At 30.8% G+C, this 57671-nt stretch carries 52 protein-coding genes and 3 tRNA genes (2 of these 55 running past the window's edge); 18 read left to right on the top strand and 37 right to left on the bottom strand.

Translation table 11 applies throughout. The features are described 5' to 3' along the window. Positions 1-310 carry the 5' portion of a bifunctional aspartate kinase/homoserine dehydrogenase I gene (gene thrA / locus ABD766_RS09485; protein WP_344816453.1) on the bottom strand. It extends 2138 nt beyond the left edge of the window, so only the first 310 of its 2448 coding nucleotides appear in the window; the start codon lies at positions 308-310; its stop codon lies beyond the left edge, outside the window. Positions 311-802: 492 nt separating this feature from the next. On the opposite strand from thrA, the gene hutH reads away from it, so the two are divergent. Both hutH and ABD766_RS09475 read left to right on the top strand, forming a co-directional pair. Continuing rightward, positions 803-2305 carry a histidine ammonia-lyase gene (hutH, locus tag ABD766_RS09480; RefSeq protein WP_344816452.1) on the top strand — a complete coding sequence of 501 codons (1503 nt, stop codon included), beginning with the start codon at positions 803-805 and terminating at the stop codon, positions 2303-2305. Between the two features lies 1 nt (position 2306). Further along, positions 2307-2792, top strand: coding sequence for a hypothetical protein (locus ABD766_RS09475; RefSeq protein ID WP_344816451.1), 486 nt, complete (start codon positions 2307-2309; stop codon positions 2790-2792). Positions 2793-2795: 3 nt separating this feature from the next. On the opposite strand, the gene ABD766_RS09470 is transcribed toward ABD766_RS09475, so the two are convergent. The 4 genes from ABD766_RS09470 to ABD766_RS09455 form a co-directional block, all read right to left on the bottom strand. Beyond that, positions 2796-3155 carry a DUF1304 domain-containing protein gene (locus ABD766_RS09470; protein WP_344816450.1) on the bottom strand — a complete coding sequence of 120 codons (360 nt, stop codon included), beginning with the start codon at positions 3153-3155 and terminating at the stop codon, positions 2796-2798. A gap of 12 nt (positions 3156-3167) precedes the next feature. Then, complete coding sequence (locus ABD766_RS09465) at positions 3168-3749, bottom strand: TMEM175 family protein (protein WP_344816449.1); 582 nt, start codon at positions 3747-3749, stop codon at positions 3168-3170. Positions 3750-3757: 8 nt separating this feature from the next. Beyond that, the gene (gene rimK / locus ABD766_RS09460) at positions 3758-5128 is read right to left on the bottom strand and encodes a 30S ribosomal protein S6--L-glutamate ligase (RefSeq protein WP_344816447.1); all 1371 of its coding nucleotides are present in this window, start codon (positions 5126-5128) and stop codon (positions 3758-3760) included. Positions 5129-5225: 97 nt separating this feature from the next. Beyond that, positions 5226-7769, bottom strand: coding sequence for an ATP-dependent Clp protease ATP-binding subunit (locus ABD766_RS09455; RefSeq protein ID WP_344816446.1), 2544 nt, complete (start codon positions 7767-7769; stop codon positions 5226-5228). A gap of 262 nt (positions 7770-8031) precedes the next feature. On the opposite strand from ABD766_RS09455, the gene gyrA reads away from it, so the two are divergent. Then, positions 8032-10635 carry a DNA gyrase subunit A gene (gene gyrA, locus ABD766_RS09450; RefSeq protein ID WP_344816444.1) on the top strand — a complete coding sequence of 868 codons (2604 nt, stop codon included), beginning with the start codon at positions 8032-8034 and terminating at the stop codon, positions 10633-10635. Positions 10636-10740: 105 nt separating this feature from the next. Further along, positions 10741-12042, top strand: a complete 1302-nt coding sequence (locus ABD766_RS09445; protein ID WP_344816442.1) for a tetratricopeptide repeat protein — start codon at positions 10741-10743, stop codon at positions 12040-12042. A 51-nt stretch (positions 12043-12093) separates the two neighbouring features. Here the strand turns inward: ABD766_RS09445 and ABD766_RS09440 are convergent, their stop codons facing one another. After that, positions 12094-12855, bottom strand: a complete 762-nt coding sequence (locus tag ABD766_RS09440; protein ID WP_344816441.1) for a C40 family peptidase — start codon at positions 12853-12855, stop codon at positions 12094-12096. Positions 12856-12883: 28 nt separating this feature from the next. Next, positions 12884-14062, bottom strand: coding sequence for an acetyl-CoA C-acyltransferase (locus tag ABD766_RS09435; RefSeq protein WP_344816440.1), 1179 nt, complete (start codon positions 14060-14062; stop codon positions 12884-12886). Positions 14063-14337: 275 nt separating this feature from the next. Between ABD766_RS09435 and ABD766_RS09430 the strand changes: the two genes are divergently transcribed. The 4 genes from ABD766_RS09430 (at position 14338) to ABD766_RS09415 (ending at position 15382) form a co-directional block, all read left to right on the top strand. Then, positions 14338-14424: transfer RNA gene (locus tag ABD766_RS09430), tRNA-Ser, on the top strand. 13 nt (positions 14425-14437) lie between these two features. Beyond that, positions 14438-14512, top strand: a tRNA-Pro gene (locus ABD766_RS09425). A 24-nt stretch (positions 14513-14536) separates the two neighbouring features. After that, positions 14537-14610: transfer RNA gene (locus ABD766_RS09420), tRNA-Arg, on the top strand. Between the two features lie 76 nt (positions 14611-14686). Next, complete coding sequence (locus ABD766_RS09415; protein ID WP_344816439.1) at positions 14687-15382, top strand: M15 family metallopeptidase; 696 nt, start codon at positions 14687-14689, stop codon at positions 15380-15382. Between the two features lie 2 nt (positions 15383-15384). Here the strand turns inward: ABD766_RS09415 and ABD766_RS09410 are convergent, their stop codons facing one another. The 7 genes from ABD766_RS09410 to tsaD form a co-directional block, all read right to left on the bottom strand. Then, on the bottom strand, positions 15385-15951 hold the full coding sequence (locus tag ABD766_RS09410; protein WP_344816438.1) for a hypothetical protein: 567 nt from the start codon (positions 15949-15951) through the stop codon (positions 15385-15387). Continuing rightward, positions 15952-17136, bottom strand: a complete 1185-nt coding sequence (locus ABD766_RS09405) for a class I SAM-dependent methyltransferase (protein WP_344816437.1) — start codon at positions 17134-17136, stop codon at positions 15952-15954. Positions 17137-17152: 16 nt separating this feature from the next. After that, positions 17153-18244 carry an AI-2E family transporter gene (locus tag ABD766_RS09400; protein ID WP_344816436.1) on the bottom strand — a complete coding sequence of 364 codons (1092 nt, stop codon included), beginning with the start codon at positions 18242-18244 and terminating at the stop codon, positions 17153-17155. Between the two features lie 77 nt (positions 18245-18321). Next, positions 18322-19275 (bottom strand): zinc metalloprotease, encoded by a 954-nt coding sequence (locus tag ABD766_RS09395; RefSeq protein WP_344816435.1) that lies wholly within the window; start codon positions 19273-19275, stop codon positions 18322-18324. Between the two features lie 109 nt (positions 19276-19384). Then, the gene (locus ABD766_RS09390; protein ID WP_344816434.1) at positions 19385-20023 is read right to left on the bottom strand and encodes a DUF4159 domain-containing protein; all 639 of its coding nucleotides are present in this window, start codon (positions 20021-20023) and stop codon (positions 19385-19387) included. A gap of 5 nt (positions 20024-20028) precedes the next feature. Next, positions 20029-20733: a 16S rRNA (uracil(1498)-N(3))-methyltransferase gene (locus ABD766_RS09385; protein ID WP_344816433.1), complete on the bottom strand. Its 705-nt coding sequence runs from the start codon at positions 20731-20733 to the stop codon at positions 20029-20031. A gap of 1 nt (position 20734) precedes the next feature. After that, positions 20735-21757 (bottom strand): tRNA (adenosine(37)-N6)-threonylcarbamoyltransferase complex transferase subunit TsaD, encoded by a 1023-nt coding sequence (gene tsaD / locus ABD766_RS09380; protein ID WP_344816432.1) that lies wholly within the window; start codon positions 21755-21757, stop codon positions 20735-20737. Positions 21758-21868: 111 nt separating this feature from the next. Between tsaD and ABD766_RS09375 the strand changes: the two genes are divergently transcribed. From ABD766_RS09375 to ABD766_RS09355, 5 genes are all read left to right on the top strand, one after another. Further along, the gene (locus tag ABD766_RS09375) at positions 21869-26398 is read left to right on the top strand and encodes a translocation/assembly module TamB domain-containing protein (protein ID WP_344816431.1); all 4530 of its coding nucleotides are present in this window, start codon (positions 21869-21871) and stop codon (positions 26396-26398) included. Between the two features lie 156 nt (positions 26399-26554). After that, complete coding sequence (pfkA, locus tag ABD766_RS09370; RefSeq protein WP_298304038.1) at positions 26555-27541, top strand: 6-phosphofructokinase; 987 nt, start codon at positions 26555-26557, stop codon at positions 27539-27541. Positions 27542-27610: 69 nt separating this feature from the next. Further along, positions 27611-28618 carry a type I glyceraldehyde-3-phosphate dehydrogenase gene (gap, locus tag ABD766_RS09365; protein ID WP_344816430.1) on the top strand — a complete coding sequence of 336 codons (1008 nt, stop codon included), beginning with the start codon at positions 27611-27613 and terminating at the stop codon, positions 28616-28618. 89 nt (positions 28619-28707) lie between these two features. Then, positions 28708-29559 (top strand): BadF/BadG/BcrA/BcrD ATPase family protein, encoded by an 852-nt coding sequence (locus ABD766_RS09360; RefSeq protein ID WP_344816429.1) that lies wholly within the window; start codon positions 28708-28710, stop codon positions 29557-29559. Between the two features lie 89 nt (positions 29560-29648). Next, a complete protein-coding gene (locus tag ABD766_RS09355) occupies positions 29649-30023 on the top strand; it encodes a methylglyoxal synthase (RefSeq protein ID WP_344816428.1) in 375 nt (124 codons plus the stop codon). A 43-nt stretch (positions 30024-30066) separates the two neighbouring features. On the opposite strand, the gene ABD766_RS09350 is transcribed toward ABD766_RS09355, so the two are convergent. The 11 genes from ABD766_RS09350 to ABD766_RS09300 all read right to left on the bottom strand — a co-directional run bounded on the left by ABD766_RS09350 (position 30067) and on the right by ABD766_RS09300 (position 40540). Beyond that, the gene (locus tag ABD766_RS09350) at positions 30067-30654 is read right to left on the bottom strand and encodes a hypothetical protein (RefSeq protein ID WP_344816427.1); all 588 of its coding nucleotides are present in this window, start codon (positions 30652-30654) and stop codon (positions 30067-30069) included. Between the two features lie 184 nt (positions 30655-30838). Beyond that, positions 30839-31300, bottom strand: coding sequence for a hypothetical protein (locus tag ABD766_RS09345; RefSeq protein ID WP_344816425.1), 462 nt, complete (start codon positions 31298-31300; stop codon positions 30839-30841). A gap of 170 nt (positions 31301-31470) precedes the next feature. After that, the gene (locus ABD766_RS09340; RefSeq protein ID WP_344816424.1) at positions 31471-32292 is read right to left on the bottom strand and encodes a hypothetical protein; all 822 of its coding nucleotides are present in this window, start codon (positions 32290-32292) and stop codon (positions 31471-31473) included. A 189-nt stretch (positions 32293-32481) separates the two neighbouring features. After that, positions 32482-32814 (bottom strand): hypothetical protein, encoded by a 333-nt coding sequence (locus tag ABD766_RS09335; RefSeq protein ID WP_344816423.1) that lies wholly within the window; start codon positions 32812-32814, stop codon positions 32482-32484. A gap of 146 nt (positions 32815-32960) precedes the next feature. Continuing rightward, the gene (locus ABD766_RS09330) at positions 32961-33737 is read right to left on the bottom strand and encodes a hypothetical protein (protein ID WP_344816422.1); all 777 of its coding nucleotides are present in this window, start codon (positions 33735-33737) and stop codon (positions 32961-32963) included. 166 nt (positions 33738-33903) lie between these two features. After that, the gene (locus ABD766_RS09325) at positions 33904-35040 is read right to left on the bottom strand and encodes a DUF3592 domain-containing protein (protein ID WP_344816421.1); all 1137 of its coding nucleotides are present in this window, start codon (positions 35038-35040) and stop codon (positions 33904-33906) included. A 9-nt stretch (positions 35041-35049) separates the two neighbouring features. After that, positions 35050-35649 (bottom strand): SGNH/GDSL hydrolase family protein, encoded by a 600-nt coding sequence (locus tag ABD766_RS09320; RefSeq protein WP_344816420.1) that lies wholly within the window; start codon positions 35647-35649, stop codon positions 35050-35052. A gap of 35 nt (positions 35650-35684) precedes the next feature. Further along, positions 35685-36281, bottom strand: a complete 597-nt coding sequence (locus tag ABD766_RS09315; protein ID WP_344816419.1) for a 3'-5' exonuclease — start codon at positions 36279-36281, stop codon at positions 35685-35687. A gap of 3 nt (positions 36282-36284) precedes the next feature. Beyond that, positions 36285-38198, bottom strand: a complete 1914-nt coding sequence (locus tag ABD766_RS09310; protein WP_344816418.1) for a DUF294 nucleotidyltransferase-like domain-containing protein — start codon at positions 38196-38198, stop codon at positions 36285-36287. A 214-nt stretch (positions 38199-38412) separates the two neighbouring features. Beyond that, positions 38413-39948 carry a DEAD/DEAH box helicase gene (locus ABD766_RS09305; RefSeq protein WP_344816417.1) on the bottom strand — a complete coding sequence of 512 codons (1536 nt, stop codon included), beginning with the start codon at positions 39946-39948 and terminating at the stop codon, positions 38413-38415. A gap of 76 nt (positions 39949-40024) precedes the next feature. Further along, positions 40025-40540, bottom strand: a complete 516-nt coding sequence (locus ABD766_RS09300; RefSeq protein WP_344816416.1) for a DUF6155 family protein — start codon at positions 40538-40540, stop codon at positions 40025-40027. An 87-nt stretch (positions 40541-40627) separates the two neighbouring features. Here ABD766_RS09300 and ABD766_RS09295 point away from each other — a divergent pair, with 87 nt between their 5' ends. After that, entirely contained in the window at positions 40628-40906 is a 279-nt protein-coding gene (locus tag ABD766_RS09295) for a DUF3817 domain-containing protein (protein ID WP_344816415.1), read from the top strand. After that, positions 40899-42158 carry a mechanosensitive ion channel family protein gene (locus ABD766_RS09290; RefSeq protein WP_344816414.1) on the top strand — a complete coding sequence of 420 codons (1260 nt, stop codon included), beginning with the start codon at positions 40899-40901 and terminating at the stop codon, positions 42156-42158. The genes ABD766_RS09295 and ABD766_RS09290 overlap by 8 nt, the downstream gene beginning before the upstream one ends. On the opposite strand, the gene ABD766_RS09285 is transcribed toward ABD766_RS09290, so the two are convergent. Next, the gene (locus ABD766_RS09285) at positions 42159-42548 is read right to left on the bottom strand and encodes an acyl-CoA thioesterase (protein ID WP_298304066.1); all 390 of its coding nucleotides are present in this window, start codon (positions 42546-42548) and stop codon (positions 42159-42161) included. Positions 42549-42734: 186 nt separating this feature from the next. On the opposite strand from ABD766_RS09285, the gene ABD766_RS09280 reads away from it, so the two are divergent. Both ABD766_RS09280 and ABD766_RS09275 read left to right on the top strand, forming a co-directional pair. Next, positions 42735-44054 carry an OmpA family protein gene (locus ABD766_RS09280; RefSeq protein WP_298304068.1) on the top strand — a complete coding sequence of 440 codons (1320 nt, stop codon included), beginning with the start codon at positions 42735-42737 and terminating at the stop codon, positions 44052-44054. A 79-nt stretch (positions 44055-44133) separates the two neighbouring features. Beyond that, positions 44134-44532 carry a glyoxalase gene (locus tag ABD766_RS09275; RefSeq protein WP_298304069.1) on the top strand — a complete coding sequence of 133 codons (399 nt, stop codon included), beginning with the start codon at positions 44134-44136 and terminating at the stop codon, positions 44530-44532. Here the strand turns inward: ABD766_RS09275 and hisB are convergent. The 11 genes from hisB to ABD766_RS09220 all read right to left on the bottom strand — a co-directional run bounded on the left by hisB (position 44529) and on the right by ABD766_RS09220 (position 57127). Then, positions 44529-45104: a histidinol-phosphatase gene (gene hisB / locus ABD766_RS09270; RefSeq protein WP_344816413.1), complete on the bottom strand. Its 576-nt coding sequence runs from the start codon at positions 45102-45104 to the stop codon at positions 44529-44531. The two genes, ABD766_RS09275 and hisB, sit on opposite strands and share 4 nt — an antisense overlap. An 81-nt stretch (positions 45105-45185) precedes the next feature. Then, complete coding sequence (locus ABD766_RS09265) at positions 45186-45686, bottom strand: DUF2231 domain-containing protein (RefSeq protein WP_344816412.1); 501 nt, start codon at positions 45684-45686, stop codon at positions 45186-45188. Between the two features lie 126 nt (positions 45687-45812). Then, on the bottom strand, positions 45813-46541 hold the full coding sequence (locus ABD766_RS09260) for a VIT1/CCC1 transporter family protein (protein ID WP_344816411.1): 729 nt from the start codon (positions 46539-46541) through the stop codon (positions 45813-45815). 18 nt (positions 46542-46559) lie between these two features. Next, entirely contained in the window at positions 46560-47678 is a 1119-nt protein-coding gene (locus tag ABD766_RS09255; protein ID WP_344816409.1) for an efflux RND transporter periplasmic adaptor subunit, read from the bottom strand. Positions 47679-47684: 6 nt separating this feature from the next. Continuing rightward, positions 47685-52016 carry a CusA/CzcA family heavy metal efflux RND transporter gene (locus tag ABD766_RS09250; RefSeq protein ID WP_344816408.1) on the bottom strand — a complete coding sequence of 1444 codons (4332 nt, stop codon included), beginning with the start codon at positions 52014-52016 and terminating at the stop codon, positions 47685-47687. A gap of 73 nt (positions 52017-52089) precedes the next feature. Further along, positions 52090-53469 carry a sensor histidine kinase gene (locus tag ABD766_RS09245; RefSeq protein WP_344816407.1) on the bottom strand — a complete coding sequence of 460 codons (1380 nt, stop codon included), beginning with the start codon at positions 53467-53469 and terminating at the stop codon, positions 52090-52092. A 2-nt stretch (positions 53470-53471) separates the two neighbouring features. Continuing rightward, complete coding sequence (locus tag ABD766_RS09240; protein WP_344816406.1) at positions 53472-54140, bottom strand: response regulator transcription factor; 669 nt, start codon at positions 54138-54140, stop codon at positions 53472-53474. Positions 54141-54142: 2 nt separating this feature from the next. Further along, positions 54143-55468, bottom strand: coding sequence for a DUF3570 domain-containing protein (locus ABD766_RS09235; RefSeq protein WP_344816405.1), 1326 nt, complete (start codon positions 55466-55468; stop codon positions 54143-54145). Positions 55469-55482: 14 nt separating this feature from the next. Beyond that, on the bottom strand, positions 55483-55695 hold the full coding sequence (locus ABD766_RS09230; protein WP_344816404.1) for a DUF4266 domain-containing protein: 213 nt from the start codon (positions 55693-55695) through the stop codon (positions 55483-55485). A gap of 11 nt (positions 55696-55706) precedes the next feature. Continuing rightward, the gene (locus ABD766_RS09225; protein ID WP_344816403.1) at positions 55707-56693 is read right to left on the bottom strand and encodes an FAD:protein FMN transferase; all 987 of its coding nucleotides are present in this window, start codon (positions 56691-56693) and stop codon (positions 55707-55709) included. After that, on the bottom strand, positions 56693-57127 hold the full coding sequence (locus ABD766_RS09220; RefSeq protein ID WP_344816402.1) for a thioredoxin family protein: 435 nt from the start codon (positions 57125-57127) through the stop codon (positions 56693-56695). Before ABD766_RS09220 ends, ABD766_RS09225 begins: the two co-directional genes overlap by 1 nt. Positions 57128-57321: 194 nt before the next feature. Between ABD766_RS09220 and ABD766_RS09215 the strand changes: the two genes are divergently transcribed. After that, positions 57322-57671, top strand: partial view of an LTA synthase family protein gene (locus ABD766_RS09215; protein WP_344816401.1) — the beginning only. Its footprint extends 1744 nt past the window's final position; the window shows 350 of its 2094 coding nt (coding positions 1-350); the start codon lies at positions 57322-57324; the stop codon falls past the right edge of the window.

Below are 57671 nucleotides of genomic sequence, written 5' to 3'. Positions count from 1 at the left end.
CAAGCAAGGTTTGCAGTTGATTAATTTGACTATTTATCTTGATTAGCAATTGATTTTGATTTGAATTATCAACCAAATCAGCAATAGCATCAAAATGTTTCTGCTTGATTTCGTCTATTGTATTTTTATACGATTCGTCTTTTAAAGCAGCTTTTTTGGAAGCATTGATAAGCATGTCAGTCACGCCACTCAATGCAGAAACAACTACAGCAAGTTTATTTTCCTTGGCTTTTTGATTGACAATTTCGATTACGAGTTTTATGTTTTGGGCATTTGCTACAGAAGTACCGCCGAATTTTAGTGTTATCATAGTTTTAAATTCCAATATTTTAAATTGCTACGCCAGTTCGCTGACGCTCGTGTCCAAATTCTAATTATTTAGTGTTAGAATTTGTTATTTGGGATTTTATATTTGTTTTTTGTGATTTATCCACGATTTTCCTTCTTTCAAACGAAAGTACATGAAACATTATTATATGTGAAAATTATACCCCAAATGGGGTTGTAGTTGTTGTAGATGTTGTGCCAACAAAAGTCGCAACCGAAGTAGTGGTTGTGAAAAGTGAAGTGATATTATTTTTCTTGTTCATCATACATTTCAAAAGTAGTATTTTTTGTTAATCAAAAAAATGTTGTTTGTATTTTTATGAATATCACAATTTTACATCGTTATCGCATTTGAAATAAATTATTTGAATCGTTATAAAAGCTAAAAATTATTGATTTGATAATAAAATAGAAGTTAAAATAGTTGTATTTTAACAATTGTTTGTTGAATTTTGAACTCAAATTACATTCAAAAATGGAGCATTCGCATTACATCAGTTCGGAAGTGTTGCAATTAGAGACTTTGCAAGAGATTATATCACAACATAAACCAATTGCCTTATCGGAAGAAGCTAAAATCAATATTCAAAAATGCCGTGAGTATTTGGATAAGAAAATGGCTTCGCACGACAAACCAATTTACGGAATCAATACTGGTTTTGGCTCGTTATGTAATGTGATTATATCTGATGAAAACTTATCGCAACTTCAAGAAAACTTAGTGAAGTCACATGCTTGTGGAACTGGAGATGAAGTGCCACAAGAGATAGTGAAAATCATGTTGTTGCTTAAAATTCAGAGTTTGAGTTATGGAAATTCGGGAGTTCAATTGCAAACTGTAGAACGTTTGGTTGATTTCTATAACAATGATATTTTGCCTGTAATTTATACTCAAGGTTCGCTTGGTGCAAGTGGCGATTTGGCTCCTTTGGCTCATTTGTCATTGCCATTGTTAGGTGAAGGCGAAGTGAATTATGAAGGATTTCGTCAACCAGCAAAAAAGGTTTTGGATAAAATGGGTTGGAAACCAATCGTTTTGCAATCTAAAGAAGGTTTGGCTTTGCTAAATGGAACACAATTTATGAGTTCGTACGGAAGTTATATTTTGCTAAAAGCGATGAAGTTTTCGTATTTGGCTGATGTGATTTCGGCAATTTCATTGGAAGGATTTGATGGAAGAATCGAGCCTTTTAATGAATTGATACATTATGTTCGTCCGCATAAAGGACAAATTGTGACTGCTAAACGTATGACAGAATTGTTGGAAGACAGTCAAATTATTGCTCAAGAAAAACAACACGTTCAAGATCCTTATTCATTCCGTTGTATTCCTCAAGTACATGGTGCTTCAAAAGATACGATTGATTATGTAAAGAAAGTTTTTAAGACAGAAATCAATTCGGTTACTGATAATCCAAATATTTTTGTGGGTGAAGATGTGATTATTTCAGGTGGAAATTTTCATGGTCAACCTTTAGCTTTAGCTTTAGATTTTCTTGCGATTGCTTTATCAGAACTTGGAAGTATTTCGGAAAGAAGAACGTATCAATTGATTTCAGGTTTGCGTGGTTTGCCGGCATTTTTAGTGGATAATCCTGGTTTGAATTCTGGTTTTATGATTCCACAATATACAGCTGCTAGTATCGCTAGTCAGAACAAACAATTGGCAACACCTGCGAGTATTGACAGTATTGTATCTAGTAACGGACAAGAAGATCACGTTTCGATGGGAGCAAATGCTGCAACTAAATGCTTGAAAATCATGGAGAATTTAGAGCGCATTTTGGCAATTGAATTGATGAATGCTTCGCAAGCTATTGAATTTAGAAGACCTTTACAATCAAGTGCTTTTATAGAAATGTTCTTAAAATCGTATCGTGAAGAAGTTCCATTTGTAAAAGAAGATAGAATTCTACATTATGATATTGAAAAATCGGTAGCGTTTTTGAATACTTTTTTGATTGATTTGGAGGAGTAATTTGAAAAATTTTACAACAATACAAGACGAAAATAAACTTTATATCAAGTTTCCATTTGATAAAACCTTGACTATAGTAAAAGTTGGTTTCATAGTTCTATTTTTCATTTCAATTTTGTTTTTTGTAAAATGGAACTCCATCGACTTCTTTGAATTTTTTATTACTTATTTCATCAGTTTATTAATTTTTATTTATATCAGTCTTAATTCATATTTGGAATGGAGAAAATATGGAAGAAAGTTGTTTGAAAAAAAGGATACTAAATTATATATTGATACTAAATTAATCATTGATTTGCATCAAATAAAAAATATCATAATTAACTATGAGTCAAGTAATTTAAGTATGGGTTGGTTTGTTCAATTTGACTTTTATTTATTCAATAAAGATATTTACATTAAAAGACAATTATCTGAAAAAATTGCTCAAGAATTAGCAGAGAAGGTTGCAGGTTTTTTTGATGTTGAAATTAAGAAATTAGGTTGATTGTTATAAAATCAAACTCAAAATACCCAAAGCAGCAGGAACAGCTTGAACAAACAAAATTCGTTTAGATGCTGTCATTGCTCCATAAATTCCTGCAACTAAAACGCAAATTAGAAAAAATAACGCTACAGTTTTACTCCAAATTGAATCCGAAATAAAGAGTGACCAAATCAATCCTGCAGCTAGAAATCCGTTGTATAAACCTTGATTGGCTGCCATGACTTTGGTTTTTTCAAATTGATCTTCGGGTATGGTTTTGAATACTTTTTTGGCACGTGTTGTCCATGCAAACATTTCCAACCAAAGAATATATAAGTGAATAAAAGCAATAAATCCGACTATGATTTGTGATATAATGTTCATGTTTTCATGTTTTTAATTTTCTTCATCTAGAATCTTTTCAATTCGTTTATCTGGAATCAACCAAATTATGGCAACGATAATGTATAAAATCCCCGAGATTACAGTGTAATATTTGGTTAAAATTACTGCGATTATGTAGAGAACTAAGGAAATTTTTCCTTTAAAATCTTTACCCAAAGCTTTGGATAAAACGGAGTCTTTTCCATGGTTTGCAATTATAGTATATTGTAAAATAAAATAGGCGATAGCGTTCATTAACAATACAATTCCATAAAGCATCATTGGGAAAGAGGCAAAGTGATGCTCACCAATCCAAGCAGTAGTAAAGGGAATTAAGGATAACCAAAACAGTAAATGTAAATTTGCCCAAAGAATTTTACCATTAACATGTTTGACGGTATGAAGCATATGATGGTGGTTGTTCCAATAAATTCCAACATAAATAAAACTCAAAATGTAACTCAAAAATTTATGAGATAATTTTAACACGGATTCAAATGTAGTATCATTTGGGACTTTAAATTCCAAAACCATGATAGTTATTATAATAGCTAAAACACCGTCACTGAAGGCTTCAAGTCTGTTTTTGGTCATAATTTTTTTTACTTCTTCTTAATATTGCTTTCAATCGCTTTAATCATTTCACCAGCAATATCTTTATTAGTTGCACCTTCAATTCCTTCTAACCCTGGAGATGAATTTACTTCCAATAAAAGCGGTCCTTTTGAAGAACGGATAATGTCAACACCAGCAACTCTTAAGTCCATTGCTTTGGCTGCTTTTATTGCAATTCTTTTTTCATCGGCTGTTGGTTTCACAATTGATGCTGTTCCGCCCATGTGAATGTTGGCACGAAACTCGCCTGGCGCAGCTTCACGTTGAATTGAAGCAACTACTTTTCCATCAACAACAAATAATCGCAAATCTTTTCCGTTAGCTTCTTTGATAAATTCTTGTACTAAGATATTGGCATTCAAACTTTTGAAGGCATTAATTACCGATTCAGCAGCTTTTTTGGTTTCGGCTAAAACGACTCCTTTTCCTTGAGTTCCTTCTAATAATTTTACAATTAAAGGTGAACCACCAACCATTTTTATCAAATCGTCGGTATCTAATGGTGAGTTGGCAAATCCGGTTGTTGGAATATCAACTCCATTTCTAAGTAATAATTGCAATGAAAATAACTTATCTCGTGATTGTGTTATTGCTGCAGCTGAATTCAAACAATAAACCTTCATGGCTTCAAATTGTCGAGTCAAAGCACAACCATAAAAAGTAATACTTGGTCGGATTCTAGGAATTACAGCATCGAAATTATCTAAAACTTTTCCGCCACGATAATGAATTTCTGGAGTATCGGCATCGAGTTTCATATAACATTCTTTGATGTTTAGAAAATGCATTTCATGACCTCGCATTTCGCCGGCTTCCATTATTCGTCTGTTGCTGTACAACTCCGGATTACTAGCTAATAAACCAATACGTAAACCTGTTTTATTTGGAATTGCATTGACATATAAATCTTTTAAGTTTTCTATAGTGGTTTGTCCTAAAAGATATTTTTGTTCGGGATCAACTAGAATTCTTCCGCTCATGGCTTCACGTCCAAGTAACATTCTAAATCCCATTGAATCTCGATTAGTAAGTGTCATTTCGATTTTCCAAGAATCATTTCCGAGTTTGATTTCGGTTTGAATGACATAACGTTGTTCACGAAAACCACTCGAACTTTTTACAATTCGTTTGTCAATTAACAATGCCTCGCAATGAATAACGGTTTTGAGATTGTTTTGAATAGGGTTGATGTCAAATTTCACCCAATTGATTCCTTCTTTTACAAAAGGCGCAATGTTTATGGCGTGTAATGCAGATGTTTTTGCACCTGAATCTACACGTGCTTTAATTGCTGGAATTCCAAGTTCGGGAAAGGAACACCATTCTTCTGAACCTAGTATGATTTTGTTTTGTTGCATTTTATTTAAAAAATTAAGCCACGAATTACAGGAATTTTCACTAATTATTTAGAGTAATTCAAGTATTTCGTGGCTGAAATATTGAGGTTTAAATTTTTTAACTTTTTGGCTCTTCTTTCTTTTGAACTCTTACATTCAATTCGTCAGCGCCATCTTCGATATCCATAAAAATTTCGTCACCAGAATTGATTTTAGAAGTGATAATTTCTTCAGCAAGCGTATCTTCAACATACTTTTGAATAGCTCTTTTTAATGGTCTTGCTCCAAATTGTTTATCAAATCCTTTTTCTGCAATGTAGGCTTTGGCTTTATCAGATAAATTTAATGTATATCCTAAATCAGCTACACGAGCATAAAGTTTTTTCAATTCGATTTCGATGATTTTATCGATATCGTGTTTCTCTAATGAATTGAATACAATTACATCGTCGATTCTGTTTAGGAATTCAGGTGCAAAAGTTTTCTTCAAAGCATTTTCGATAATTCCTTTAGAATGATCATCGGCTTGAGCTACTTTGGCAGCAGTACCGAAACCAACACCTTGACCAAAATCTTTCAGTTGACGTGCTCCAACATTAGAAGTCATAATAATGATAGTATTTTTGAAGTCAATTTTACGACCTAAACTATCAGTTAAATAACCATCATCAAGAACTTGTAACATCATATTGAAAACATCTGGATGTGCTTTTTCAATTTCATCTAAAAGGACGACACAATACGGTTTTCTTCTAACTTTTTCTGTTAATTGTCCGCCTTCTTCGTAACCAACATATCCTGGAGGTGCACCAATTAAACGAGAAATAGCAAATTTTTCCATGTATTCACTCATATCAATACGAATTAACGCATCTTCTGAATCGAATAATTCTTTTGCTAAAACTTTTGCTAATTGTGTTTTTCCAACTCCTGTCGAACCTAAGAAAATAAACGAACCAATAGGACGATTTGGATCTTTCAATCCAGCACGATTTCTTTGAATAGAACGAGCAATTTTTAGTACCGCTTCGTTTTGTCCAATTACCTTACCTTGAAGTAGTTCAGGTAAATTAGCTAATTTATTACTTTCAGTTTGAGCAATTCTATTTACAGGAATTCCTGTCATCATAGAAACTACATCAGCAACGTTATCTTCTGTAACTTGAATACGGTTGTTTTTAGAATCTTCTTCCCATTGTTCTTGAGCAATAGCAAGCTCTTTTTCTAATTTCTTTTCATCATCACGAAGTTTAGCTGCTTCTTCATATTTCTGTCTTTTTACTACCGAATTTTTAAGCTCACGAACTTCTTCTAACTGACGTTCTAAGTCCAAAATTTGTTTTGGAACATCAATATTTGTAATATGAACTCTTGAACCCGCTTCGTCTAAAGCGTCTATCGCTTTGTCTGGTAAAAAACGTTCTGACATATATCTATCAGTAAGTTTTACACAAGCTTCGATAGCTTCATCAGTATAAGTTACATTGTGATGGTCTTCATATTTGTTTTTGATGTTGTTTAAAATAGTAATAGTTTCTACAACCGAAGTTGGTTCTACAATTACTTTTTGGAAACGTCTTTCTAATGCACCATCTTTTTCAATATATTGTCTGTATTCATCTAACGTTGTAGCTCCAATACATTGAATTTCGCCTCTAGCTAAAGCAGGTTTGAACATATTAGAAGCATCAAGCGAACCAGTTGCTCCACCTGCGCCAACAATAGTGTGAATTTCGTCAATGAATAGAATGATATCGTCGTTTTTCTCCAACTCATTCATTACAGCTTTCATTCGCTCTTCAAATTGTCCTCTGTATTTTGTTCCAGCAACTAAACTTGCTAAATCAAGCGTTACAACTCTTTTATTAAAAAGGATTCTTGAAACTTTCTTTTGGATAATTCTCAAGGCCAAACCTTCAGCAATAGCTGATTTACCAACTCCAGGTTCACCTATTAATAAAGGATTGTTTTTCTTTCTACGGCTCAGAATTTGAGAAACTCTTTCAATTTCTTTTTCACGACCTACAACTGGATCCAGTTTTCCTTCTTCTGCCATTTCTGTTAAATCACGACCAAAGTTATCCAAAACAGGAGTTTTAGATTTCTTGTTAGATTTGTTGGCAGGCGTGTTAAAACTATCACCTTTCATACTGTCATCTTGACCTGAATCTTCATTGAACGATTCGTTTCTTGGTAAATTTTCTAAAAAATCTTCGTCTTTTGGTGTCATATCTAAATATTGTTCTTTAGCTATTTCATAATCGATTTTCATCTTATTTAATAGCTTTGTTGTGGGATCATTTTCGTTTCTCAATATACACAACAATAAATGTGCCGTGCTAATTGAGGTGCTTTGAAAAACTTTTGCTTCAAGAAAAGTAGTCTTTAAAGCGCGTTCTGCTTGTCTTGTTAAGTGTAAGTTTTTCTTTTCGATGCTAGTTTCTGCATTAGGATTTGGTGGACTTAAAACTTCAACTTTACGTCGTAAATGGTCTAAATCAACAGAAAGATTGTTCAAAATATTGATTGCCTTTCCGTTTCCATCTCTCAAAATCCCAAGCATAAGGTGTTCAGTACCAATAAAATCATGGCCTAAACGTAATGCTTCTTCCTTACTGTAGGTAATAACATCTTTAACTCTTGGAGAAAAATTATCATCCATATCTATAATTGTATTATTGAGGTAAATTTAGTGAATTACTTGAATTATTACAAATATCATTCCGTGTAAAACACTTGTCAGTAAATTGACAAAAAAATATTTAAATATAAAGCTAACAATTTGGTAATTTATTAACCATTTTATCAGTCAAATTTGTTAATAAATCATTGAAATTAGTGTTTGAAAATGCTTTTAAAAATATCAAAAAGATGTATATTGCACGTTTGAATTCTAAATTAATTTATTTTAAAAATTTATAAATATGTCTGACGGAGAAAAGTTAATTCCTATTAACATTGAAGACGAAATGAAGTCAGCTTACATCGATTATTCGATGTCAGTTATTGTATCAAGAGCATTACCAGATGTACGTGACGGTTTGAAACCAGTACACAGAAGAGTACTTTATGGAATGTATGATTTAGGAGTTTTTTCTAATAGAGCTCACAAGAAATCCGCAAGAATTGTTGGAGAAGTTTTAGGTAAGTACCATCCACACGGTGATACTTCGGTATATGATGCAATGGTACGTATGGCTCAAGAATGGAGTTTACGTTATTTATTAATTGATGGTCAAGGTAACTTTGGTTCGGTTGATGGAGATAGTCCAGCTGCAATGCGTTATACTGAAGCAAGAATGAAAAAAATGTCGGAAGACATTATGGCAGATATCGATAAAGAAACTGTTGATTTCAAATTGAACTTTGACGATACTTTATATGAGCCAACAGTAATGCCGACACGTGTTCCAAATTTATTAATAAATGGTGCATCAGGAATTGCTGTAGGTATGGCTACCAATATGGCGCCTCATAACTTAACAGAAGTTATTGACGGAACATTAGCTTATATCGACAATGAAGAAATAGAAATTGACGAATTAATGAACCATATCAAAGCTCCAGATTTTCCAACTGGTGGTGTGATTTATGGTTATGAAGGCGTTCGTGAAGCATTCAAAACAGGAAGAGGTAGAATTGTAATGCGAGCTAAAGTTGGCTTTGAAGAAGTTGACGGAAGAGAATCGATTATTGTTACTGAAATTCCATACCAAGTTAACAAAGCTGAAATGATTAAGAAAACAGCTGACTTGGTTAATGAGAAAAAAATTGAAGGTATTGCCAATATTCGTGACGAATCGGATAGAAATGGTATGCGTATCGTTTATATTTTAAAACGTGACGCTGTTGCCAATGTAGTTTTGAATACCTTATATAAATATACACAATTACAATCGTCTTTCAGTGTAAATAATATTGCATTAGTAAAAGGAAGACCTCAAATGTTGAATCTTAAAGAATTGATTCACTATTTTGTAGAGCACCGTCATGATGTTGTAGTTAGAAGAACGCAATTTGAATTAAGAAAAGCTGAAGAAAGAGCACACATTTTAGAAGGTTTGATCATTGCTTCAGACAATATTGATGAAGTAATTGCATTAATTCGTGCTTCTAAAGATGGTGAAGAGGCAAGAACTAAATTAATTGAAAGATTTAGTTTATCAGATATTCAAGCTCGTGCTATTGTTGAAATGCGTTTGAGACAATTAACAGGTCTTGAGCAAGATAAACTTCGTGCAGAGTATGAAGAAATCATGAAATTAATCAACCATTTGAAAGAATTATTAGCTAGCAAAGAAATGCGTATGGCTTTAATTAAAGAGGAGTTGGTTGAAATTAGAGATAAATATGGCGATGCTCGTCGTTCTACAATTGAATATGCTGGTGGAGACGTTAGTATTGAAGATTTAATAGCCGATGAAAATGTGGTAATTACAATATCACATGCTGGTTACATCAAACGTACTTCTTTGACGGAATACAAAACTCAAAATAGAGGAGGAGTTGGACAAAAAAGCGCAGGAACAAGAGATCAAGATTTCTTAGAACATTTATTTGTAGCAACGAATCACAACTACTTATTGATTTTTACTCAAAAAGGAAAATGTTATTGGATGCGTGTTTACGAAATTCCAGAAGGAAATAAACAAAGTAAAGGTCGTGCGCTTCAAAATCTTATCAACATCGAAAGTGATGATAAAGTAAAAGCATTTATTTGTACTCAAGATTTGAAAAATCCTGATTACATTAAAGAACATTACATCATTATGGCTACTAAAAAAGGTCAGGTGAAGAAAACATCCTTAGAGAAATATTCTAAACCAAGAGTTAATGGTGTTGCAGCTATAACTATTAAAGAAGACGATGAATTGTTAGGAGCAGAGTTGACTAACGGAAGAAGTCAAGTTTTAATTGCTGTTAAATCTGGTAAGTTAGTTCGTTTTGAAGAAGCTAAAACTCGTCCAATGGGAAGAACCGCTTCTGGTGTAAGAGGAATAACTTTAAGAGACGATCAAGATGAAGTAATCGGAATGGTTTCTGTTGATGAAAACAACATTAATGAAACTCAGTTATTAGTAGTTACAGAGAATGGTTACGGAAAAAGAACCAAACTAGAAGACGAAGGAGAAGCAGTTTACAGAATTACCAATCGTGGTGGAAAAGGTGTGAAAACATTAAATATCACAGAAAAAACTGGTGCTTTAGTTTCTATCAATACAGTTACCGATGCTGATGATTTAATGATTATCAACAAATCTGGTTTAACCATCAGAATGGATGTTTCTACATTAAGAGTTATGGGTAGAGCTACGCAAGGAGTTCGATTGATTAACTTAAAAGGAAGCGATTCAATTGCAGCTGTAACTAAAGTTATGAAAGATGAAGAGGAAGAAGCTGTAGCAATTGATGGAGAAGAATTAGAAATCGATCCAAATGCCGTTATCGAAGATGATGCTGATGATGACGATGTTGTAGAAAATCAAGATGACGAAGCAGATGATGCTGAAGATGATTCTGAAGAATAAATTTAAATACAAATAAAATGCAAAAGCTATGTTTTCCTATAATTATTATTGGTGGCATAGCTTTTGTTAATTAAGACAAAAAAACAACAATTAAATAATACCATTATGAAAATTAAACAAATAATAATAGCTAGTACATTATTAGTTTCTGTTGCTTCTTTCTCCCAAAAAGATGAATTGAAAGCGTTAAAAAAAATATATGCTAAAGACATTCCAAGTGCCTCGGATATTGTTGAATACAAGTCTAATATCGCTAAATTAGAAGCACTTGCAACTGAAGAAAACGACAAAGTTTATTCAAATTTTTACAAATGTATGCTTCCAATTATGGAAATTACTTCTCTTGGTCCAACTGCAACTCCAGCTCAAATGATGAAATTTGTTAATGTTAAATCAATTTCAGAATTATCAACAGGTTTAAATGCAACTTTAGATTACGAGAAAAAAACAGGAAAGAAAATTTACACTGATGATATTATTGAAACAATTTCATCATTCAAACCTGAGATGTTGAATTATGCAATTGCATTAGGAAATCAAAAAAAATATAAAGAAACATCTGAAGTTTTATATGCAATATATCAGTTAGATAAAAAAGAACCAGATAATTTATATTTATCTGCTAATTATGCTGTTAATGGTTTGGATTATGAAAGTGCTTTGAAATATTATAAAGAATTGAAAGCAATAAATTATTCAGGTGAAAAGACTTTATATTTAGCTAAAAATAAAGTATCAGGTGTAGAAGAAAACTTTTCAAAAAAAGTAGATAGAGATAATCTTGTAAAATTAGGAACTCACATCCTTCCAAGAGAGGAAAAAGAGCCTTCAAAAAAAGCAGAAATTGTTAAAAATATTGCGCTAATTTTAATTGAATTAGGTAGAAAAGATGAAGCTAAAGTTGCTCTTTCAGATGCCAGAAAAGAAAACCCAGACGATGTAAATCTAATTACTCATGAAGCCGACATTTATTTAAAAATGAATGACACAGAAAATTATAAAAGATTAATAAACGAAGCTTTGTCAAAAAGCCCTAACGATAAAATTTTATTATTTAATCTTGGAGTAACAAGTGGTAACGCAAATCAATTGGAAGATGCTGAAAAATATTATAAAAGAGTTATAGAAATTGACCCAAAATATACTGATGCTTATCTTAATCTATCTGATATCATTTTAAAACCAGACGCTAGAATTGTTAAGGATATGAATAATTTAGGGATGAGTGAGAAAGACCAAAAACAATATGATGTTTTAAAAGTTGAGCGTAAAAAAATATTTAACAAAGCTATGCCATTTTTAGAGAAAGCATACGAGCTAGACCCAACTAATGAAACTGTTAAAAGCAATTTAAAGTCAGTTTATAGTTTTCTAGAATTAAATGATAAAGTAAAAGCAATGAATTAGTATTGTTTTTAAACTAAAAAAAAGCGTTCAAATTTTGAACGCTTTTTTTATTTATATGATTTTCTTAATAACTCTTAATCTATGAGTATGTCTGTTGAGTTCAGCATTATAAATTCCTAAATGATCTAATCGGTCAATTCGTACCTTGCCACTTGCATGAATTATGTAGTTATCTTCCAACATAATGCCAACGTGAATAATTTTGCCTTCTTCGTTGTCAAAAAACGCTAAGTCTCCAGGTTCACTTTCTTCAATAAAACTCAATACTTCACCTTGACTGGCTTGTTGCGATGCATCACGAAGTAATTTGTAACCATTCAACTTGTAAACCATTTGTGTAAAACCCGAGCAATCAATACCAAACGGAGTCTTTCCACCCCAAAGATAAGGTGCATTCAAGTACATATAAGCTGTGTTTATCAAACTTGCTTTAGACTTTATTCCGCTTACTTTTAGCCCTTCAAACTCATAGTTTTCTGTATTTATATCGCTATGATTTAAAAAGGATAACGAAGCACCAAGTGTAACAGGAATTAAAACATTGTTTTTTGTTGAAATATATTCAACCAAATCAGAATTCAAAATAATAGCCTCTTTGCAAAGCATTTCATAATTTTCTTTCGAAATTATCTGATATTGTTTACTGTCAATCCATCCTTCATAATCATCAAAATGTAATTTTACTTTAGACCATTGTTTATTGTGTTCAAGAATTTCAAAATGTTCTCCAAAAAGTATTTGAGAGACAATTTCACTTCTGTCGCTTGGTTCTATTCGTAAAGGAATTGTTGATAAATTACAAATGGCAAACATCCAATTTTGTTAGGTTTATAATTCTTAATTATGCTTTTTCTATTACAATAGCAGAAGCACCACCACCACCATTACAGATTGCTGCAGCTCCAATTTTTGCATTGTTTTGATGTAAAACATTTATTAGTGTGACTACTATTCTTGCACCAGAGCAACCTAGAGGATGACCTAATGAAACAGCACCTCCATTAACATTAACTTTGTCATTTGGTAAACCTAATATTTTTGCATTTGCCAAGCCAACTACAGAAAAAGCTTCGTTGAATTCAAAAAAATCAACATCTGAAATTGATAAGCCAGCTTTTGTTAACGCTTTTGGTAATGCTTTTGCAGGAGCAGTAGTAAACCATTTTGGCTCTTGAGCTGCATCTGCGTATGATTTTATGTAAGCTAATGGTTTTAATCCCATTGCTATTGCTTTTTCTTCACTCATCAATACAACTGCAGCTGCGCCATCGTTTATCGTTGAAGCATTTGCAGCAGTTACAGTACCTTCTTTAGTAAAAACAGCATTTAATGTAGGGATTTTATCTAATCTTACATTAGTATATTCTTCGTCTTTCGTAACCATTATAGGATCTCCTTTTCTTTGCGGAACTGCAACAGGAACAATTTCTGAATCAAATTTTCCTGCATCCCATGCTTTTGCTGAACGCTCATAAGATTGAATTGCAAACGCATCTTGCTCTTCACGAGTAATTTTATATTCTGAAGCACATAAATCAGCTGCAACACCCATAGCGTTATTATCGTATGCATCAACAAGTCCGTCTTTTTGCATGCCGTCTTGCATAGAAGTTGGCCCAAATTTCACACCATTTCTCATGTGAACATAATGTGGAATCATACTCATGTTTTCCATTCCACCTGCAACAACAATTTCTGCATCACCAGCCATAATAGCTTGTGCTCCAAACATAATTGATTTCATTCCAGAAGCACAAACTTTGTTAACAGTTGTACAAGCAACTTCATTAGACAACCCAGCATAAATTGCTGCTTGTCTTGCTGGAGCTTGACCAACACCAGCTTGTACTACATTACCCATAAAAACTTCGTCAACCAAGTTTGGGTCAAGATTGATTTTATTTAAAGCTCCTTTGATAGCAGCAGCACCCAAATGAGGTGCAGGTACAGTTGATAATGAACCCATAAAACTTCCAATAGGAGTTCTTACTGCAGAAACAATTACAATTTTTTTATTCATAATATTTATTATTTCCCCAAAGTTGGGATTAGTTTGTTAGTTTGTAATGCAAATTTACTATTTTTTAGGGAAAATTCATTTTACATTGAAAGATATTCGTTTATTAATTCAATATTAATAAAATATTAATTTCTATTTATTTGATTTTTAAGTATTTCATCAAAATGTGAGAATTATATCAAAAAAAAGAGTTTAAATTGTTGTAAATATTATAATGAAAGCTTACATTTGCAACCGCTTAAAGAGAAAAGTTCTTATATTATATATTGAATTTTGGAGAGTTGCCTGAGTGGCCGAAAGGACTTGTTTGCTAAACAAGCGTACGGGAAACTGTACCAAGGGTTCGAATCCCTTACTCTCCGCTTTTTATGTTCTCGGGGTGTAGCGTAGCCCGGTTATCGCGCCTGCTTTGGGAGCAGGAGGCCGCAGGTTCGAATCCTGCCACCCCGACTTTTAATATTTTATATTAAAAATGGTTCCATAGCTCAGCTGGATAGAGCAACGCACTTCTAATGCGTAGGTCGAAGGTTCGAATCCTTCTGGGATCACAATCTAAACCTTCTTTTATAAGAAGGTTTTTTTGTTTTTATTATATTTCGTAAATTTCGAAATAAATATTTTTCGATGAACTTCAAGAGCTATTTTTTATCAATCCTCACTTTACTGATTCTTATTAGTTGTAAATCGACGGAATCCTCTTTTGTAAAAAGTAGAAAAACGTTATCTAATAACTATTTAACTGGAAATTCAATTGCAATTTATGAAGGAATAAATGATACTACATTTGTAAATTTAAAAGACTTCAGTTCCGATTTTGTTTTTGATATGAAATATGCAACAGATGATAATTTTCTCAAAAGTAAAGTTTATGATTGCGGTGAATGTTATTTAAGATTGAAGACCATAAAAAGTCTTGTAGAAGCTAACGAAGAATTCAAATCTTTAGGCTATAGAATAAAGCTTTACGATTGTTACAGACCTTTAGATGTCCAAAAGAAAATGTGGGTTATTATGCCCAATGCCGATTATGTTGCAAATCCAGCCAAAGGTTCTATTCACAATAGAGGAGGAGCGGTTGATATTACTTTGATAGATGAAAATGGAATTGAACTTGATATGGGAACCTCATTTGACTTTTTCGGCCCTGAAGCAAGTCATAATTATCAAGATATTTCTAGAAAAATAAGAAAGAATAGAGCTTTGCTTAAATCTGTAATGCTAAAACACAATTTTAAATCGTTTGATTCTGAATGGTGGCATTACAATTTAATAGATAGTAGTAAAGATAATTTAGCCAATTTTAAGTGGAATTGTAACTAAAATTATTGAACACATTTTAAATAATTCATAAAATAATTGTCAGGATCGTAAGTCTTTTTATCTACTTCTGAAACCAATTCGCTTTTACAAACATAATCAATTGCATCTCCTGTATATTTAATTCTTATAAATGAAATTGGAGAAGCTTTTAAGTCTTCAAAATTATCTTTTATGAATAAAAAATAACCATTTAGAATTCGGACATTTTCTTTTTCATTCATAACTGAATTACCACATGTTTCTATTTCTGGAGAAATTAAAGTAACAATTTTACCATTTGTAAGTTGGATGTAAATTTTAGAATTTTCATCAAAACATTTTGCAGCAATAAACTCCGAACTTTTACTTATCATTTGAATGTTTAATGACAAAAGCCCATCAGCATTAATTAATGAAAAGTAAATAGATGTTTGACTGTTTCCAAAAACTCTTTCATGCATTAAATATCCTTTAGTTGACTTATAGGTACCAATGCTATCAGTAACATTTGAACTATAATCACAATCAGTTTGAGCAAATGAATTCAAAGAAAGTGTTAGAAAGAATGCTGTTAAAATTATCTTTTTCATTTAAAATTTTATTTTGTTGCAAATTAAAGCTATTTTATTTTCATTTTTATCGGTTGTGAAAAAACAATACTGATTTCCACCATCTTTTATTTTCCATTTCTTTCTAATATTTTCAACAGTTTCAGGAAAATTTCTAACAGTAACATTCATTTTTTGATTGTTAAAGTTTTCAATCATATCTTTTTTAGAACAGTTAACTATTTTTTCAATTTGAAAAGCCCTTCCCGGAAAATCAATTAATTCATCTGAAGTATATAAATGGGAGTTTTTATGCAATTTATCTACAGAAATAAAACTTGCAATTTGATTGAATCCGCCAGATTTCATAACTGCACTATTGGGTTCATAAAGATATTTTTTGGGAAAACCATAGTTTACTTCGCTCTCAGAATTCATATTGAAATCAAAAACTTCTTTATTTTGCTTAGTAAAGTTTACTGTTTTAATCGATATTTCACCATTATAACCTTTTTCAATAATCCATAGTAGTTCTTTAACTTCATTATCTAGAGCTACAATATGTATTTGTTTTACATTCTTTAGTTCTTTCAATCCTGCTGAAATATCAAGTATTGGAGCAGTTTTAATCAAAATATTATTGGAATACTCAAAATAAGTATCCTGCAAAGCTGGAACATTTGGTAGGCAATCCTTCAACATGAAGACTTTTCCTTTTGCATCATTTCTTCTTGATGGGTCAATGTATATCCAACTAAACTTTTGATTTAATTGTTCTAAAGTTTTAAGGCTATCACCTTCAATACAATTGATATTTAACGCGTTTAATTGTTTGAAGTTATGAGAAACTATTTCAGATAATTCAGAATTAATTTCACAATGAACGATAGTGTCAATTTTTTTTGAAAAATAATAATCATCAATTCCAAAGCCACCGGTTAAGTCAATTAAACTTTCACCAGAAACTATTTCAGATTTATATTTTGCAGTAGCTTCTGACGATGTTTGTTCTACAGAAATCTTACTTGGATAAATAATGAATTCGCTATTAAACCAAGTTGGAAGTTTATCTTTAGATTTGGTTCGAGATTCAATTTGATTTAATAAAATTTTAAACTCAATTTGAGAAAACGGATTTTTTTTAAGAGCTAATTTTGAGGTGTCCAATCCAGTGTTTTCAATTATAAACTTCTGAATTTCCGGATTTAAAATTTCATTAAATTTCATCTTTAAAATCTAAATATTATAAATTTTTAGTTAGAATTTTAATTACTTTATTTTCTGGGAAAAACTCTTTGCCTATTACTTTTAAAGTTGTGTAAAGAGGAATAGCTATTATCATTCCTGTGATTCCAAAAAGTATTCCAATAACAAGAATTACTAAAAATATTTCTAAAGGATGTGAATTTACACTTTTTGAAAAAATAATTGGAGACGAAATATTATTGTCAATCAATTGTACTATAAAAAACCCTATAGAAACATAAATTGTTGTTGGTAGAATGACATCTTGAAAATCATTTCCAATATTACTTAACATCGTTAAAATTCCAGCTAAGATTGATGCAATAAAAGGACCAACATATGGAATTACATTTAAAAGTCCACATAAGAAGGCAATGACAATAGCATTTTCTACACCAAAAATCAATAATACAATTAGATACAAAATAAAAATTATTGTAAGCTGCAATAACAATCCTAGAAAATATCGTGTAAGTAAAAGTCTTGTTTTTTCAATAGAATTTAAAATTTGTTCTTCATGGTCATCTGGAAGAAGTTTTTTCATTCCAACAATAAATTGCACTTTGTCTTTTAAGAAAAAGAAACTAATAAAAAATACAGAAACTAAACCAATTCCAAAACTACTTATGGTTCCAATTATTGAATTGAAAAAGTCTGTCAAAAAATTGAAATTTAATCTAGATGTAATGTCAGTTTCTTTGAATATTTTATTGATTTCGATGTTATGATCACTTAAATAAATACTCAATTGATTATAAAGTTCAATCGATCTATTTTCAATTGATTTTGTATCTAAAAGAGAAAGGTTAGTACTTTGTGATGTTATCAATGGAACAAAAAGCATGATTAAACCTGTGATTAATAGTAAAAACAATATCATTGTAGCTACAACAGCCAAGCTATTTGAAAACTTCAATCTTTTTCTTAAAAATTCAACAATAGGATTAGCTATCATTGAAAAAATTATTGCTACAACTAGATAAACAATAACTGTTTGAATTTGATATATAAAATAAAGTAACAGGCAAACTAGCGCTAAAACACCAATTGCTCTAAGAATTCCATTTGCTATGTTCTTTGATGTTATCATTTGAATAGATTTTATGTAAAAATAAAAAACTCGTTTACAAATGTAAACGAGTTTTTAGAATATTTTGATTTTATTTTTTAGTTTCTGAAAGAAGCTCTTACACCACCAACAGCGAATATTGCATCCATTCTAGCTTTTTGACCTAAAGAGAACATATACATTCCTCTATCATCTGTGTAGTCCATGTAGTTCATTGTCATTTCTACTGGAGTACCAGAACAAGTACTTAAATGAGGATATGTTGGAACTCCATAATTTGCAGCGTTGTGAGTTGGTGTATCAGCAACTAAGTCGCTTCCACATGTAGCATCACCCCAAATATGACGTAAATTCATCCAGTGACCAACTTCATGTGTACCAGTTCTTCCTAAGTTGAAAGGAGCAGTTGCAGTACCTGTTGTTCCTAAATATTTAGAATCTATTACAACACCATCCGTTGCTGAAGAACCTCCTGGAAATTGAGCATAACCAAGAATTCCACCACCAATAGTACAAACCCAAAGATTTAATTTTGTAGTAGGTGAGGTTGGAGCTAAACCACCACGATTAGTTTTTTTCATATCATCTCTTGTGCCCCAAGATGTTTTATTAGTTGATTTTCTAATTACTTGATCTAAGACAAATGAAATACCAACATTAGCTTTTACACCAGAGAACAATGCAGGAACTTGATTGTAATCAGTGTTAGTAGCATTAAAATCTTTGTTTAAAACATCAATTTGTGATTGAATTTGAGCTAATGAAATATTTTCAGCAGCAGTTCTGTATAAAACATTTACAACTACAGGAATTTGAATTTGTCCATTTACTAATCTGTAATTTGGATTATTTGTTTTAAAGTTTTCAGTAAACTCTTCAATTTTATTCATTCTAAGAGCCATTTCAGGATCTTCTTGCAATTGTCTTTTTAATACTTCATCAGAGGCGCAATGTCTTTCTGCGACATTGTTCTCGGCAACAATTTTTGAATCTTCACTTTGACATGAGAAAAGCATCGCTAATAATGATGCTGATAAAAGGATTTTTTTCATAAAACTAAATTTAGGTTTAATTAATAGTTATGCAATCTTATAACATTTAATTAACATATAAAAATATTTTTACTGGTTTATTTTGTAAAATCGATGAAATACATTCAAATTAATTGCTGAATATGTAATTTAGAATATTAGCTCCCATTTTCAAGGCTTTTTCTCTAACTTCTTTAGGATCGTTATGAACATCGGCATCTTCCCAACCATCTCCTAAATCACATTCAAAAGTGTAAAGTAACACTAATCTGTTGTTTTCAAAAATACCAAAGGCTTGTGGTCTTTTTCCATCATGTTCATGTATTTTGGGCAAACCACCAGAGAAAACAAAAGGACCTTGGAAGATAGCATGATTTGCAGGAATTTCTATTAAGTTGTTGTTGGGAAAGATTTTCTTGATTTCTTTTCTTATAAATTCATCCATTCCAAAATTATCATCAATGTGGAGAAATCCTCCAGATAGCATATAGTTTCTTAAATTCAATAGTTCAGCATCATTAAATACTACATTTCCATGACCTGTCATGTGAACAAACGGATAGGAAAATAAATCTGGACTTCCTGGCTCAACAGTTGCAGGTTTTGTTTTGATTTTAGTATTAATATTCTGGTTGGTAAACTTAATTAAATTTGGAAGTGATGTTGGGTTTGCATACCAATCGCCACCTCCATTATATTTCATCAAGGCAATTTCTTGGGAATATGAAAAAGAGGAAATTAAGACTAAGATTAAAAAAACTTTCTTCATTGAATTTATTCGTTTAATAGTGCTACGCTATGGCAAGCTACGACAGCTGCCGTTTCTGTTCGTAATCTTGTTTTACCCAAAGATACTGGAATGTAATTGTTTTCCAAAGCTAATTGAATTTCTTTTGTCGAAAAATCACCTTCTGGACCAATTAATAAAGTAATATTTTCATTAAGTATTAGAGCGTCTTTTAAAGATTTTTTGTCTGTTTCTTCACAATGAGCAATGAATTTTTGACCTTTAAAATCCTTCTTTATAAACTCTTTATAGGTAATTGGTTCGTTCAATTTTGGTATGTAATAATGCAAAGATTGCTTCATAGCTGATTCAATAATCTTTTGAAATCTATCATTTTTCACAACTTTTCTTTCAGAATGTTCACAGATTATTGGTGTTATTTCTTGAATGCCAATTTCTGTAGCTTTTTCCAAAAACCATTCATAACGTTCATTCATTTTGGTAGGAGCAACAGCTAAATGTAATTGTACTTTAGAAGGTTCTTCTTTTTCAAATGAAAGTATCTTAACCGTACATTTTGAATCTGAAGCCAGAGCTATTTCAGTTTTAAATATAAAACCTAATCCATTGGTTACATATAAAATATCACTCTCTTTCTTACGTAATACTTTAATTATATGTTTGCTTTCTTCTTTGTCAAAAACAAAAGAAGTATCTTTTTCTGAAATAGTTGGATTATAAAATAATTGCATATTAAAATTCTATTCTTGCTTTAGAAACAATGGAAGCATCATTAAACCTGTTTTCTAGATATTTTTGATAACCAACAATCCCAATCATGGCTGCATTATCTGTTGTGTATTCAAATTTTGGTATAAATGTTTTCCAGCCATATTTTCCTTCTGCATTTTTCAAAGTTTCTCTTATTCCTGAATTTGCAGAAACACCGCCACCAATAGCTATTTGTGTAATTCCTGTCTCTGCAACAGTCATTTTTAATTTTTCCATTAATATTTCAATAATGGTGTGTTGAATAGATGCACAAATATCTGCTTTATTTTCTTCAATAAAGTTTGGATTTTCTAAAACATTTCTTTGAATAAAATACAAAATTTGGGTTTTGAGTCCAGAAAAACTGAAGTTTAATCCATCCACTTTTGGTTTTGTAAATTGATATTTTTTCTGATTTCCTTCTTTGGCAAATTTATCAATCAAAGGTCCACCAGGATAGGGAAGTCCCATGATTTTTGCAGACTTATCAAATGCTTCTCCTACAGCGTCATCGGTTGTTTCGCCGATAATTTCCATATTAAAAAAGCTATTTACTTTAACAATTTGGGTATGTCCTCCAGAAATTGTTAAAGCTAAAAAAGGAAACTCTGGTTTGTCAAAACCTTCCTCATCAATAAAATGTGCCAAAATATGAGCATGCATATGATTCACAGCTATCAATGGAATATCAAGCGAAAGCGAAAGCGATTTTGCAAAAGAAGTTCCCACTAAGAGCGAACCCATAAGACCTGGACCTTGAGTAAAAGCTATTGCACTTAGTTGATTCTTATTGACATTAGCTCTTTTTAAAGCCATATCAACTACTGGAACAATGTTTTGTTGGTGAGCTCTTGAAGCCAATTCAGGCACAACACCACCATATTCTTCATGTATTTTTTGACCAGCAACAACATTCGATAAAACTTTATCATTTCTTAAAACAGCAGCAGCAGTATCATCACACGAACTTTCAATTGCGAGAATAAAAACATCATTATGTAGCATTGGGCACAATTTTTGAATTATATTTGAATAACCATTATAAAACGATTATTTTTACAACGAATACAAAAGTAACTATTTTCGGGGTTTCTTATTCAATGCCAAAATTAAATTTTGAAAGAAAAAAAAGTAAATACTCGTTTTAAAAAAATCAGGAAAATTGTTTTTCGCGTTTTTCTTGCGCTTTTATTTCTGTTATTATTGACTGGTATTGCTCTTTCTTTGCCGTCAGTTCAAACAAAAATTGCCCATTACTATACCGAAGAACTTAACAAACAATTCGGAACTAATATTTATGTAGACCAAGTAGAAGTTACCATATTTGGAGGTGTTCAAATGAAAGGTGTTATGGTTAAAGACGAGAAAAAAGACACCTTGATTTTTGCAAAAAGAATAATTACAAACATTTTAGACTCTAAAAGATTGTTAGATGGTGATTTGCTTTTTGGAGACATTAAAGCAGATGAACTAACTTTAAATGTAAAAACATACAAAGGTGATAAAGATACCAATCTTGATAAATTTGTTGCTGCATTTGATGATGGTAAACCTTCCTCTGGTAAGTTTTTAATGACTTCTGATAAAATTACCTTAGTAAATAGCCGTTTTATTCTGCATGATTACAACAGAGAAAATCCAAAAGATGTTGATTTTACTCAGCTTAATGTATCAGCTACAGATTTTAAAATTCAAGGACCAGACGTAACTACCAATATAAAAGAAATGTCTTTCAAAGACCATCGTGGATTGTTTGTGGAGAATTTAAAATCGAAATTTACTTATACAAAAAAGAACATTAGATTAGAAGAAACTAGTATTAAAACCGCTCAATCTGATTTTGAAGGAGACGTTATATTAAAATATGATAGAAAAGATTTTGCAGATTTTAATAACAAAGTAATTTTTGATGTTAATTCTAAAAAAGCAACCATCGCTTCTAATGATATTCGTTATTTTTATGATGAATTGGGTAAAAATCAACTCTTCGATTTTAGAGGTAAAGTCGATGGTACTTTAAATGATTTCACAATTAAAAACTTAAAATTAAAGGATACAAGAAATTCAGAGATTGTTGGAGATGTAAACTTTAAAAATCTTTTTGCTAAAAAAGGACAAGGAGAATTTTACATGAATGGTTCATTCGACAAAGTAACTTCTAGTTATGAAAATCTAGTATCAATTCTACCTAATGTTTTAGGAAAAAAATTACCTTCTTCTTTGAAAAAGTTAGGCCAATTTAATTTGAATGGAGATGCCGAGATTACTACCAAAAGTATCGATGCCGATTTTGATTTACAAACAAGATTAGGTAATGTTTCTTCAAAACTTTTAATGACTGATATTGATAACATTGACAATGCCTCTTATTCTGGCAATATAGTTTTAGATAACTTTGATGTAGGTAGTTTTTTAAACAGAAAAGATGTTGGAAAAGTTTCAATGGATGTTGATGTAGATGGAAAAGGATTTGTTGAAAAATATCTAGATACAAAGTTTTCAGGTGAAGTAAAAAGCGTTAGATATAATGGCTATACCTATAAAAACATTTTGGCAGATGGAAGTTTTAAAAAACCAATTTTTAAAGGAAACATTAATGTTAATGATCCTAATTTGTTTTTTGATTTCAATGGAATAGTTGACTTAAGTAAAAAAGAAAATATATATGATTTTCATGCTAAAGTAGATTATGCAAATCTTAAAAATTTAAACTTCATGAATGATGCAGTATCCGTTTTTAAAGGTGATGTTGTCATGAAAGTTACTGGAAGTAATCTCAATAATATGAGAGGTGATGTTGTCATTACAAATGCATCCTATCAAAATCCTAAAGACATTTATTTCTTTGATAATTTAACCGTTAATTCAAGTTTTGATGCTGAAAATATTAGAACAATTTCATTGTATTCACCAAATGAAGTTAATGGAAAAGTAGAAGGTAAATTTGATATCAATCAAATACCAGGTATGATTGAAAATTCGTTAGGAAGTTTATACACCAATTATAAACCAAATAATCTAAAAAAAGGTCAGTTTTTAAAATTTGAATTTACAGAGTTTAATAAAATTATAGAAATTATAAATCCTGATATATCGTTCAGTGATGACGCCGTTATTAACGGAATTATTAAGTCGGATGATAATGATTTTAAATTGAATTTTACCTCCAATACTATTGATGCTTTTGGAACACATTTAGATAAAGTGTTACTTGAAGTAGATAATAAAAATCCATTGTACAATACTTATGTTCAAATGGATAGTATCAAGGTTAAAAACTATAAAATAAGAGATTTTTCATTGATCAATGCTACTTCCAAAGATACTTTATCGTTTAGAACAGAATTTAAAGGAGGCGAAAAAGGGAATGACTTTTATAATTTGAATTTATATCACACTATTGATAAAAACAACCAAAACATTGTCGGTTTTAACAAATCTGAAATGATGTTTAAGGACTATCTGTGGTATATAAATGAAGAGGAAAACGATAAAAACAAAATAGTATTTGATAAAAAGTTGAGTAGTTTCACTTTTGATGATATTGTAGTTTCTCACGAAAATCAATCCATAGCATTAAAGGGATTATTGAGCGGAAAAACAGAGAAAGACATTCAACTAACATTTCATGATGTAAACCTAAACAAGGTTACACCAGATGTAAAACAATTTAAGTTTGATGGAAATCTAAACGGCGAGGTATTTCTAAAACAAAAAAATGCTATTTATCAACCAACTGCCTCTGTTGAGATAAGTAATCTTTTGATAAACGACAACGAGTTAGGTAACTTAAACTTAGATATTGCAGGAAATAACGATTTCACCAGATTTGATATTGAATCTAAAATAGAAAACGAAAACTTTAAGTCTTTTGAAGCTGATGGTAATTTACAAATAGTTGACCAATCAACACTTATTGACTTGGATTTAAATTTCCAAAAATTCAATTTAGGTGTATTAAGTAATCTTGGTGGCGAAGTACTATCAAATATTAGAGGCTTTGTTTCAGGTAAAGCTAGCTTGAGTGGTGATGTTAATAATATTGATTATAATGGTAGATTATTTGTTAATGATGCTGGAGTAACTATTCCATATTTGAATGTTGATTATGCTCTTAAGGATAATTCAATTATTGATGTAACTCAAAATAAATTTATCATCCAAAAAACTAAAGTAAATGATACTAAATTCAATACTGAAGGTGATTTGCAAGGATTTATAAAACACAAACAATTTGGCGATTGGGAATTAGATTTAACAATTGATTCCAATAATATTCTTGCTGTAGACACTCAAGATAAAGAAGATGTTGCCTATTTTGGTAGAGCATTTATAGATGGCTATGCAACGATCAAAGGTCCTACAGATGGGTTAGAAATTAATGTCAATGCTAAGTCTAACAAAGGAACCGATATTAAGATTCCTATTAATGATGCCGATGCTGTTAGTGAAAACAACTATATACAATTCTTGTCCAGAAACGAGAAATTAGGTCTTAATACAAAACAAGCTGAATTTATCAGAAACTACAATGGACTTCAAATGAATTTTGAGTTTGACATTACAACTGATGCAAATATTGAAGTTATTCTTGATAGAGATTCTGGTCATGGTATGAAAGGTCGAGGCAAAGGAGGTTTGTCAATGAGAATTAATACACTTGGAAAATTTGAAATGTATGGTGACTTTCAAGTTTGGGAAGGTTCCTATAATTTTAAATATGGAGGTTTAATTGATAAGAAATTTGATGTCAAAAAATTTGGTTCTATTGTTTGGACAGGAAATCCGTTTAATGCCACTTTAAATCTTGAAGCCGTTTCAAGAAATATTACTGCAAATCCAGCAGTATTGATTGATAATGCTTCTTTCAATAGAAAAATTCCAGTTGAAGTTATTATAGATTTAAAAGGAACAATTACTAAACCAGAACCCGATTTTAATATTAATTTTCCAAATGTAAGTTCTGTTTTAAGATCTGAAATCGAGACTAAGTTAAGTGATAAAGATAATCGTCAAAAACAAGCTTTGTATTTACTTTCAACAGGTGGATTTTTGAGTCCAGAAGGAATAAGTCAATCGCAAATAACTAATAGTTTTTATGAAAAAGCTGGAGCCTTATTTGGAGATTTATTTAATGACAAAGATGGCAAAATGATTGTTGATGTTTCCTATACAGGTGGTGATAGAACAGCTTTAAATCCTACTGATGGTAGAGTAGTTGCCTCTGTTACTACACAAATTAATGAACGAATCACCATTAACGGAAGAGTTGGTGTACCAACTGGAGGTGTTTCTGAAACAGCCATTGTTGGAAATTTTGAAGCGCAATACCGCGTTAACGAAGATGGTACTTTGAACTTAAGAATATTTAATCGTGAAAACGATATCAATTATATCGGACAAGGTATTGGATATACACAAGGTGCCGGAATTTCCTATGAAGTTGACTTTGATACTTTCAAAGAATTGATCAATAAAATTTTCAAATCTAAAATAGATAGAGAGAAAAAGAATCTTGTTGAGACTCCTGATGATTCAGATTTTCTTCCTAATTATATTGATATGGAAAAAGAAAAAAAGGAAGATAAGAAAAAATCTGAACCTGAAAACAAACCTAATAATGAAGGAAAACCTGAAGATGAATAATTCAGGTTTTTTTTATGCATTTCTCAAATTAGTTTCTTAATAACTTAAAACTTATCAACGAAAACGATTGAATTTCGCTGGTTTTATCAAATCAGTAAAAATCTCATCACTTATATGCATATTCTTTGCTAAATTTACATTTTAAAACATAAAAATATGTCAAAAACGATAAAAAAAATAGGTGTACTTACTTCAGGAGGAGACTCTCCAGGAATGAACGCAGCTATTCGATCTGTTGTTAGAACTTGTGCTTACCATAACATTGAATGTGCTGGAATTTATAGAGGTTACCAAGGAATGATAGAAGGAGATTTTAAAGAAATGGGACCACGTTCTGTAAACAATATTGTAAATAAAGGTGGAACAATTTTGAAATCAGCTCGTTCTAAAGAGTTTATGACAGTTGAAGGTCGTAAAAAAGCTCACCAAAACCTTGTTGCTGCTGGTATTGATGCTTTAGTAGTTATTGGCGGTGATGGTTCTTTTACTGGTGCCGAAATTTTCAATAACGAATTTGGCTATCCAGTAATGGGAATTCCTGGTACGATTGACAATGATATTTTTGGAACTAGTCATACTTTAGGATTTGACACAGCATTAAACACCGTTGTTGATTGTATAGATAAAATTCGTGATACTGCCAGTTCACACAATCGTCTGTTTCTAGTTGAAGTTATGGGACGTGACGCTGGACATATCGCTCTTAATGCCGGAATTGGAGCAGGAGCAGAAGAAATTCTTATCCCAGAAGAAGATTTAGGATTAGAACGTCTTTTAGATTCTCTTCGTAAAAGTAAAGCTTCAGGTAAATCATCAAGTATTGTGGTGATTGCAGAAGGCGATAAAATTGGTAAAAACGTATTCGAATTAAAAGATTATATCGAAGAAAATTTCCCAGAATATGATATTCGTGTTTCTGTTCTTGGTCACATGCAACGTGGTGGCTCACCTTCTTGTTTTGACAGAGTTCTTGCAAGTAGACTAGGAGTGAAAGCAGTTGAATCTATCCTTGAAGGAAAATCCAATTATATGGTGGGAATGCTAAACGATAAAGTTGCTTTAACACCATTAGAACAAGCTATAAAAGGTCATTCAGAAATTGATAGAGAACTATTGAGAGTTTCTGATATCATGACTACTTAATACAATTTCAAAAGTCAACTACAAAAGTCAATTTCAATAATTAATAATAAAATATAAAATTAAAATAAAATGTCTAAAGTAAAATTAGGAATTAACGGATTCGGAAGAATTGGAAGAATCGTTTTCAGAGAAACATTTAACAGAGATAATGTAGAAGTAGTAGCTATCAACGATTTATTAGATGTAGATCATTTGGCTTACTTATTAAAATATGATTCAGTACATGGTCGTTTTAATGGAACAGTTGAAGTTAAAGACGGACAACTTTATGTAAACAATAAATTTATCAGAGTAACTGCAGAAAAAGATCCAAAACTAATCAAATGGGATGATAAAGACGTTGATGTTGATGTAGTTGCAGAATGTACTGGAATTTTCACAACATTAGAAACTGCTCAATATCACATTGATGGTGGTGCTAAAAAAGTAGTTATTTCGGCTCCATCGGCAGACGCTCCAATGTTTGTTATGGGTGTAAATCATAATGAGGCAAAAGCTACCGATACAATCGTTTCTAACGCTTCTTGTACTACAAACTGTTTAGCTCCATTAGCAAAAGTTATTAATGATAATTTCGGAATTGTTGAAGGATTAATGACTACAGTTCATGCTACAACAGCTACTCAATTAACTGCAGATGGTCCTTCAAGAAAAGATTGGAGAGGTGGTCGTGCTGCAAGTGTAAACATCATTCCATCTTCAACTGGTGCTGCTAAAGCGGTTGGAAAAGTAATTCCAGCGTTGAATGGTAAATTAACAGGTATGTCATTCCGTGTTCCTACAGTTGACGTTTCTGTAGTTGATTTAACCGTTAAAGTTGCTAAAGAAACTTCTTACGATGAAATTATGGCAGTTTTGAAAAAAGCGTCTGAAAACGAATTGAAAGGTATTTTAGGATTTACTGAAGATGATGTAGTTTCTCAAGATTTTGTTGGAGACTCAAGAACTTCTATCGTAGATGCTAAAGCCGGAATTGGTTTAAATTCAACGTTCTTCAAATTAGTTTCTTGGTACGATAACGAATATGGTTATTCAAGTAAATTAATCGATTTGTCAGTTCACGTAGCTGGTTTATAATAAAAAGGAAAAAGAGAATAGAAATATAGAGAATAGATTTTTCGATATTTTTGTTTTCTTTTTTATTTTCTTTTCTATACTTTTAAAATATGAAATTATTAGTTGACAGTGGATCTACTAAAGCCGATTGGATAGCAATAGACGAAAACGGAAAAGTATTGTTCACAACACAAACCTTAGGATTAAATCCTGAAGTTTTAGACAAAGAAGAAATTATCAATCGTCTTGATGATAAATTTGATATTTCTCACAATAAAGAAAAAGCAACGCATTTATTCTTTTACGGTGCCGGATGCGGAACTGATAGAATGAAAGACTTTCTTACTATTGTATTTAAAGAATATTTTTCAAATGCTGCTATTTCTGTGCATGAAGATACTTATGCTGCCGTTTATGCAACGACTCCAAAAGACGAAAAAGCCATTGTTTGCATCTTAGGAACTGGTTCTAATTGCAGTTTTTTTGACGGAAAAGTGTTGCATCAAAAAGTACAATCGCTTGGCTATATAGCTATGGACGATTGCTCAGGAAATCGCTTCGGACGTCATTTATTGCGTGGGTATTTTTTTAATAAAATGCCTAAGGAATTAGCCAAAGAATTTGAAGAAGAATACAACCTTGATGCTGATTACATTAAAAATAATTTATATAAAGAGCCCAACCCAAACGCCTATTTAGCGACGTTTGCCAAGTTCTTAATCAAACATAAAGATGATGCTTTCTGCAAAGAAATTATCAAAGCAGAAATGAAAGACTTTGTTGAAAATTATATCATGCAATTCGATAACTGTCATGATGTATTAGTTCACTTTGTAGGTTCAATAGCATTCTACCTAAAAGATGAATTGGAAGAAGTTTTAGAGCACTATGACATAAAAATAGGTAATGTTCTTAGAAGACCAATTGACGGATTGATTGCTTATCATATTTTAAATAAATAATTAGAAAAACCTGACAATCACGTCAGGTTTTTTTATTTTTACATCAATAATAATTCAGTACGAGAGATACTGAAATAAATTCAGTATATATGGAAATTGCAATAATAGCGCACGACGGAAAGAAAGCCGATTTAGTTCAGTTTTTAAACAAGAACAAAGAAATTCTTATAAAAGAAAACATCAAACTAATTGCCACCGGAACCACAGGAGGAAAGGCAGAAGCAGCTGGATTTAAAGTAAAGAAAATGCTTTCTGGACCATTGGGTGGAGATGCTCAAATTGCTGCAAGAGTAGCCGAAGGAAAAACAAAAATGGTGTTATTCTTCAAAGATCCAATGTCGAATCATCCTCATGAAGTGGATATCAATATGTTGATTCGTGTTTGTGATGTTCACAATGTGCCTTTAGCAACCAATGAAGCTACAGCACAATTATTGCTTTTGGGAATTGATGGGTTGCAGTAGGAGACTTGAAATCTTAGTTTCTTAAAAAGGCTATTATGCGTGGTTATTTTTTCAATTCGTCAAATTCTCCTTTTAAAAGATTTAATAATTCAATAAATGAATTCAACTCGTCTACTTCTGGATAATGTTCAAAATAAGTTTCAGGATTTGAATAAGAAACTGTATTTGATTTATTTCCGTTACGAATTATTACATCATAATATTTACCATCAATAACACTAATTTTCTCCCAAGTCAATCCGTATTCTCCACTTTCAATTGTTATTTCACCTTTCTTTTTGAGTTTATATTTTATTTTATCCCAATCAGCCAAGTTTTCAATTTCAGTATTTAATATTTTTAGCCATAACAAGTTAAAGTCAGTTTTTACCGTAACTTGAATTTTTTCAAAGCGACTTTTTTCTTTTTCATTTACTGCTCTGTAACATTTAAAAAATTCAATATTCCAATTTTTGTCTGTTGTCTGATAAATTCTAAAAAGTTCAGAGTAATTAGTAATTGAAACAAACTTATATATTCTGATTTCTTTCTGATTAGTCAAAGAATCAGGAATGTTTATAATTTGATTAGTTGATTGACTAAAAGCAAATTTACTAGCGAAAAGAAGTAGAATAAAATAGATTTTCCTCATGAGCAGTTTTATAATCACACAAAACTTATATAGCTTGCACCAATTGCTGCTGCAAACACTGACCAAAACAAATTTACAAAATTTCTGAGAAAGATAGAATTGTAGTCACCAGATTATTTTCCACGAAGACTAAATAGCAAGCTCAAGCCAAGCAATTGCTAGAAACTGGGGTTAGCATACGTATTTATTTCACCTTTATTTTGTTCTTTTTTATAAACTCCGACAACTCTTTTCCTTCATATGTATGATTGTCAAATTCAAAGAATATTTCATTTGAGTTAGTCTGTTGCAATTTGATTTCAGGATTCAAATCAACTTTATCAAGATAAATATCAATCCATTCTACAGCTCTAGTATCAATATATTTAGGTTTGGATGACTTTAAAATTTCACAAAAAGCTTTAATACCATCTCTATCTTTTAAGATGACTTTATAATCATGATAAAAATCAAATACTGTATCATGCCATTTCCAAGTTCCTAAGTCAGTTTCTATTTTGGTAATCTTTGAAGAATTAATACTGACTTTTTTGTCAAGGTCAAAGGAATTTCTTTTTCCATAAAACATATAATAAAATGACCAAGCTCCAAGTAAATTTATGATGATTACTCCAAATATTATTAACTTTTTACTACTTGGTTTCATTCTAGAAATATTTTTATAATATGGATGCTAACGTTTCGCGGCTTACTTCAGTGGCGATGATTTATCACAAGCCTTTACAAATATAACTAAAACTTTATATTAAAGACCTTTTCTATTTCTGATAAATCACTTGCCAGGCAATTTGTTGAAACTTTTGTTATAGCCAGTTTTTAATAATAAACAATTTCAAGAGTCGTTCTTCTAAATAATTTATTATCAATAAATGTTTCTCTAAGAATTATATTTCCTTTTTTATCATAAAGATTTTTTGCTGTCCTAATTGATTTCACTTCACCATTTTCATTATAGGATTTAAAAATGGTAAGATTACCGTAGGAATCATATTCACTTATAGATTTAGATTTACTTTTATTATTTTTATTTAATGATTCCGATTGTATAATAAAACCTTTTTTATCGTAAGTAGTTTTAATAAATGAATTACTTTCTATGTTTTTTTCGTCAAAGCCTTGAGATATTGATGTTCTACTTTTATAGTCATTAAGAATTTTTTCTGACCAATTATTTTTCGGGGATTTAAAGTTAATTAATTTTCGTTCTATAGGATTATTTTTATTATCGTATTTTGTAAGTTTTGATGATATTAAGGTATCATTTTCATAATGATTATATTGTACGATATTATTTTTTTTATCATACTTATATTCCGCTTTACTTATTGATTTTGTGTATTTTGCAATTATATTTTCTAAAAGTCCTCTTGAATTATAATTATAAATTTCTTCAATATTTCCTTTAGGATGAAATACAATTTGTTTTAAAGTATTATATTTTTTATCGTAAACAACAAGAATATCCTCTTGTCTCCTAACCGAATCTTTGAATTTCGTATTGAAATAAAGTGTTTTCCATCTAATTTCTTTTATATTTCCTTTTAATTCTTGAATTACGTCCATTTCAATTTCTTTAAATTTGACTGTAGAACAAGAAGTTAGAGTAACAAAAACCAATAAAATATAGAATATTTTCATCGTTTAGAAATTTTTTAAGATTGGCTATAACGTATACAGCTTGCACCAGTTGCTGCTGCAAGCACGAACCAAAACAAAACTACAACTTTTCTTAGAAAGATTGAATTGTAGCCACCAGATTATTTTTACGAAGAACAAAATAGCAAGCGTAAGCCAATCAATAGCGCAAAACTTGGGTTATAGCACGTTTTAAATTTGTATACTCAGATAATATTTTTTTCTCAAAGTGCATTTGTGAGGTTGCAAAAAACCATTTTTATCTTCTGTTTTTTTGACACAATCCATTATTAAATCTAATTCCTCTTTTGTTAGCTTTTCAATTGAATTAATCTGATAAATTTCATCTGAAAATGTTGGAGTAATAATTCCGCCTTTTTTTATAGAATCATTTTTTTTCTCAAACCTAAACCAATATTCATATTTGAATTTTACTTTTTCGTTAACGGTTTCATAAATGACTTTTTGGCTAAAAATTAATTTAGGAATAAAAAAGACGGATATTATAATTAGCAGTTTTTTCATAAATGTGCTGTAACGTTTCGCGGCTATCGGTCTGTTGCGAAGTTCGGAACGAATTATTTTCTGTTAAAGATAAAAATTCTTGCGAAACGTGAACGTGAACTTACCATAAAATTCGCAATTGCGAGAAACTGCTGTTAGCGGTTGTATTATTTAGTAAATGTTTTATCGTTAGCAAAAGGACTATCAAACACTTTCCATTCAGTTGCTTTTAACGCTTCTCCATCGATATTCATTGGCGTGAATCTAACTTTATATTTTCCGCTGTTTTTATATCTGAATGCACCAGAACACATATCATGACCAACTTCAAGCTTTTTTTCAAAGTCAGTAATGTAAAATATTGTTGTTGTATTTGTTGAGATTTCTGTTACTTCTGTTTTGTACCATATTTCAAGGTTGTTTCTGTTTGTCACATTGAAAATTGCATTTGAAGATGGACCACAACCATAATGAATTACATCAGTTTTTTGATAATCTATTTTTAAATTTTGGTTTATCAAATTCGTTGATTTTATCTCAGACGTTTGCCAATAGACTTTTTCCATTTGCTTAGTTTCTGAATTCCATTGTCTCCTTGCTAAAATTTCACCTTCAGTTTCATTAGAGTATTTTAGAAAATATTTTGTATTTGGTTTTAACTCGCTGACTGGTTTAAAAATTGCTTGAGTCAAGTTCATTTGACCTTTTAAGAGTTCATGTAATTTTAGTAAAATTAGCTCACCATTTTCACTTTCCAAGTATACTTCTCTATTTTTAAATCTTTGAATGGTTTTTTGACTGCCCAAATATCCTTGAATGATGAACATTGAATTTAAGCTTATACTTCTTTTCTCAGGAAAAAATTGAAATCCGCTCGAAGCACAGTCAGCAAATGAAAACTCCGTTCCTAAAATGAAAACTATAATTACAAGTATTTTTTTCATGTCTTATGTTTTGTAGTTCTGATAATATAACCGCCAACTTATATATAAGTCTGACACTATCATCTCAATACACCTTTAAATTCATGATTAGTCTGATAATGATTCCCAAATATAACCAATTTCTAAAAATAAAAACTACGTAGAAATACCTGTTTTTATAAAACCATTACTTCTTATTCACCAAAACTACACTCATTTGTTGTCCACCAGAAATAAGTGTTTTAATTTGAAAATAGTATTTATCGTTTTCATACAATTTGTCGCCAAAAAGGATCTCCATTTTATCAACTTTCTTTTCTTTAGAAGTTTCAATTTTCTTGAATCCCATTTTTTCTATAGTTTCAGGATAGCTATGAGCTTTACCAAAAGTGGTTATCAATCGCACTTCATTGTCAGTAATCATAACTGCTGTATTGTTTTTCTCGTTCATCCAAGCATCGCTTTTTTGCTCCCAACCAAAAGAAATGTTTTCTAATGTAGCTTTAATATTTTCTTTTTTGGTAGTCATTAAAGTCAATAAATCGTTGGGTGTAAAATCTCTTTGTTGGGTGTTTTTCAACTCTTTAATGCTTTCGTCGTCAATCAACAAATCAATATTAGAAGGATCTTCACTAGAATAAACGATGTTAAGTTGTTGTCCTAAATAGAAATCTTTAAAACGATAACTCGAAATATCTTCGGTAGCTCTAACGGTTTTTCCTTCTTTAGTTTCAAATTCAACAGTTATCGATGCAAAAGAAGCGCCACCAGAGCGGAGCACTCTTTTTACTTCAGTCACGCCACCATCAACAACAGTTCCAACAGCATCAACTTGAGTCGCTTTCAGAATTCTATCGGCACCATTAGAAAAACATTCTGAAAAAATAAAATAAACAATCACCGCCGGAATTAGCATTAGTGTCATTAACGTAAAATCAATTCTTGGTTTTTCTCTAATTTTTAGAAACTCTGGCTTCCATGTTCCATAATAAGCTATTGCCAAGAAACTTACAAAGCAAAACGCAGCTGTTCCTAAAATAGATAGAAAAGTTTTGTTTTGTGAAACGTTGGTGTTGGGTAAGTAGAAAGCAAACAGGTAAATGGTAGCTATAATCAAAACCACAAGCACTATAAACACAGCTAGATTCTTTTTGGGCATAGTTTTAAGACGTTCCTCAAGAACTTGAGCACGAGCCGTTTCAATAATAGATTTAAACTCGTCTGGATTTACTTCTTTGCGCTTTAAAAAGGTTTCTATTTCGTGATCGTATTCGTTGTCTTTGATACGTTCAACTACTTTTTGTAAAATTTCTTCTTTAGTCATAGTTTAATTTTATAAAATCGCTTTAAGCAGCAATTGTTCCATTATTTTATATCCTTCTTTGTTGGGATGAACGCCGTCATCACCATATATTTTCTTCAAACCTTTATTGTCATCTACCATATTTGAGTAATAATCAACATGGTTTAGGTTATTTTCTTGAGCAAATTTTTGAATCAATTTATTCAATTCCAATACTTTATCAGCAGGTTGAATTTTGTGATTCCAATCGAATTTATTTGCCGGAAGCACTGAACATAAAACTACTTCAATGTGATTAGCTTTTGCCAATTCTACCATAGAAATGATATTTCCCATGATATTTTCAATTGAAATGGGTCCAGTATTTTCGGCAATATCATTAATTCCAGCCAAAATAACAACTTTTGAAGGTTGTAATTGAATCACATCTTGACGAAAACGTAGTAACATTTGCGAAGTTGTTTGTCCGCTAATGCCACGATTTACGAATCCATTTTCTGTAAAAAAGGAACTATTGTAATTCGACCAAAACTCAGTTATGGAATCACCCATAAAAACAATAGGAGTGAAGCCCGATTGAAGTAAAGCAAGGTTTTCGCTATGATATTTCCTTAAGTTAGCCCAATCCATAGTGCTTGCTTTGTTGATTTTTTTAAAATAAAATGCTACTTTAATCCTAATCTGCTTTTTAGTTTTAAGAATAATAAAGCAATGGTGTAAGCATCGTCAGTAGTTGAGATGCGTTCTGTTTTAGCAATTTTGAAAAGGTGGCTTAACTCATCTAACGAAAAGTTTTTATCATTGATATCATGTAGTTTTTTGTACATAACTTCAATATCTAAAGCTTCATTTTTAAGTCTACCACAAGAAGATTTTTCTAATGCTTCGTTAATCATTTCTATATCAAAATGTATTCGATGTCCGACCAAAGTGGCATTACCAATAAAGTTGATAAACATTTCAATAGCTTGAATTTCAGATAATTTAGGTTGTGAACTTTCTAAAAGAAAATCATTAGACAAACCGTTATCATGAAGGAATTTATATTGTGGAATAACTACTTCAAAAACATCACCAATGAGAATATTATCATTTACAACGCCAACAGCTCCAAAAGATAAGATTACGTCTTTCTTAGGATTAAGTCCAGTTGTTTCGGTAGATAAAACAACATATCGATTTGATTTTTTATCAAATTTAGATAAATAAGTTTTCCAAAATTCAGGATATTCTTTGTTGATATTTTTAAGCCAGTCGAGCATATACTATGAAAATTGAGTCAGTTGAAAACGATCTTTTATTAGTTCTTCTAAGTCACGCATTGGATTGAGTGCATTTTTCAGTTTCTCTCTATCTACTTTATTCAGCTCATCCAGATTAATATATTGACCCGAACTATCATTTTTTAATCCTTCTACAGCTCTAAATTTTGATAAAACCAAATAAGCATCAGCACAATTCAAATATACTTCTGAGAATTTAGGATCTACAATTGCTAATTGTTTGTATCTTAAATAAGTACTGTTTATTCCTTTGATACCATTGCTCATCGTCAACATTCTTGCACCATCAACAAGTGGCATTAATGCTCTTGTTTTTATATCAAATTTACCTTTGTTTTCGCCTTCTTCTTCTAAATTGAATTTTTTGAAGAAGTTTAAAGGTGTAGGTTTTTTTATAGCATCATTTCCTAAATAATCGAAGAAAAGGACGTTGTTTTTAGCATTTTTGAAAATAGTTTCAGTGATGGCATCTTCAATTTTTTGTTCACCAAAAGCCATCTCATAATCAAAGAAAACACTACTAATTTCGTTGGAATTTTCACCTGGAGTATTCATCCAACTGTTGTATTGTTTTGTCCAGTCTGTCAATGACTTACACCAAAGCATATTACTAGCCATATGACCTTGTGGACAGAATATAAATCCAACTTTTTCTAAAGTTGCTGTAGCTTTTTTAGCTAATTTTAAAAAGTAATCTTTTACATCGCGGTATTTTTCTGCAGAAACATCTTCAAAAACCAAAATACTATCTTGGTCTGTCAATAACAATTGCTCTTTACGACCTTGACTACCAATGCTTAACCAAGCAAATCGAGCAGGAGGTGAGCCCAAATCTAAAATGGATTGTTCTACAGCTCTTTTTACAATTGCTAGAGTAATTTCACCAGCAATACTATTAATATGTGTAAGAGGAATATTTTTATTTAATGAAGATTGAATGATATCAGTTAATTTATCACGAACTAATTTAAGTTCTTTGGCTGTTTGTGAACGCTTAATTTCTTTAAGAAGTACACCAGGATTATTGGCTTGAGCAACCACTAAATCATGTTCAGAAATAATACCTTTCACTTCCGATTTATCGGTTCCGTCTTGGGTTACACATAGGTGAGTGACACCATGTTTAAGCATAACTAACTGTGCTTCAGCAACCGAAATGTTTTCAGTAACAGTTATTACTGGAGAAGCCATAATTTTTTCAATAGCATTTGATAATGGAAAACGACCAGTAGCAACTTTCGATCTAAAATCTTTATCAGTAACGATTCCTACTGGGAAACCTTGCTCGGTAATTAATACACTATCAATCATATTCTCTGTAGCCAATAATGCGGCATCTTTGATAGGAGTGGTGCTACTAATTTTTAAAGGCGTTTTGTTGTAAGTCAATGATTGAAAATACAACATATCAGATTGATTGTCAGCATATCCAACATTATCTGAAAGCGATGCATGACTTTGATTATCAAAGTTATTTTTGGTGTTGGCTGCAAAACTTTCTAATAAGAAATTTAAAACTTCGGTATTTTGAGCCACAAAAGGTTTGAAAGTCGCGATAGGAATGGCGTAAACAATACTTTCTTCACGAGCTTTGGCTGTCATTTGATAATTATTTTTAGCAAAAAACGGACGTAAACCAAAGATATCACCAGCATAACATTTATTCAATAACGTTTCTTCAGCATCTGAAATAACGGTTAGATGAATGACACCAGAAGCTACAACATAGAAAGAATCATGAAGTTTATCATTAATTTGAAACAACGATTTGTGTTTTTCCAAATTAATAACACGAATGGTATTAGCAATTTTAATTAAATCATCAAATGATAAATAATTAAACGGTTCGTATTCTTTTAGAAAATTTGCAACACGTTCAGAAATAGCATTACTCATAGTATAAGTTATTTTTATAAAAATATAAAAAATCAATCAATGTGCAAAAGTAATAAAGATAAAGATTCAATCAACCTTTAAGTTTGTAGTTTTAAAACTATAATTCTGATGATTTATTATGAAACAGTGTAGTGCTTTTGAAATATTCTATTTTACATAATATAAATTATAGTGCAAATAGATAATTATTATAAAACAGCAGAAAGCACGTGTTTTAAAGCTCTGACATGATTTTAATACGATATAATCTACCAATTGCAATTGTTAGTTTTAACGTGTAATCTTCTATCAACCAACTTCTGTAGTTTTTAGTAACGTTTCCTAAACAAATACAATATTGTTTAATTCGATATTCAATATCGTCGTTTAATTCTTTTGAAAGTTTTCTGGCGTCAATCAATTCATCAGTATTTTCCACACACATTGTTGCGTGTTGTTCTAAAGATTTTTCAATAATGGTTTTGGCTTTCAAATTATTTTTAACTGTAAATTTGAATTCCTCATGAATATCCATAGAAATATCAACTGATTTTGAAAATTTCTTACGAAGTTCTTCAGGCATTACATATTTGAAATTACTTTCAATATCTGCATCATCACGAAGACTTTCTAAATAATATTCTGGAGATTTAAAAATATGTTGCCAATCTACAGGATTATTCCACAAACCAAAACGTAATGCGTTGTTTCCTAAATCAATAACAGTAAAACTGTCTTTATTTGGTAAACGTCTTGATCCACGTCCAATCATCTGAAAATAAAGCGTTAACGACTTTGTAGCTCGATTTAAAATGATAGTTTCAACTGTGGGTTCATCAAATCCTGTGGTTAAGATTCCAACTGAAGTTAAAATTGCATCTGGAGTTTTCTTAAACCATTGTAAAATATCTTTTCTATCTTCTGTACTAGTTGTATTATCAAGATGTCTGATATTATATCCGGCATGTCTGAAGCTTTCATAAACATGCAGTGAAGTATTAATTCCGTTGTTGAAAATCAAGGTTTTCTTCCCAAGGGCTTTTTCTGTATAAGCATGCAATAATTTCTCTTGCATCACCATATTACTGTACAAATCATCTGAAGATTTTACAGTATAATCGCCGTTTATTCCAACTTTTAACGAAGTTAATCCAACATCATAGCTATACGTTGTTGCTTTAGCCAAGAATCCTTTATCTATAAGGTTTTGAATCGTATCTCCAACAATCAACTCGCTGTAATTTTCATACATCGGAAGTTTGATATTTGAACTCAAAGGCGTTGCTGTAACTCCAAGAATAAATGCATTTTCAAAAGCACTAAACAACTTCCTAAATGAATTGAAGTGAGCTTCGTCAATTATCACTAAACCAACATCTTGTATTTCTAATTTTTCATCATTAAGACGGTTTTTTAAAGTCTCAATCATCGCAACAAAACAAGAATATTCTTCTTGATCTGGAAGTTCTTTAATGGCACTATTGATGACTTTATTTTTAACATCAAACGCTTTAAGCATTTTTGAAGTTTGCTTACAAAGTTCTATTCGATGCGTTAGAACAACAACTTTCTTATTATGTTGCTCCAAGTAACGTCTTGTTATTTCAGAAAAAATTACCGTTTTTCCGCCACCTGTAGGCAATTGATATAATAAATGATAATTGTGTGGCGCATTATCTAATCGCTCAAAAATTTTGTCGATATCGCCTTTCTGGTAACCGTAAAGTTCCTTTTTATCTTCAATTTCGGCAAGAATATCTTTTTTTGACATAGCGATTTTTACAATTTTGCAAAAATACACCTAAAAAAGAGTTTGAACGCTATGTTTTTTTAAATATATCAAAAATTTAATAATCAAATCGTTCCACAATAGCGTTGAATTCGTATTTGTTCATCCAATTTTGTTTGATACTTTCTTCTTTTATAGCCACTACTCTACTTCTAAATTCGTCTAAAATTCCTTTCTCAATCATGAAACTAATGGCTTGTTCAAAGGAATTGAGCATACTTTTATAAAATGCTTCTTGATTAATTTGCTTTTCAGATGATAAGGTTTGCGCAATTTCAATGTTATAAAGCATGACATCAACAATTATAAAAGAATCTACTCCAAGTGTAATAAAATGTTTGATGAATTTCTGAGCTGTAGAGCGACGCATTTTAGGCTTTTTACCTCGAATTGGATAATATTCGTTAGAAATTTTGAGTTTAGCATCTTTAACCAAATTTCGTTCGTTTGGGTTAAAAACAAAATCATAATACACTTTTACGTCTTTAAATTTGTCGTAAAGCTCTATTAATTGTTCTTCCAATTGCTCTTTATTCAATTCGGATAAATACTTTTTTAAATCGCGTTTGCTCATATAAATGCTAAATTATTGCAAAAGTAAGTTAGATTGTAGGTTTTTAAATAATGATATGCTTAATTTTGTAAACCAAAATAAAAATCGATGTTGAAATTTTTTAAAAAATTAGCACTAATAGAAGGAATATCAGCAATTCTTCTTTTTTTCTTTGCCATGCCAATGAAATATATTTTTGGAGATCCAATTTATGTAAAACATATTGGAATGGCTCATGGTGTATTATTTACTTTATATATCATAGTTGCGACCTATCTTAAATTCTCTGAAAAATGGGAAGCTAGAAAATATGTTGAGATTTGTTTGGCTTCTATTCCGCCATTTGGAACTTTTTACATTGAAAAAAAGTATTTAAAGAATGCATAAAACGTTAGAGAAAATATTTGGTTGGTTGTATCCTCTACTTCGTAAAATGAGTTTTGGGGATACCACGGCATCTTATATTAGCTTGGCTATAAACATTGTTATTTTATGTGTTTTGGCTTATCTAATATATGTAATATTTCGATTAACATTAGTTACAATTATGGCAATTGTGGCTAAAAAGACCAAAACTAACTTCGATGATTTGTTAGTTTCCAATCAAACTGCCAAATATATTGCTCATTTAATTCCGTTTTTATTCATCTATAAATCAGTTCCGGTTATTCTTGAAGCTTATGTTTATTGGGAAACCGTTTTCGGAAAACTAGTTGGAATTTATATTATTTTATTATCACTTTGGATAGTTCGAAGCGTACTAAAAGCCATTCGCGATTACTTAAAAGATCAACCAAAATATAGTGATAAACCAATTGATAGTTACATTCAGGTAATTATGATAATCCTTTGGATTGTTGGAGTCGGTGTCATAATTTCAAAGATATTTGATATAACTACAAACACATTATTTGGAACTTTAGGAGCAATTTCGGCCATAGTAATCTTAATTTTTAGAGATACCATTCTCGGATTTGTAGCAAGTGTTCAAGTTTCTTTAAACGATATGGTTCGAATTGGAGATTGGATTACATTTGATAAATATGGTGCCGATGGTGATGTAATTGAAATCAATTTGGCAACCGTAAAAGTTCGAAATTTTGATAATACTACAACTACAATTCCAACTTACAGCTTAATTTCTGATTCTTTTAGAAATTGGAGAGGAATGTTAGATTCTGATGGAAGACGAATCAAAAGACATATTTTAGTTAAAGCAAAAAGTATCCGATTTTTGACGGAAGACGATTTGCAAAAAATGAAGAGAATTCAATTGGTTTCGCATTATATAGACACACGACAAGACGAAATTAATAAGTATAACAAAACTTATAATGTAGATAAGTCGCTATCTATCAATGGTAGAAACATGACCAATTTTGGATTGTTCAGAAAATATATTACTAATTATTTGGAACATTATCCTGGAATAAATAAAAATATGATTTTGCTGTGTCGTCAATTGCAGCCTACTCCACACGGAATGCCTTTAGAAATTTATGTTTTTTCTAAAGACCAACGATTTGAGCAATACGAATACATCATGGCGGATATTTTTGATCACATTATCGCATCTATAGTCTATTTTGATTTAGAAATTTACGAAATGCCAACCGACAGAATGACTTTAGAAGAATAACTATTTTTTCAATCGGTCTTCAACATATTCAATTTTTGTTTTGCCGTGAGCTTGAGCTTTTCCGTCTAAACCAACACTAACCATTGTGATTGTGTCAATAGTAATGATGGTTTCTTTGGTCATCATGTTTCTCACTTCGCACATCAACGTTAAAGATGTTGTTCCGAATTTTACTACGTCAATTCCAATTTCAACAATATCACCTTGTTTTGCAGACGCTCTAAAATTAATTTCCGACATATGTTTGGTAACAATTCTAGGACTTTCAAGTTGAATTATGGCATACAAAGCAATTTCTTCGTCTATCCACGCTAATAATCTACCTCCAAATAAAGTGCTGTTTGGGTTCAAATCTTCGGGTTTAACCCATTTTCTGGTATGAAATCTCATTTTAATAATAATTTATTTAGCAAATTTAACTATTTCATATTTGGATTCTGTAATAAAATATAGTTTAAATCCTGAATCATACGGTAAAATTATTTATACAAATTGCTTTTTGTTTTTAAAAAAGTTGTTAATTACATGTAAACCATTATATTTGCAAATTAATAGATTATATAACCTATTTATAATATGAAAAAAATTACATTATTGTCATTACTGTTGACTTCATCGCTGTCAGTTCTAGCTCAAGAAAATAAAGTTAAGAAAGATACTACTGCGTCTTCTGAATATAACAAATGGACAATTGAGGCATCTGTAGGTCAAGCAAAAGGTGTTAGACCTTATTCAAAAGGATATTTTTCAAGTGATCCTGGAACATTTTTTGGGAAACCACAAGCCAACAGTTTCTCTGTAGGTGTTAGAAGAATGATAAGCCCTACTTTTGGTTTTAAAGGTGCTTTTCATTATGAAGAATTAAAAAACATTAAAGACAATGGTAGCTTACCATTTAAAATGCAACAATTTGGTGTTTCTTTACAAGGAGTTGCCAATTTGAATCGTTTATTTAGTATGCAAGAATCACTTGATAGATTGTTGTTTTTAGTTCATGGTGGTATTAAATTAGACCGAATGACTTCTAAAACTGAAAACATCATTGAAAATGATCACAACTATAATCAAAGTGAATTCAATGGAGGTTTATTAGTGGGTATTACCCCAGAGTATAGATTTTCAAAACGTCTTTCTGTATTTTTAGATGTAACTGTTCAAAATAATTACAGACAACATTTTAATTGGGATGGTACTTACACAGAAGTTTCAGACAATTTAAATGGACAACTTATTACTACATCATTTGGATTGACTTATTCTTTAGGAAGAAATGATTTTCATGGTGATTATGCAATCTTAAAAGATAAAAAGATTGAAGAAATCGAAGCTCTTAACAAGAGAATTGGTGATGTAGAAACATTAATGAATGATACAGATAAAGATGGTGTTGCTGATTATTTAGATCAAGAAAACAATTCTGTTGCTGGTGTTGCTGTTGATACAAGAGGTAAAATGGTTGATATCAATAGAAATGGTGTTCCAGATGAATTAGAAAGATATATTGACAAATCATCTAAAGAAACTTCAGAAAAATCTAATTCTGACATGATTAAACGTTTAGTAAACGAAGGTTATGTTACAACGTATTTCGATACAGCTAAAGTTAAACCTACAAATGTTTCAACTGAAGGAATTGACTTTATCAGAACTTATTTGAAAAACAACCCTACTGCATCTGTAGACATTATTGGTCATGCAGACGAAATTGGATCTAATGAGCGTAATGATGCATTGTCAAAAGGACGTGCAGAAGCTGTTAAAGCAATTTTAGTTAAAGCAGGAATTGATGCTTCAAGACTTAATATAGTTGGTTCAGGTGAAGATACATCAGTAGATGTTGATTCTGAAGGAGCTAGAAAACTAGTTAGAAGAGTAACTTTCAAAATCAAAGACTAATTAACAATTAGTTCTTAATAAATATAAATCAACCTCTGTTTTACGACAGAGGTTTTTTTATAACTTTAAATAAAAAAATATGGAAGCTAGAGATTTATCAATTTTAGAATTACGTGGTTCTTCAATAGGAAACATTACTGAGCAATCCTCTTCAGAAGAAATCTTTCAAAACAAGACCTTGAGACCAATATTAAAATTTCAAAATGATTTATTTATTGAAGTTTTTACCAACTATGCTGTAAAGCAAAAAGGCGTTTTCTTCACACTTTCACCTGATAAAAAGATGGCTTATATAGAAAATACAATCCAACGCGATATCAAATTTAGAAACTCGCTAAAAGGAATGGTAATCGGCTTATTCACAACAGAAGAATACAATACTTACATTAAAAATTCCTCCAATTTAAATAAGAGAATGATGAATATGTTGATAGAACGATTGAAAAGTCAAGTGCTTCTACTTGAAGTTGCTAGTTAATATCGGTTTGTTTTATTTAAAAACTTATAAATTTTTTTCCAACTTGTGGTTTGCAAAGCAATAAATGCATCTAATTCTTCTCTTTTAGAATTGATTTCGGTTGCTCCTAATGCTTCATCATTGTTGATGAAAATACCTTTTGCTCCAAGATTTTTGGCAAATTCTATATCGGTTAATCTATCACCTATCATGAAAGATTTTTTTAAATTGTATTTAGGATTATCTATATATTCTGTAACCATGCCTATTCCTGGTTTACGAGTTGGTTTTTTATCTTCGGGATAAGAATCATCAATGAAAACTTTACTGAAAACAATGCCTTCATTTTCGAAAGCTTTAATGATTTTGTTGTGAATGTTCCAGAAAGTTTCAGTTGGAAGCGCTTTGGTTCCTAACCCATCTTGATTGGTAACCATTACAATTTCGTAATCTAATTTTCGAACAATTTTTCCTAAGTAGCGAAATACTTCGGGATAAAATTCTAGTTCTTCAAAAGAATCTAAAACATAATCTGGTGCTTTTGCTTCTTTTACAATAGTTCCGTCACGGTCGATGAAAAGGATTTTTTTCATTTTATAAAATTTAATTCAAATCTAAATAAAAAACCGCTTTATCACGACTAATAAAGCGGTTTTTAAAATATAAATGGTTATTTAATCTTCATCTTCTGCAGCTTCACCTCCACTTTGAGTTGCTTCTGTAGCCGTTCCTGAATCTGCTCTTATTTCAGTATGACGAACTTCACCACCAGTTGTTCCTGTTTGTTTTCCTAAAAAGATTCCAACAGCAGCAATCGTTAATGCTAAGAATGATACTAATTTAGCTTGTGAGTGTTTTTTGATATTGGTATACAATCCAGCAATTGAAACTACTCCTAAAAGATATAATACTATGGCTAGTTTTTCGGCCATTTCTTCATGTTCATGAATAATCTTTTTTCCTACAGAAGGCATGTCTTCTACCATTTCTTCTGCTCCTTCTCCAGTTGCCATACTTATAGCAGCAAAAATAGCTCCTACGATAAACAAGCTGTAAGCTGTATTTTTTACAGAATCATTTTTAAAAACAATTCCTGCAATTAAAACCCCAAAACCAAGAATTATTCCAATAATTGGAAAGTGGTTTACTACCATGTGCAAATGTGCGTCGTTCATAATTTAATTTTTTAAGTTTTTATTTAGTTCTATTGGTTAGCCTAAATTAGTCATTTTTTTTAATTTAATTTTTGTAAAATACTTTGCATAAATTACATAATTCTAATTTGTATTATTGATTAAGATTTATACTCTAACTCCAAATATATAACCTACTAACGCTGATAATATCATTGCTATTGTTCCCCAAATAGTTATACGCAAAATAGCTTTTTTCACACTTGAACCTCCAGTTTTAGCAGCAATACTTCCCAATACCATTAGAAAAATTATTGTGAAAGCATAGAGCCAATATTCCATATTTTTTATAGGTGCAAAAAGAATAACGAGCAATGGCAATACACCACCAACAGTAAAAGCAGCACCTGATGAAATTGCAGCTTGTATAGGATTTGCTTGACTTATCTCATTTATTCCTAATTCATCTCTGATATGAGCGCCTAAAGCATCTTTTTCCGTGAATTCAATGGCTACTTGCATAGCGGTTTCTTTTTTTAATCCTCTTTTTTCATATATTTGAGCTAATATTTTCAACTCTTCTTCAGGCATTTCTGCCAATTCTTTTATTTCTCTTTCAATATCTGCTTTTTCTGTATCCGTTTGTGAACTTACAGATACATATTCTCCAGCTGCCATTGACAATGCACCAGCAACAAGTCCGGCTACTGTAGCTAAAACAATTGGCTCTCTTGTTGAACTTGCCGCAGCAACTCCAATAGCAAGACTGGAAATAGATATTATTCCATCATTTGCGCCTAAAACTGCTGCTCTTAACCAATTACTTCTGTGTATGTAATGACTGTCTAGATAATTATCTATTGTTATTGTTTCGTTTTCTTTTTTAGATTTAATCATCTTGATTTATATTTTAATTTAGTTTATAATATCAAAAACGCCTTTTACAAGAAGTTTAGAATTATTATTTATTTGTTCATTTGGTAGAATTTCAACAAAATTTTCTGAAGCAGTTCCTTTTTGAACCTGAACCTTTTCAAATGAATATCCTTTTGCGTCTTCATTCTTTAATAAAAGTACGAAATATTTCTGGTTTTCAAAGATTAAAGCGTCTTTCGGAATGGCTAATCCTTTTTTAGAGTCGGTAATGATTTGAGATTCAACAAACATACCTGTCAATAATCTTTGTTTGATAGCGTCATCAAGATGTGCATGAACATTAATTGTTCTGTCGTTACCTTCAATAGATTTTCCTACCAAATGTACATCAGCATCAAAAATTTCCTTTGAAGCTTCTGGAACAGTAAATTTAATTTTTTGACCAACTTTGATTTTCAAAATATCTTTCTCAAAAACAGCAAGTTCTAAATGTAAATGACTTGTATCAACAATTTCTAAAATTACATCAGAAGCTGCAATGTACATGCCGACATTAGCATTCATGATTACAATATCACCTGAAATTGGAGAGAAAATAGTAACAACAGAAGTCAATTTTCCTTTTTCAACATTGCTTGGATTGATGTTTAGCAAAAGTAATTTAGCTCTCAAACTTTGATACATTCCTTTGGCTCTTCTGTAATCGCTTTCTGCTTTTAAGTAGTTCTTTTGAGAAGTAATTTTCTCATCATACAAGGTTTTTTGTCTTTCAAATTCCGATTTTAAATAGGTGATTTGTTCGGCAACTTCAAGATAATCCTTCTGAATATCAAGAAATTCTGTGTTTTCCATTGTTAAAAGTGGCTGACCTTTAACTACTTTATTTCCAACCAAAAGACTCGTAGATTTTACATATCCTCCAATAAATGAAGTAATTTTAGCTCTGTTTTGAGGCGGAACATCTATCCTGCCTGATGCTTTTACTGTTACATCAAAATCTTGTTCTACTGGTGTTCCAACTTCCATTGCCATAGTTTTAAATTGATTGGTAGAAATCACAGTTAAACCATCATTTTTCTCAGCTGGAGCTTCTGTTTTGGCATCTTTACATGAAATTAGTAAAGTAGTCGCTGCAAGTATATATAGTATTTTTTTCATCGTAAATTAGTAATTAAGATAGTGTAAATCAAATTGGGTTTTGTTGTATTGTAACACATTTTCAAGATAATCCACTTGAATTGATGTGGCGTTTTCTAGTGAGGTAATGTATTGAAAAAAATCTATTTCTCCATGTTTATAGCTCATATCCGCTACTTTTATAATTTCTTTAGCCAATTTTTCTCCGTATTCTTTATAGTATTTTATACCTTCTTCATGTTTGATTAATTCATTTTTCTTTTGTGAAATGAATTGCTCCATTTTAGTTTGCTCGTTTTGTTTTTGTTGTTCCCAACTTTGTAATTCTAAATTGGCAACATTGATTTTAGCTTTTGTGCCTCCAAACAAAATTGGAACTGATAAACCCACTTGAAATCCATATAAAGACTGCGATAAACCATTATTCGTGCCTTGAAAATACTCTAGATTTATATCTGGCAAATAGTGTTGTTTTTGAAGTTTAGTATTAGATTGAAATGTTTTTGTAATATTCTCAAAATAAGAATTATATAAGTCTTTACTTGTACTTTCAGTTATTGTATTATTTGGAATTAATTTATCATTTTTAATAATAGTTTTTTCATCAGATTGCAGTAATCCTTTTAGCATTTCATAATTAGCCAATTTGTCTTTTTCAATTTGAGCTAATCTAGTTCTGATTTGTCTAAATTTACTTTGAGCTGTAATTTTTTCAAGGTAATTTGTTTCTCCTAATTCAAAACGTCTATCACTTGCTTTAGAGAAATTCTGATATAAACTATCTAAATACTTATATAATTTTTCTTGATTTTGATAATAAACTATATGATTATACACTTGTGCAACTTCATTAGACAATCTATTTTTTGTGATTTCAAAATTTGATTTTTCTCTTTCATATTCAGCAGAATATAATTTCTTTTGAGCACCATAAACCGATGGAAATGAAAATCGTTGTTGTACTCCGAATACTTTTAAAGGCAGATTATTTAAAGCCAAATTGTTCTGATCATAGCTGTAATAAATGTTTGTTTTATCAAATGAGTAAGCCGATTTTATATTCGCTTTAGCTTTATCAACTGATAATTGACCAGCTTTTATGGCTTTATTATTCTGATGTGCTTTAGAAATTAAACTATCTAATTCAGGATTATTATTTTGTGAAAACGCCAATGACGAACTCAATAGTAACAAAATGATTGTAGCATTGGCATGGATTTTAAACTTAGCTTTTTTACCTTCTTTTTTATCCAAAAGTTTGTATAAAATTGGAAGTACAATCATGGTTAAAATGGTTGCTGTAAACAATCCACCAATAACAACTGTAGCTAACGGACGTTGCACCTCTGCTCCTGCTGATGACGAAATTGCCATTGGTAAAAATCCTAAAGCTGCAGCAGCTGCTGTTAGTAAAACTGGACGTAATCTATCGGTTGTGCCTTTCAAAATTAGTTCGTTTATATCTTTCATTCCTTGATGTTTTAATTCTTTAAAATGTTCAATAAGTACAATTCCGTTAAGGACTGCGATTCCGAAAAGCGCAATAAATCCAACTCCTGCGGAAATACTAAAAGGTAAATCACGAATCCAAAGAAACAATATTCCTCCAACTGCTGAAAGTGGAATTGCAGAATAAACCATCAAAGCTTCTTTTACCGAACCAAATGCAAAATACAAAAGAATGAATATTAAAAATAATGCGATTGGAACTGCAATTAACAAACGTGCTTTGGCACTTTGAAGATTTTCAAATTGTCCTCCATAAGTTACATAATAACCTTCTGGTAATTTTATTTTTTCATTTACAATTTTTTGAACATCGTTTACAACACTTTGCAAATCGCGGTTTCTAACGTTGATTCCTACTACAATTCTTCTGTGTGTATTGTCTCTTGAAATTTTCGCTGGACCTTCTGTGTACTCAATTTGTGCCAATTCTTGAAGCGGAATTTGTTCACCATTTGGAGTTGGAACATACAGATTTCTCAAATTATCGATATCTTGACGGTTGGTTTTATCTAAACGAATTACCATATCAAAACGTTTTTCACCTTCAAAGACAGTTCCAACAGTTTTTCCAGCAAAACCAAGTGCTATCATTTCATTCAAGTCGGCAATATTCAATCCGTAGCGAGCAATTTTTGAACGATTGTAAACTACGCTCATTTGAGGCAAACCTTCTGTTTTTTCAATAATAATATCGGATGCACCTTCTACATCTGCAATGGCATATTTAATTTGTTGTGCTCTCTTAGCTAATACATTCAAATCTTCTCCAAAAACTTTTATTGCAACATCACTTCTGGTTCCTGAGATTAATTCGTTGAAACGCATTTCTATTGGTTGCGTGAATTCGATTTCCATGTTTGGAATTTGCTTTTCTATCTCGGTTTTAATTTTATCTGCTAATTCATCTTTTGAATCAGCAGAAACCCAATCACCTTTTGGTTTCAATTTCACAATAATATCTGATTCTTCCATGCTCATTGGATCGGTTGGCACTTCGGCTGCTCCAATTCTACTTACTACTTGCGTAACTTCTGGGAAATTTTTTAGAATAATCTTTTCAATTTTTGTTGTAGTTGCTATTGTTTTAGTTAATGAAGTTCCTGTTTTTAAAACCGGTTGAATTACAAAATCACCTTCATCTAAAGTTGGAATAAACTCGCCACCCATTGTTGTAAAAAGTACGATTGCAAAGACTAATAATGATATAGCTCCATAAATTACTTTCTTAGTATTACTTAGAGCCCAAGTAATTACAGGTAAATACCACGAATTCATTTTGGTGATTAATCGAGAAGAAAAAGAATTTGGATTTTCTTCTTTAGGTTTTAAGAACAATGAAGAAACTACTGGAACATAAGTGAAACAAAGTAGCATTGCTCCTACTAATGCAAAACTAAATGTCATTGCCATTGGTTTGAACATTTTTCCTTCAACACCAGATAGTGAAAGAATTGGAATGAAAACAATTAGAATAATTAGCTGGCCAAATACAGCTGAATTCATCATTTTGGAAGCACTTTTATAAGTGATTTCATCAATTTGAATTTGACGTTTCTCTTTGGATAAATTAACTAAATGTCTTGATTTGTGAGCAATTTGAAAAGCGATAAACTCGACGATAATTACGGCTCCATCAATTATAATTCCGAAATCTATTGCTCCTAAACTCATTAAGTTAGCATCGATTCCAAAAATGTTCATAAACGAAATTGCAAATAATAAACATAATGGAATAACTGATGCCACAACCAATCCTGAACGCCAATTCCCTAACAAAAGAACGACTACAAAAATTACAATTAGACAACCTAGAATAAGGTTTTCTGCTACCGTAAAAGTAGTTTTTCCAACTAATTCACTTCTTTCTAAAAATGGGTTGATATAAACGCCTTTTGGTAATGTTTTCTCTATTTCTGCAACTCTTGCTTTTACATCACCAATTACTTGCTTAGAGTTTCCTCCTTTTAGCATCATTACTTGTCCGAGAACTTTTTCGCCTTCACCATTTCCTGTAATTGCTCCAAAACGATTGGCACTTCCAAAACCAATTTGCGCAACATCTTTTACATAAATTGGAATTCCGTTATCATTTTTAACAACAATATTCTCAATATCTTCTAACGATTTTACTTTTCCTTCTCCACGAATAAAATAGCTTTGATTTACCTTTTCAATGTAAGCGCCACCTGCAATACTATTGTTATTTTCTAAAGCATTGAAAACATCAATAGTTGAAATATTCATTGCTTTCAATTTGGATGAATTTATGGCAACTTCATATTGTTTTAAATAGCCACCCCAAGTATTTATTTCTACAACACCTTTTATTCCTGATAGTTGTCGTTTTACAACCCAATCTTGAATGGTTCTTAAATCGGTTACAGAATATTGGTTTTTATATTCTGGTTTAACATCTAAAACATATTGATAAATTTCACCCAAACCAGTTGTGATTGGACCCATTTCTGGAGTTCCAAAACCTTGAGGTATTTTTTCGGAAGCTGTTTTTATTTTTTCGGCAATTAATTGTCTTGGAAGATACGAACCCATATCATCTTCAAAAACAATGGTTACTACTGAAAGTCCAAATTTAGAAATAGATCGAATTTCTTTCACTCCAGGCAAGTTAGCCATTTCAATTTCTACAGGATATGTAATAAATTGCTCAATATCTTGCGTTGAAAGATTTCTAGAAGTTGTAATTACTTGAACCTGATTATTAGTTACATCTGGCACAGCACCAATTGAAATTTGGAATACAGAATATACTCCGAATCCGAAAATTCCTAGTGTAAATAGTAAAACTATTAGTTTGTTTTTTAAGCTAAAGGCGATGATTTTTTCAAGCATTTTCTTTCAATTTTCTTTTAACAAAGATAGTCAATTGATGAAAATTAAAACTTAGTATAAACTTAATATCTAATTAGGAAATCCTTAAATTTACAGAAGTACCTTCCTCTTTTATACTTTTAATATTTAATTCTATAGAAAGCAAATTGCAGAGTCTTTTAACAATTGATAGACCAAGTCCAGTTCCTTTAATTTCAGGATGATTAGAAATATCTGAACGGTAGAAAGAGTTGAATATTTTTTCTAAATCTTCCGCTACAATTCCAATACCATTATCTGAAATACTGCAATAAACGTTCTCCTTATCTTTTTTCAATTCAATATCAATTTTTCCACTTTTATTACTGTACTTTATCGCATTAGATATTATATTACTTAAAATAATAGAAACTAAATAAGTATCTGATTTTATATAATAATCCTCTTGAAAATTGGCAACAATTGTTATCTTTTTTTCTTTAATTTTTTCAGAAAATCTAGCTATTGTATCAAGTATTAGAGAGTTAAGATATACTTGTTCGTTTCTAATATTTTGCTTTTGATTTTCAAAACGTGCTAATAAAAGTAACTGGTCAACTAGATTATTTAATCTATCAACTTCTGTTATGCAAAAATTGATTTTCTCCTCATATTCTTGCTTTTCTCTAGGTTTTCTTATTAATACTTCCATTGTTCCTTTTATTACAGCCAATGGTGTTCGAAGTTCATGTGAGGCATCTGAGGTAAATTGTTTCTCACGTTCAATTGCATTTTCAATTCTATCTAAAAGATTATTTATCGTTTCAGAAAGCGTGTATAATTCGTCTTTATTATTGGGAAGCTGAATTCGCGATGATAAATTATCTCGAGTTATGGTACTTGAAGTTTCAATAATTGAAGTTACTGGTTTTATACTTCTTCCTGCAATTAATCTTGCAATTAGAAATAAGACAACCAAAATCAATGGAAAAGCAATTAGAAGTATGTTTTTTAAATTAGTCAAAATCATAGTTGCATCATCAAGCGACATTGCTACTATTACGTGACCTATTATTTTATTATCATCTACAAGTGGAACTTGAATTTGTCTTATTGGTTTATTATTTAGATAAGTATCAACAAGAACATTGTCTTTGTCATTATCGTATAATTTTAATAGAATTCCTTTAAGATTTGGAGATTTATCAATTAACTGATTATTGATATCATGAAATTGAACAAAAACTGGGTTAACATCAACAGTATTATGCTCTCTTGCTCGCCATTGATCAACTTGAATTAAATAAGTGTCGTTTCTATCAATTTCAATTTCACCTAGATGTTTTTTTACTTCATCATTTATGTCATCATTTATATGATTATCAACACTGTAATAAATGACTTGATAGATAACTATAAACACAAATGCTATAAGTAGCGCTGTGCTCATTATATAATTGAAAGCAATTCTATTTCTGAATGAAAATGTGAACATATTTAATTAATATCATTAGCTATATAGCCAACGCCTCTTATTGTTTTAATGCAATCATTTTCTTTACTTAAGTTAAGTTTCTTTCTGATAGCATTCATAAAAACATCTATTACTCCAGTGTCGTATTCGAAATGAATGTCCCAAATATCTTCAATTATTTGAACTCTTGTACAAACGTTTCCTTTATTTTTTATTAGATAAACCAATAATTCAAATTCTCTTTGAGTAAGAGAAACTTCTTTATCATCAACAAAAACTTGATATTTACTTAAATCAACTTTGATATTAGACAAAGTTAATTGTTTGTCATCGTCTATTGTTCTAAAATGAATTTTTATTCTTTCTAATAGTTCTTCAAAGCTAAAAGGTTTTTTAATATAATCATTAGCTCCAGATTTTAATCCTTCAATAGTTTCTTGAATAGTATCTTTTGCAGTTAGAAAAATAATTGGTGTTTTTGAATCTGTTTTTCTAAATTCTTTGCAAACATCAATTCCAGCCATTTTTGGTAACATCCAGTCTAGTAAAATTAAATTTGGTTTATTTATTAACGCCATATTTAATCCTTGCAAACCATCTGCAGCTAACATTATATCATATCCTTCTTCCTCTAATCCTTGTTTTAGAAAATCTGATATACCTTTTTCGTCTTCAACTATTAAAATTTTCATTGCTATTGCATTACAAATTTGAATCCTAAACTTCCAATATTAGAGCTTAAACCATCACTTCTATTGTAGTGATTGAATCTAAAATCAATATTTTTTAAACCAAATTTCCAAATTTTTGAACTTGTAAAAATATCCGTGTAAGATACTCCAAGTCCGTATTGATTTGCATTAAATGATGATAAATCATAATCTGAAGTGTAGAATTCTTCTGTTGATAAATGTTTTTCAAACGGAGCAAAATATTTAGATTGTGTTTGTGTATAATAACGATACATTGGAGATACAGTGAATTTATCTGTCAATTTAATGGGCACTTCTATAGATGCTGTATGTGCTGTAATATCCCAATTATCTGTGTAATATCTGTAATAGGTTCGAACAACAAATGTTTCATTGATATAGTAATTCCAACGTAAACCAATAGGCAATTTGAAACGAGAACTTGGTAATTTTTCTATGGCATCAGCTAATCTGTAAACTCCTGCATTAGAAGTGTTTTCATAATTTGGTATAAAACTTGGATTACCAAAATAATAATTAGGTTTATCAGCAAAATAAATTCTGTGATAAGGCGATGAAAGTTTACCTTCTTGTTGCACTAAATCGAAGAAAATAGAAAATTGTGTTTTCTTAGTTAGTACTTGAGAGAAACTTATTGAAGCTGAATATGAATTACGAGCTGTACTGTCCCATGCTACAAAATTTGGGCTAAATAATGGATTATAACTACTAAAGTTTCCATTGCGTAATTCTCCGGGATAAATTGGTCTCCATTGATCTAGATAAGCATTTACCTTTACTGAAACTTCAGAATTTTTATCGTTAAATAATTTGGAAACTCCTCCACCAAAACCTATTGAAGTGTAATCATATTCGTTAGAAAATGATACATCTGCATTCCATATAAAATTTCTATCATTACTACTATGACTATAATTAGCAACTAAAGAAACTAAAGCGTCTTGCTCTGAAGCTCCTGACGAACTTTGCCATGGTGTAGGGTTTTTAGAATCGTAAGGATTAATGTTACTTGATGAAGCTGAAGTGTATGCTGAAATTCCAGCATCAATAGTAAGTACATCATCATCATTCATAGGAATTGCTACAACAATATTAGATGCAATATCGGTCAATTTTTCAGAACCAATTCCGCCTGAAACTGAAGAATGCAATCCGTCTTGATTGTAATAACTAAGCATGAAATCAACTTCTGTTGACTCTAATACTCTTTTTTTGAAAGTTACTGTACTATCTTTTACCACTTCGGTTTCTTGTGAAAAGACCAAGGCTGAAAAAAGAAAAAATACTATTACTAATTTATTTTGCATGATTTTATTAAAAATTAATTGCATCCACAACCACCACCAGATTTTCCTCCATTTGCTCCTGCAGCAGCTTCTCTATAAACTTGAAAAGCGGTTTCATATCGTTCTGAAGATTTTGCTGAAAGCTTCATTTCTGTACTGTTAACTTTAGCTTTTTCATATTGCTTCACTGTATTACATGATTGTAAAACAATTACAGAAAAAACTACTAATGCTATTTTCTTAAACATGGCGTAATTAATTAAGATTTATATTTTTGAATATCAATTCCTTTTGATGTATGTATTTTTCCTTTGTCATCAACTATAATACATTCTATTCCTTTAAGTTGGTTTACTAAATCCAATCCAACATCTATTCCTAATACAAAAATTCCAGTTGCTAAAGCATCTGCTATTTCAGTTTGTTTTGCAAATACAGACACACTAACAATCCCTGTTGCTGGATAACCTGTTCTCGGATCAATGATATGCGAATATCTTACACCATTAAACATTACAAATTTTTCATAGCTTCCTGAAGTTTCCACTGCACTATCTTCAAGTGGAAATGTTGCAAAAACCTTATTTTTATTCATCGGATTTATAATTCCGATTGCCCAAGGCTTATCATCTATTTGTTTTCCCCAAGTATTTATATCGCCAGAAACATTTACAATCCCTGATTTGCATCCTTCATTTTGCAATAATGCCTTTACTTTATCTGCAATGTATCCTTGACCAATTCCTCCTAAACCCAACTTCATTCCTTTTTCTTTCAAGAAAATTGTTTTGGTTGAGTCATTCATTATTATCTTTTCGTAACCAATTTTTTCAACAGAACTTTTAATTGCTTCTTTAGTTGGCATTTCTTTCATGCTACCATCAAACTTCCAAATTTTATCCATCGAAGCGTATGAAATATCAAAAGCTCCATTGGTTAGTTTTGAAATTTTATTTGCTCTTGTTACCAATTGAAAAACTTCATCATCAACTTTTACAGGATTGATTCCAGCATTTTTGTTGACTTCAGAAATTTGTGTGGTTGGAATCCAATCAGAAATCAAATTCTCAATTCTTTTAACTTCAGCAACGGCTTTGTCAATGAAATAGTTACCTTGAATAGTATCTTTAGCTACTACAGTAATTTCAAACGGACTTCCTAACATTGACAACTTTCTTTTATGCACAATTTGCCCAAAAGAATTGATAGTAATTAGTGAAATAAATAGTAATAAGAACTGTTTCATTATTTATTTAATGATTCTATTAGCTTAACATACTCCTCAGCGGTAACGTTTTTAAAACCTGTCATTCCTATAACTTTTCCAGATTTATCTATAAGAACAACAAGTGGAAAATTACCTTCTTTATTATATTTTTCAGATAATTTTTTATTTCCTTCTGCAATTTCTTTTGGCAATTGATTAGCTCGTTTATTTGGAAAATCTGCTCTTAATAAGATTAATTTTTTTTCAGAATATTGTTTAAAAACTTCAGATTTCCAAACTACTTTTTCTAATTTTATACATGGTGCACACCAATCAGAACCTGAAAAAACTAATAATATATTTTTGTTTTCTTTAGCTGCTGCTGCTTTTGCCTCTTCAAAATTAGTTTTCCAATCTTGTGAATAGCCAATTGCACTAATGATTAGCATAATAAGAACAATACCTTTTTTCATAGAAGTTTATTTTAAGTACAATTTACAAATTTAATTCAAATCTATAACGCAAAATTATTCATAATATTCATGTAACGATTGATTATTTAGTTTTCTTAAGCGAATTTTAATCTTAAGCTAATATTAAGTTGATATTAAGTTATCCTTAAACAAAATTCAATGTAAATAAAATAGGTTTGTTTAAATTTTTTGTAATGCAATTATTCAACAAACGTTCACCAATAATAAATTTAGGGCTTCTTTATTTGTTAGTTAGTTTTATAACAAGAATTATATTGTTATGTCATCCTATAACCCAATCTAGCTTTTCATTTGTTGACATAGTAAAAATATTTTCTTTAGGATTATTATCCGATGTATTTATTTTTATACTATCAAGTTGTTTTCTTTGGATTTACATATTGTTTTTATCCAATTCTAAATACCAAAAACCCTGGGGTTATATCATTTTTGGATTCCTAATTTTACTTTTATTATACCTTCTATCTGGTAAATCCATTTTACATGAATATGGAGGTTCCTTACCAGAAATTGGAATTGCTTT

It is taken from the genome of Flavobacterium cheonanense, assembly GCF_039539185.1.
Taxonomy (GTDB): Bacteria; Bacteroidota; Bacteroidia; order Flavobacteriales; family Flavobacteriaceae; genus Flavobacterium; species Flavobacterium cheonanense.
Note: the sequence above shows the minus strand (reverse complement) of the source record. Positions and strands in the feature narration are given on the sequence as shown.

Coding starts and splice junctions, on each gene's coding strand:
- ABD766_RS09415 (WP_344816439.1), top strand. CDS start 14,687: ATGAACTTCAAGAGCTATTTTTTATCAATCCTCACTTTACTGATTCTT.
- ABD766_RS09405 (WP_344816437.1), bottom strand. CDS start 17,136: ATGAAATTTAATGAAATTTTAAATCCGGAAATTCAGAAGTTTATAATT.
- ABD766_RS09245 (WP_344816407.1), bottom strand. CDS start 53,469: ATGTTCACATTTTCATTCAGAAATAGAATTGCTTTCAATTATATAATG.
- ABD766_RS09285 (WP_298304066.1), bottom strand. CDS start 42,548: ATGAGATTTCATACCAGAAAATGGGTTAAACCCGAAGATTTGAACCCA.
- ABD766_RS09385 (WP_344816433.1), bottom strand. CDS start 20,733: ATGCAATTATTTTATAATCCAACTATTTCAGAAAAAGATACTTCTTTT.
- ABD766_RS09435 (WP_344816440.1), bottom strand. CDS start 14,062: ATGAATAAAAAAATTGTAATTGTTTCTGCAGTAAGAACTCCTATTGGA.
- ABD766_RS09305 (WP_344816417.1), bottom strand. CDS start 39,948: ATGTCAAAAAAAGATATTCTTGCCGAAATTGAAGATAAAAAGGAACTT.
- ABD766_RS09320 (WP_344816420.1), bottom strand. CDS start 35,649: ATGGATTGGGCTAACTTAAGGAAATATCATAGCGAAAACCTTGCTTTA.
- ABD766_RS09400 (WP_344816436.1), bottom strand. CDS start 18,244: ATGATAACATCAAAGAACATAGCAAATGGAATTCTTAGAGCAATTGGT.
- ABD766_RS09280 (WP_298304068.1), top strand. CDS start 42,735: ATGAAAAAAATTACATTATTGTCATTACTGTTGACTTCATCGCTGTCA.
- ABD766_RS09345 (WP_344816425.1), bottom strand. CDS start 31,300: ATGAAACCAAGTAGTAAAAAGTTAATAATATTTGGAGTAATCATCATA.
- ABD766_RS09445 (WP_344816442.1), top strand. CDS start 10,741: ATGAAAATTAAACAAATAATAATAGCTAGTACATTATTAGTTTCTGTT.
- ABD766_RS09290 (WP_344816414.1), top strand. CDS start 40,899: ATGCATAAAACGTTAGAGAAAATATTTGGTTGGTTGTATCCTCTACTT.
- ABD766_RS09240 (WP_344816406.1), bottom strand. CDS start 54,140: ATGAAAATTTTAATAGTTGAAGACGAAAAAGGTATATCAGATTTTCTA.
- rimK (WP_344816447.1), bottom strand. CDS start 5,128: ATGCAACAAAACAAAATCATACTAGGTTCAGAAGAATGGTGTTCCTTT.
- ABD766_RS09440 (WP_344816441.1), bottom strand. CDS start 12,855: ATGTTTGCCATTTGTAATTTATCAACAATTCCTTTACGAATAGAACCA.
- ABD766_RS09355 (WP_344816428.1), top strand. CDS start 29,649: ATGGAAATTGCAATAATAGCGCACGACGGAAAGAAAGCCGATTTAGTT.
- ABD766_RS09455 (WP_344816446.1), bottom strand. CDS start 7,769: ATGGATGATAATTTTTCTCCAAGAGTTAAAGATGTTATTACCTACAGT.
- hisB (WP_344816413.1), bottom strand. CDS start 45,104: ATGAAAAAAATCCTTTTCATCGACCGTGACGGAACTATTGTAAAAGAA.
- ABD766_RS09330 (WP_344816422.1), bottom strand. CDS start 33,737: ATGAAAAAAATACTTGTAATTATAGTTTTCATTTTAGGAACGGAGTTT.
- ABD766_RS09295 (WP_344816415.1), top strand. CDS start 40,628: ATGTTGAAATTTTTTAAAAAATTAGCACTAATAGAAGGAATATCAGCA.
- ABD766_RS09220 (WP_344816402.1), bottom strand. CDS start 57,127: ATGAAAAAAGGTATTGTTCTTATTATGCTAATCATTAGTGCAATTGGC.
- ABD766_RS09275 (WP_298304069.1), top strand. CDS start 44,134: ATGGAAGCTAGAGATTTATCAATTTTAGAATTACGTGGTTCTTCAATA.
- ABD766_RS09360 (WP_344816429.1), top strand. CDS start 28,708: ATGAAATTATTAGTTGACAGTGGATCTACTAAAGCCGATTGGATAGCA.
- ABD766_RS09315 (WP_344816419.1), bottom strand. CDS start 36,281: ATGCTCGACTGGCTTAAAAATATCAACAAAGAATATCCTGAATTTTGG.
- ABD766_RS09255 (WP_344816409.1), bottom strand. CDS start 47,678: ATGAAAAAAATACTATATATACTTGCAGCGACTACTTTACTAATTTCA.
- ABD766_RS09225 (WP_344816403.1), bottom strand. CDS start 56,693: ATGAAACAGTTCTTATTACTATTTATTTCACTAATTACTATCAATTCT.
- hutH (WP_344816452.1), top strand. CDS start 803: ATGGAGCATTCGCATTACATCAGTTCGGAAGTGTTGCAATTAGAGACT.
- ABD766_RS09300 (WP_344816416.1), bottom strand. CDS start 40,540: ATGAGCAAACGCGATTTAAAAAAGTATTTATCCGAATTGAATAAAGAG.
- ABD766_RS09260 (WP_344816411.1), bottom strand. CDS start 46,541: ATGATTAAATCTAAAAAAGAAAACGAAACAATAACAATAGATAATTAT.
- ABD766_RS09390 (WP_344816434.1), bottom strand. CDS start 20,023: ATGAAGAAAGTTTTTTTAATCTTAGTCTTAATTTCCTCTTTTTCATAT.
- ABD766_RS09310 (WP_344816418.1), bottom strand. CDS start 38,198: ATGAGTAATGCTATTTCTGAACGTGTTGCAAATTTTCTAAAAGAATAC.
- tsaD (WP_344816432.1), bottom strand. CDS start 21,757: ATGCTACATAATGATGTTTTTATTCTCGCAATTGAAAGTTCGTGTGAT.
- pfkA (WP_298304038.1), top strand. CDS start 26,555: ATGTCAAAAACGATAAAAAAAATAGGTGTACTTACTTCAGGAGGAGAC.
- ABD766_RS09265 (WP_344816412.1), bottom strand. CDS start 45,686: ATGAACGACGCACATTTGCACATGGTAGTAAACCACTTTCCAATTATT.
- ABD766_RS09350 (WP_344816427.1), bottom strand. CDS start 30,654: ATGAGGAAAATCTATTTTATTCTACTTCTTTTCGCTAGTAAATTTGCT.
- ABD766_RS09410 (WP_344816438.1), bottom strand. CDS start 15,951: ATGAAAAAGATAATTTTAACAGCATTCTTTCTAACACTTTCTTTGAAT.
- ABD766_RS09335 (WP_344816423.1), bottom strand. CDS start 32,814: ATGAAAAAACTGCTAATTATAATATCCGTCTTTTTTATTCCTAAATTA.
- ABD766_RS09340 (WP_344816424.1), bottom strand. CDS start 32,292: ATGAAAATATTCTATATTTTATTGGTTTTTGTTACTCTAACTTCTTGT.
- ABD766_RS09250 (WP_344816408.1), bottom strand. CDS start 52,016: ATGCTTGAAAAAATCATCGCCTTTAGCTTAAAAAACAAACTAATAGTT.
- ABD766_RS09465 (WP_344816449.1), bottom strand. CDS start 3,749: ATGACCAAAAACAGACTTGAAGCCTTCAGTGACGGTGTTTTAGCTATT.
- gap (WP_344816430.1), top strand. CDS start 27,611: ATGTCTAAAGTAAAATTAGGAATTAACGGATTCGGAAGAATTGGAAGA.
- gyrA (WP_344816444.1), top strand. CDS start 8,032: ATGTCTGACGGAGAAAAGTTAATTCCTATTAACATTGAAGACGAAATG.
- ABD766_RS09470 (WP_344816450.1), bottom strand. CDS start 3,155: ATGAACATTATATCACAAATCATAGTCGGATTTATTGCTTTTATTCAC.
- ABD766_RS09395 (WP_344816435.1), bottom strand. CDS start 19,275: ATGAAAAAAATCCTTTTATCAGCATCATTATTAGCGATGCTTTTCTCA.
- ABD766_RS09230 (WP_344816404.1), bottom strand. CDS start 55,695: ATGTTTAAGAAAATAGCATTAGTAGTTTTTTCTGTAATTGTTTTACAA.
- ABD766_RS09325 (WP_344816421.1), bottom strand. CDS start 35,040: ATGACTAAAGAAGAAATTTTACAAAAAGTAGTTGAACGTATCAAAGAC.
- ABD766_RS09235 (WP_344816405.1), bottom strand. CDS start 55,468: ATGCAAAATAAATTAGTAATAGTATTTTTTCTTTTTTCAGCCTTGGTC.